The organism is Peribacillus sp. NPDC097675 (assembly GCF_050277655.1).
Taxonomy (GTDB): domain Bacteria; phylum Bacillota; class Bacilli; order Bacillales; family DSM-1321; genus Peribacillus.
Map to the genome: position 1 here is coordinate 57,672 of NZ_JBNNSK010000009.1, position 57,671 is coordinate 115,342.

Annotated in this window: 54 protein-coding genes (1 of these 54 only partly in view); 15 read left to right on the forward strand and 39 right to left on the reverse strand. The window is 38.0% G+C overall.

Annotation, left to right across the window (positions count from 1 at the left end):
• Positions 1-186 carry the final stretch of an exonuclease domain-containing protein gene (locus ACQKL5_RS14285; protein WP_427609553.1) on the forward strand. The gene continues 414 nt to the left of window position 1, outside the view, so 186 of the gene's 600 nt are visible here — the last part of the coding sequence; the start codon falls outside the window, past its left edge; it ends in the stop codon at positions 184-186.
• 114 nt (positions 187-300) lie between these two features.
• Here ACQKL5_RS14285 and ACQKL5_RS14290 read toward each other — a convergent pair whose 3' ends face one another.
• The 12 genes from ACQKL5_RS14290 to ACQKL5_RS14345 form a co-directional block, all read right to left on the reverse strand.
• Positions 301-2,694: a YhgE/Pip family protein gene (locus ACQKL5_RS14290; RefSeq protein WP_427609554.1), complete on the reverse strand. Its 2,394-nt coding sequence runs from the start codon at positions 2,692-2,694 to the stop codon at positions 301-303.
• A gap of 266 nt (positions 2,695-2,960) precedes the next feature.
• Positions 2,961-3,959, reverse strand: coding sequence for an NAD(P)H-dependent flavin oxidoreductase (locus ACQKL5_RS14295; RefSeq protein ID WP_427609555.1), 999 nt, complete (start codon positions 3,957-3,959; stop codon positions 2,961-2,963).
• 153 nt (positions 3,960-4,112) lie between these two features.
• On the reverse strand, positions 4,113-4,856 hold the full coding sequence (locus tag ACQKL5_RS14300; protein ID WP_427609556.1) for a Cof-type HAD-IIB family hydrolase: 744 nt from the start codon (positions 4,854-4,856) through the stop codon (positions 4,113-4,115).
• Positions 4,857-4,996: 140 nt separating this feature from the next.
• Positions 4,997-5,992: a cation diffusion facilitator family transporter gene (locus ACQKL5_RS14305; RefSeq protein WP_427609557.1), complete on the reverse strand. Its 996-nt coding sequence runs from the start codon at positions 5,990-5,992 to the stop codon at positions 4,997-4,999.
• 196 nt (positions 5,993-6,188) lie between these two features.
• The gene (locus ACQKL5_RS14310; protein ID WP_427609558.1) at positions 6,189-6,956 is read right to left on the reverse strand and encodes a hypothetical protein; all 768 of its coding nucleotides are present in this window, start codon (positions 6,954-6,956) and stop codon (positions 6,189-6,191) included.
• Between the two features lie 600 nt (positions 6,957-7,556).
• Positions 7,557-8,813: a glycosyl hydrolase family 18 protein gene (locus ACQKL5_RS14315; protein WP_427609559.1), complete on the reverse strand. Its 1,257-nt coding sequence runs from the start codon at positions 8,811-8,813 to the stop codon at positions 7,557-7,559.
• 959 nt (positions 8,814-9,772) lie between these two features.
• Positions 9,773-10,132, reverse strand: a complete 360-nt coding sequence (locus ACQKL5_RS14320) for a hypothetical protein (protein ID WP_427609560.1) — start codon at positions 10,130-10,132, stop codon at positions 9,773-9,775.
• 428 nt (positions 10,133-10,560) lie between these two features.
• Positions 10,561-11,310, reverse strand: a complete 750-nt coding sequence (locus tag ACQKL5_RS14325; protein ID WP_427609561.1) for a (S)-benzoin forming benzil reductase — start codon at positions 11,308-11,310, stop codon at positions 10,561-10,563.
• Between the two features lie 72 nt (positions 11,311-11,382).
• Positions 11,383-12,840, reverse strand: a complete 1,458-nt coding sequence (gene cls, locus ACQKL5_RS14330; RefSeq protein ID WP_427609562.1) for a cardiolipin synthase — start codon at positions 12,838-12,840, stop codon at positions 11,383-11,385.
• A 217-nt stretch (positions 12,841-13,057) separates the two neighbouring features.
• Positions 13,058-13,321 carry a metal-sensitive transcriptional regulator gene (locus tag ACQKL5_RS14335; RefSeq protein ID WP_427609563.1) on the reverse strand — a complete coding sequence of 88 codons (264 nt, stop codon included), beginning with the start codon at positions 13,319-13,321 and terminating at the stop codon, positions 13,058-13,060.
• 154 nt (positions 13,322-13,475) lie between these two features.
• The gene (locus ACQKL5_RS14340; protein WP_427609564.1) at positions 13,476-13,922 is read right to left on the reverse strand and encodes a CoxG family protein; all 447 of its coding nucleotides are present in this window, start codon (positions 13,920-13,922) and stop codon (positions 13,476-13,478) included.
• Positions 13,923-14,093: 171 nt separating this feature from the next.
• Entirely contained in the window at positions 14,094-14,702 is a 609-nt protein-coding gene (locus ACQKL5_RS14345; RefSeq protein WP_427609565.1) for a flavin reductase family protein, read from the reverse strand.
• Positions 14,703-15,040: 338 nt separating this feature from the next.
• Between ACQKL5_RS14345 and ACQKL5_RS14350 the strand changes: the two genes are divergently transcribed.
• The gene (locus ACQKL5_RS14350; protein ID WP_427609566.1) at positions 15,041-15,640 is read left to right on the forward strand and encodes a nitroreductase family protein; all 600 of its coding nucleotides are present in this window, start codon (positions 15,041-15,043) and stop codon (positions 15,638-15,640) included.
• Positions 15,641-15,796: 156 nt separating this feature from the next.
• Here the strand turns inward: ACQKL5_RS14350 and ACQKL5_RS14355 are convergent, their stop codons facing one another.
• The 3 genes from ACQKL5_RS14355 to ACQKL5_RS14365 are packed head-to-tail and all read right to left on the reverse strand — an operon-like array spanning position 15,797 to position 18,118.
• On the reverse strand, positions 15,797-16,855 hold the full coding sequence (locus ACQKL5_RS14355) for an alpha/beta fold hydrolase (protein ID WP_427609567.1): 1,059 nt from the start codon (positions 16,853-16,855) through the stop codon (positions 15,797-15,799).
• A 2-nt stretch (positions 16,856-16,857) separates the two neighbouring features.
• Positions 16,858-17,277, reverse strand: a complete 420-nt coding sequence (locus ACQKL5_RS14360; RefSeq protein ID WP_427609568.1) for a hypothetical protein — start codon at positions 17,275-17,277, stop codon at positions 16,858-16,860.
• Between the two features lie 22 nt (positions 17,278-17,299).
• Positions 17,300-18,118, reverse strand: a complete 819-nt coding sequence (locus ACQKL5_RS14365; protein ID WP_427609569.1) for an SDR family oxidoreductase — start codon at positions 18,116-18,118, stop codon at positions 17,300-17,302.
• A gap of 194 nt (positions 18,119-18,312) precedes the next feature.
• Here ACQKL5_RS14365 and ACQKL5_RS14370 point away from each other — a divergent pair, with 194 nt between their 5' ends.
• A complete protein-coding gene (locus tag ACQKL5_RS14370; RefSeq protein ID WP_427609570.1) occupies positions 18,313-18,765 on the forward strand; it encodes an OsmC family protein in 453 nt (150 codons plus the stop codon).
• 48 nt (positions 18,766-18,813) lie between these two features.
• Here the strand turns inward: ACQKL5_RS14370 and ACQKL5_RS14375 are convergent, their stop codons facing one another.
• The 4 genes from ACQKL5_RS14375 to ACQKL5_RS14390 form a co-directional block, all read right to left on the reverse strand.
• On the reverse strand, positions 18,814-19,065 hold the full coding sequence (locus tag ACQKL5_RS14375; protein WP_427609571.1) for a YkuS family protein: 252 nt from the start codon (positions 19,063-19,065) through the stop codon (positions 18,814-18,816).
• A gap of 238 nt (positions 19,066-19,303) precedes the next feature.
• Positions 19,304-20,242: a magnesium transporter CorA family protein gene (locus ACQKL5_RS14380; protein WP_427609572.1), complete on the reverse strand. Its 939-nt coding sequence runs from the start codon at positions 20,240-20,242 to the stop codon at positions 19,304-19,306.
• A gap of 340 nt (positions 20,243-20,582) precedes the next feature.
• Entirely contained in the window at positions 20,583-20,846 is a 264-nt protein-coding gene (locus ACQKL5_RS14385; RefSeq protein ID WP_427609573.1) for a hypothetical protein, read from the reverse strand.
• A gap of 62 nt (positions 20,847-20,908) precedes the next feature.
• Complete coding sequence (locus ACQKL5_RS14390; RefSeq protein WP_427609574.1) at positions 20,909-21,988, reverse strand: nitric oxide synthase oxygenase; 1,080 nt, start codon at positions 21,986-21,988, stop codon at positions 20,909-20,911.
• Positions 21,989-22,254: 266 nt separating this feature from the next.
• Here ACQKL5_RS14390 and ACQKL5_RS14395 point away from each other — a divergent pair, with 266 nt between their 5' ends.
• Together ACQKL5_RS14395 and ACQKL5_RS14400 are read left to right on the forward strand one after the other, a co-directional pair.
• On the forward strand, positions 22,255-22,575 hold the full coding sequence (locus tag ACQKL5_RS14395) for a winged helix-turn-helix transcriptional regulator (protein WP_427609575.1): 321 nt from the start codon (positions 22,255-22,257) through the stop codon (positions 22,573-22,575).
• A 134-nt stretch (positions 22,576-22,709) separates the two neighbouring features.
• On the forward strand, positions 22,710-23,630 hold the full coding sequence (locus ACQKL5_RS14400) for an NAD(P)/FAD-dependent oxidoreductase (protein ID WP_427609576.1): 921 nt from the start codon (positions 22,710-22,712) through the stop codon (positions 23,628-23,630).
• Between the two features lie 80 nt (positions 23,631-23,710).
• On the opposite strand, the gene ACQKL5_RS14405 is transcribed toward ACQKL5_RS14400, so the two are convergent.
• Positions 23,711-23,857: a lmo0937 family membrane protein gene (locus ACQKL5_RS14405; protein WP_427609577.1), complete on the reverse strand. Its 147-nt coding sequence runs from the start codon at positions 23,855-23,857 to the stop codon at positions 23,711-23,713.
• 268 nt (positions 23,858-24,125) lie between these two features.
• Between ACQKL5_RS14405 and ACQKL5_RS14410 the strand changes: the two genes are divergently transcribed.
• Both ACQKL5_RS14410 and ACQKL5_RS14415 read left to right on the forward strand, forming a co-directional pair.
• Positions 24,126-24,446: a YckD family protein gene (locus tag ACQKL5_RS14410; protein ID WP_427609578.1), complete on the forward strand. Its 321-nt coding sequence runs from the start codon at positions 24,126-24,128 to the stop codon at positions 24,444-24,446.
• A gap of 144 nt (positions 24,447-24,590) precedes the next feature.
• On the forward strand, positions 24,591-26,567 hold the full coding sequence (locus ACQKL5_RS14415) for a S9 family peptidase (RefSeq protein ID WP_427609579.1): 1,977 nt from the start codon (positions 24,591-24,593) through the stop codon (positions 26,565-26,567).
• Positions 26,568-26,613: 46 nt separating this feature from the next.
• On the opposite strand, the gene ACQKL5_RS14420 is transcribed toward ACQKL5_RS14415, so the two are convergent.
• The 7 genes from ACQKL5_RS14420 to ACQKL5_RS14450 all read right to left on the reverse strand — a co-directional run bounded on the left by ACQKL5_RS14420 (position 26,614) and on the right by ACQKL5_RS14450 (position 34,414).
• Positions 26,614-27,045: a CBS domain-containing protein gene (locus ACQKL5_RS14420; protein WP_427609580.1), complete on the reverse strand. Its 432-nt coding sequence runs from the start codon at positions 27,043-27,045 to the stop codon at positions 26,614-26,616.
• A 63-nt stretch (positions 27,046-27,108) separates the two neighbouring features.
• Positions 27,109-27,945: an MBL fold metallo-hydrolase gene (locus ACQKL5_RS14425; RefSeq protein WP_427609581.1), complete on the reverse strand. Its 837-nt coding sequence runs from the start codon at positions 27,943-27,945 to the stop codon at positions 27,109-27,111.
• A gap of 97 nt (positions 27,946-28,042) precedes the next feature.
• A complete protein-coding gene (locus ACQKL5_RS14430) occupies positions 28,043-29,023 on the reverse strand; it encodes an ABC transporter permease (RefSeq protein ID WP_427609582.1) in 981 nt (326 codons plus the stop codon).
• Complete coding sequence (locus tag ACQKL5_RS14435) at positions 29,016-29,930, reverse strand: ABC transporter ATP-binding protein (RefSeq protein ID WP_427609583.1); 915 nt, start codon at positions 29,928-29,930, stop codon at positions 29,016-29,018. Before ACQKL5_RS14435 ends, ACQKL5_RS14430 begins: the two co-directional genes overlap by 8 nt.
• Entirely contained in the window at positions 29,927-30,718 is a 792-nt protein-coding gene (locus ACQKL5_RS14440; protein WP_427609584.1) for a GDSL-type esterase/lipase family protein, read from the reverse strand. Before ACQKL5_RS14440 ends, ACQKL5_RS14435 begins: the two co-directional genes overlap by 4 nt.
• Positions 30,719-31,002: 284 nt before the next feature.
• The gene (locus ACQKL5_RS14445; RefSeq protein ID WP_427609585.1) at positions 31,003-32,184 is read right to left on the reverse strand and encodes an MFS transporter; all 1,182 of its coding nucleotides are present in this window, start codon (positions 32,182-32,184) and stop codon (positions 31,003-31,005) included.
• 43 nt (positions 32,185-32,227) lie between these two features.
• Positions 32,228-34,414, reverse strand: a complete 2,187-nt coding sequence (locus ACQKL5_RS14450; protein ID WP_427609586.1) for a PAS domain S-box protein — start codon at positions 34,412-34,414, stop codon at positions 32,228-32,230.
• A 381-nt stretch (positions 34,415-34,795) separates the two neighbouring features.
• On the opposite strand from ACQKL5_RS14450, the gene ACQKL5_RS14455 reads away from it, so the two are divergent.
• The gene (locus ACQKL5_RS14455; RefSeq protein ID WP_427609721.1) at positions 34,796-35,668 is read left to right on the forward strand and encodes a YitT family protein; all 873 of its coding nucleotides are present in this window, start codon (positions 34,796-34,798) and stop codon (positions 35,666-35,668) included.
• A gap of 121 nt (positions 35,669-35,789) precedes the next feature.
• On the opposite strand, the gene ACQKL5_RS14460 is transcribed toward ACQKL5_RS14455, so the two are convergent.
• The 4 genes from ACQKL5_RS14460 to ACQKL5_RS14475 all read right to left on the reverse strand — a co-directional run bounded on the left by ACQKL5_RS14460 (position 35,790) and on the right by ACQKL5_RS14475 (position 40,189).
• Positions 35,790-35,984, reverse strand: coding sequence for a cold-shock protein (locus ACQKL5_RS14460; protein ID WP_402968961.1), 195 nt, complete (start codon positions 35,982-35,984; stop codon positions 35,790-35,792).
• 807 nt (positions 35,985-36,791) lie between these two features.
• Entirely contained in the window at positions 36,792-36,998 is a 207-nt protein-coding gene (locus ACQKL5_RS14465; protein WP_402968958.1) for a cold-inducible protein YdjO-related protein, read from the reverse strand.
• A 133-nt stretch (positions 36,999-37,131) separates the two neighbouring features.
• A complete protein-coding gene (recQ, locus tag ACQKL5_RS14470) occupies positions 37,132-39,252 on the reverse strand; it encodes a DNA helicase RecQ (RefSeq protein ID WP_427609587.1) in 2,121 nt (706 codons plus the stop codon).
• A gap of 145 nt (positions 39,253-39,397) precedes the next feature.
• Positions 39,398-40,189 (reverse strand): LysM peptidoglycan-binding domain-containing protein, encoded by a 792-nt coding sequence (locus ACQKL5_RS14475; RefSeq protein WP_427609588.1) that lies wholly within the window; start codon positions 40,187-40,189, stop codon positions 39,398-39,400.
• 256 nt (positions 40,190-40,445) lie between these two features.
• On the opposite strand from ACQKL5_RS14475, the gene ACQKL5_RS14480 reads away from it, so the two are divergent.
• The 3 genes from ACQKL5_RS14480 to cotJC are packed head-to-tail and all read left to right on the forward strand — an operon-like array spanning position 40,446 to position 41,531.
• The gene (locus tag ACQKL5_RS14480; RefSeq protein ID WP_402968949.1) at positions 40,446-40,679 is read left to right on the forward strand and encodes a spore coat associated protein CotJA; all 234 of its coding nucleotides are present in this window, start codon (positions 40,446-40,448) and stop codon (positions 40,677-40,679) included.
• A gap of 3 nt (positions 40,680-40,682) precedes the next feature.
• The gene (locus tag ACQKL5_RS14485) at positions 40,683-40,949 is read left to right on the forward strand and encodes a spore coat protein CotJB (protein ID WP_427609589.1); all 267 of its coding nucleotides are present in this window, start codon (positions 40,683-40,685) and stop codon (positions 40,947-40,949) included.
• Positions 40,950-40,961: 12 nt separating this feature from the next.
• Positions 40,962-41,531, forward strand: a complete 570-nt coding sequence (gene cotJC, locus ACQKL5_RS14490; protein ID WP_427609590.1) for a spore coat protein CotJC — start codon at positions 40,962-40,964, stop codon at positions 41,529-41,531.
• A 49-nt stretch (positions 41,532-41,580) separates the two neighbouring features.
• On the opposite strand, the gene ACQKL5_RS14495 is transcribed toward cotJC, so the two are convergent.
• The 4 genes from ACQKL5_RS14495 to ACQKL5_RS14510 all read right to left on the reverse strand — a co-directional run bounded on the left by ACQKL5_RS14495 (position 41,581) and on the right by ACQKL5_RS14510 (position 47,645).
• Positions 41,581-42,453, reverse strand: a complete 873-nt coding sequence (locus ACQKL5_RS14495; protein WP_427609591.1) for a CvfB family protein — start codon at positions 42,451-42,453, stop codon at positions 41,581-41,583.
• A gap of 114 nt (positions 42,454-42,567) precedes the next feature.
• Positions 42,568-45,471: an ATP-binding protein gene (locus ACQKL5_RS14500; RefSeq protein ID WP_427609592.1), complete on the reverse strand. Its 2,904-nt coding sequence runs from the start codon at positions 45,469-45,471 to the stop codon at positions 42,568-42,570.
• Positions 45,446-45,829 carry a response regulator transcription factor gene (locus ACQKL5_RS14505; protein WP_427609593.1) on the reverse strand — a complete coding sequence of 128 codons (384 nt, stop codon included), beginning with the start codon at positions 45,827-45,829 and terminating at the stop codon, positions 45,446-45,448. Before ACQKL5_RS14505 ends, ACQKL5_RS14500 begins: the two co-directional genes overlap by 26 nt.
• A gap of 208 nt (positions 45,830-46,037) precedes the next feature.
• A complete protein-coding gene (locus ACQKL5_RS14510) occupies positions 46,038-47,645 on the reverse strand; it encodes a GGDEF domain-containing response regulator (protein WP_427609594.1) in 1,608 nt (535 codons plus the stop codon).
• A 344-nt stretch (positions 47,646-47,989) separates the two neighbouring features.
• Here ACQKL5_RS14510 and ACQKL5_RS14515 point away from each other — a divergent pair, with 344 nt between their 5' ends.
• Positions 47,990-49,174 carry an alanyl-tRNA editing protein gene (locus ACQKL5_RS14515; protein WP_427609595.1) on the forward strand — a complete coding sequence of 395 codons (1,185 nt, stop codon included), beginning with the start codon at positions 47,990-47,992 and terminating at the stop codon, positions 49,172-49,174.
• Between the two features lie 88 nt (positions 49,175-49,262).
• Here the strand turns inward: ACQKL5_RS14515 and ACQKL5_RS14520 are convergent, their stop codons facing one another.
• Both ACQKL5_RS14520 and ACQKL5_RS14525 read right to left on the reverse strand, forming a co-directional pair.
• On the reverse strand, positions 49,263-49,676 hold the full coding sequence (locus tag ACQKL5_RS14520) for a hypothetical protein (protein WP_427609596.1): 414 nt from the start codon (positions 49,674-49,676) through the stop codon (positions 49,263-49,265).
• 78 nt (positions 49,677-49,754) lie between these two features.
• Positions 49,755-49,946 (reverse strand): hypothetical protein, encoded by a 192-nt coding sequence (locus tag ACQKL5_RS14525; protein ID WP_427609597.1) that lies wholly within the window; start codon positions 49,944-49,946, stop codon positions 49,755-49,757.
• Positions 49,947-50,086: 140 nt separating this feature from the next.
• On the opposite strand from ACQKL5_RS14525, the gene ACQKL5_RS14530 reads away from it, so the two are divergent.
• Positions 50,087-50,611: an N-acetyltransferase family protein gene (locus ACQKL5_RS14530; protein WP_427609598.1), complete on the forward strand. Its 525-nt coding sequence runs from the start codon at positions 50,087-50,089 to the stop codon at positions 50,609-50,611.
• 55 nt (positions 50,612-50,666) lie between these two features.
• On the opposite strand, the gene ACQKL5_RS14535 is transcribed toward ACQKL5_RS14530, so the two are convergent.
• Positions 50,667-52,913 carry a HelD family protein gene (locus tag ACQKL5_RS14535; RefSeq protein WP_427609599.1) on the reverse strand — a complete coding sequence of 749 codons (2,247 nt, stop codon included), beginning with the start codon at positions 52,911-52,913 and terminating at the stop codon, positions 50,667-50,669.
• 248 nt (positions 52,914-53,161) lie between these two features.
• Here ACQKL5_RS14535 and ACQKL5_RS14540 point away from each other — a divergent pair, with 248 nt between their 5' ends.
• On the forward strand, positions 53,162-54,676 hold the full coding sequence (locus ACQKL5_RS14540) for an HD domain-containing phosphohydrolase (protein WP_427609600.1): 1,515 nt from the start codon (positions 53,162-53,164) through the stop codon (positions 54,674-54,676).
• 152 nt (positions 54,677-54,828) lie between these two features.
• A complete protein-coding gene (locus ACQKL5_RS14545; protein WP_427609601.1) occupies positions 54,829-56,448 on the forward strand; it encodes an ABC-F family ATP-binding cassette domain-containing protein in 1,620 nt (539 codons plus the stop codon).
• A gap of 120 nt (positions 56,449-56,568) precedes the next feature.
• On the opposite strand, the gene mnmH is transcribed toward ACQKL5_RS14545, so the two are convergent.
• A complete protein-coding gene (gene mnmH, locus ACQKL5_RS14550; RefSeq protein WP_427609602.1) occupies positions 56,569-57,606 on the reverse strand; it encodes a tRNA 2-selenouridine(34) synthase MnmH in 1,038 nt (345 codons plus the stop codon).
• Positions 57,607-57,671: the final 65 nt, after the last annotated feature.

Consider the following 57,671-nt stretch of genomic DNA (forward strand, 5'->3'; position numbering starts at 1 on the left):
CTGTTAACCCTTCTTCAAGCCCATAACATCACAAACTTTCAAACTCATCGGGCCCTGGATGACATTTCATATTTAATAAAACTGTTGCAAAAAACCAACCCTGTCGGTCTTCCCTATCTGAAGGATGTTATCAATAAAAATCCAATGAGAAAATATACACCTACTTCTGAAAAATCTCACGTATAAAAAAACACGGGAAAATTCATTTGAATTTTCCCGTTTTTTTTATATTACTTTCATAACTCCATCAATGAAAATAGCCCTACTCTCTAAAAAACTCATTGACTCTAATTATTATCCTTATACTGATGCTTCATCCTCTTTTTCAGCAAATGTATTTTTTTGCTTTTTGAATTTCAAGCTATAGTAAATGATAGATAGAATCAAAGCCACTACTAAGAAAATAGCCAAGATGCTAAGGTTATGCCACATAAAGTTATAATCCCCTGTGGATATAACCGCTCTAAACGCATTAATCGAGTATGTCATAGGTAAGAATGGTGTAAAGTGTTGTAAGAAACTAGGAACCAATTCGTTCGGGAATGTTCCCCCGCTGCTAGTCAGCTGAAGGATCATAATCAACAAGGCGATAAAACGCCCTGGATTGTCAAAGGCTGCACCTAGGAATTGAATGATTGCCATAAACGTCAAGCTAGCCAAAATGCTAATCATGAAGAATAACGGAATATTTGTCACTTCAATTTCCAGTCCTAGAATTAATACTAAATCCACCAAGATGGCTTGACATAATCCTACTAATGCCATGACACCATACTTACTGATAAACCAACCGAAACCATTTTCAGGAATGACTACAGGATCCCTCATCGGGAAGATGATTGTCAAAACGATTGCTCCAATAAATAAACTCAATGATACCAAATATGGAGCAAAACTAGTTCCATAATTCGGTACATTATTTATTGGCATTTTATCGACTTTCACTGGGCTTGCAAACATATCATATACATCATCATCCGCTTTGATATCACTTGCTTCGTCTGCCCCATCTTTCAATTCATCATGTAATTCTTTTGATCCATCCGAAAGTTTAGCCACGCCATCTTCCAGCTTGATTGCTCCATTGGCCAATTCACCCATTCCATTGGTCAAGCTTGATGAACCATCTTTCAGCTTATCAGTTCCTGCAACCAGGCTTTTCGATCCTTCGGAAAGTTGTGAAGTCCCATTGGATAATTGCTTAGAACCATCTTCCAATTGGTCAAGTCCAGCAACTAAATTGTTACTTCCTTCCGTTAATTGACCTAGTCCGCTCTGGGCAGAATCTATACTTTCACCGAATGTGGTTAATCCGGCTACCAATTGTCCCTGACCACTTTCTAGTTCACTTGCTCCACTAGCCAGTTTTCCTTGTGCCTCGGACAATCGGGTAAAACCATCACTAAGAGCATCCGTTCCTTTTCCCAATTGACTAGCACCATCACTAAGATTTGTACCGCCTTTGGAAATTTCAGAAGCACTGTTTGAGAGTTTACCTACTCCTTCAGAAACTCCCTTGCTTCCCTCACTAATTTCAGTCAATTTCGTAATAAGACCTTCCAATCGAGCTTGTTCAGTGGCATCCTCTGAAGACTGAGATTGTTGTCTTAGACCGGAAATGACTTCATCGAGTCCTGAAGAAACACGAGACGCACCTGCTTTTGTTTCATTGGCAGCTGTACTCCAATCTGTCAAAGAGGAGGAAAGCTGACTAGCACCCGTAGCTACTCCATTTGCCCCCTCGGACAAACTAGGGAGTTTTTCTTCAATCTGATTGAAACCTTCCAATGATTGTTGCAAACCTGCAGCTAAGGTACCAGTTCCGGCTTCAGATTTCTTGGCTCCCTCTAAAAGTTCCGTTTGTCCTTCTTTCATTTGATCAAAACCTGAATTGAATTGTTGTAAACCTTGATTAAGGTCTTTTGATCCATTAGCCGCTGATCCCACACCAGCTGAAAATGTTATCGATTTTTCTGCCAATTTTTCAAGATTATTTTGGATTTCAACCGAGCCAGACTGAACAGAACTAATTCCATCATCTACTTGTTCTGCGCCTTCTTTGGCAGATTTAATGCCAGAACCTAGCTCTTTTGTTCCGTCTCTTACTGTATCGGTACCATCTTTCAGCTCACCCGCACCATCACTTGCAGTTTTAAGACCGTTAGCGACATCTTGCAAATTATCGAACATCGATTCAGCATAAGTTTTAGTGACTGCTGAAGAAACCTCTGATTTGATTTTTTCTGAAGCGGCATCCCCAATCTTAGTAGAGATATAGTTATAGCCTTCATTGGATGTATAAATTAAATCCAATTTCTCCGGTTCATCGTCTTGTAAAGTGGTTGCGTTCTTAGAGAAATTTTCTGGAATTTCTATTTTCATATAATAATCCAGATTATTAAGCCCCTGATCCGCTTCCTTTTGACTCACAAAATGCCAATCAAAATCTTGCTTTTCTTTCAATTCTTTCACTAGATCTTTTCCTATGGTCAGTTCCTCGTCATTAAAACTGGCACCCTTGTCGTTATTGACAATCGCAACCGGTAATTGATCAACCTTTCCATATGGATCCCAAAATGCCCATAAGAACGTCCCACTATAAAGAAGTGGAACAGTCATAATCCCTATTATAGAAATTAGTATTATTGGATTTTTTATAATCGCCAAAAATTCTCCCTTTAACGATTTAAACATGATTTGCAAATCCTCCTTCAAGAAGTACTGACCAATTCATTCATTTAGTCATTATCTGCGAGTAATATACCATTTCCTCAGTTATTTATCAACCTTATTATCTTTAGAATATAGAAATGAAAGGGATTTTTTTAAAGCAGTCCCAGACCTTAGATCTTGGTTTTACACCGCCATTTTATATAATTTAAGGTTCATTAAAAGTAGAGGGCCCATTCTATGGACCCTCTACTTCATAACACTTTGATATTACTTAAAGCGCTTTCAATTTATCTTGATATGGTACCTCTCAGTTTATCTGTCTGTTCCTTCATTCTTTCAAGAGATTCTTGATATTCTTTTTCCAGTTGCTTAATAATACCAGCAGTGGTATCAACCTGCTTTATTGCTCCGACCCCATGACCTGCAGACCATATATCGCGCCATGCTTTTGATTCAGAAGATTTGGACATGCTGTCAAAATCCACATTTTCCTTTTTTGCTAATCGATCTGGGTCCATTCCCTCTTTTCTTATACTCGGCTTAAGCATATTGCAATTCACACCTGAAAATGCGTCAGTCAAGATGATATCATCTTGATTCGAATCTACAAGCATTTGACGATATTCATCATTTGCCATGCTCTCTTTTGACACGATGAAACGGGTCCCCATATAGGCTAAGTCAGCTCCTGCCGCTTGGGCTGCCAATATACTATGACCCGTACTAATTGATCCAGCGAGTAGAATGATCCCATCCCAAAATGTCCTGACACTGTCCACAAAAGCAAAACTATTTATTTCTCCTGCATGTCCACCAGCGCCTGAAGCAACTAGGATTAATCCATCCACGCCGGTTTCGGCCGCTTTTTTTGCAAAATCCACATTACTTACATCCGAAAATACGAGGCCTCCATAGCTATGTACAACTTCTACAATATGTTTAGGTGATCCTAGTGAAGTGATGACGATGGGAGGTTGGTGCTTTCTGACCAATTCCAATTCTTCCTCAAGGCGGCTGTACGTACGGTGTACAACCATGTTCATTGCCCAAGGAGCGATTTTGCTGTTTGGATCCTTATCCCTTGCCGAAATGAGTGTATTGTTAATCTCACCCATCCACTGGTCCAATACTTCGATAGGTCTAGCATTGGGAGCAGGAAACGAGCCTATTACTCCATTTAAGCAACATTCTTTCACTAATTCCGGGCCAGAAATTAAAAACATGGGTGCTGCTATCACTGGTAAAGAAAGTTGCTTCCACCAATGCTCAGGAATGGTTTTACTCATCAAAAAACCTCCATTTTTAATATTTTACCAAAATATTACACTACGGAATTATCATACTTCTAAAATACATAATTTTCAAGGGATAATTTCTCGGAGGTAAAGTGTAAGGTTATAAAAAAGCTGCATATGGAATTTTCCACATGCAGCTCTCATTTAATTAGATAGAACCCATTTCCTTATTGCTTTGGCCACTCCATCTTCTTGATTATTCGAAGTGATCCAATCCGATTTGTCCTTAACGATTTGCTGCGCATTCCCCATGGCCACGCCCAATTTTGCTTCTTGAATCATGGCAAGGTCATTTAAGCTATCTCCTACTGCCATAACGTGATCCATTGTTAAACCCAACATTGAACAAACACGGTTAATAGCTTTTGCCTTATTGACACCAAGAGCATTCACTTCAATATTAGTAGGACTAGAATTACTTATTTCTAAATTCGCCTTTGTTCTCAGCTCATCCATAATCAGTTGACGAATGGTATCGTCGTTCGTATTAAACCCGAATTTAAGCCATTTTAAGTCCGAAATTTTTTCGGGCATTTCATCCCGGTAGACTTGATCAGAGCTTGTCGCCCAAAAATAAGTTCCATGCTTTTGACTCAATTCCCACATCCATTGTATGGATTCACTATCTACAAGATGCCTTTCCACCAAATCACCGTCGTTATTGTATATTTCACTTCCATTAACGGTGATTAAATATGATTGAAGTTCCATTGACTTCGCAAAGTCATTGCAAGTCGCAAAAGCTCTTCCCGTACTTAATACGACGTGGACTCCCTGATTCTCGGCTTCTTTAATTGCACGTCGATTCCCTTCAGAAATCTCTCCTTTTTGATTTAAAAGTGTCCCATCCATATCGAGTGCAACTAATTTTATGTCTATATTATCCATGTATATACACCCTTCCTCTTTTACTATGTAGATACTTATAGCATACTGTATCTTACTTCTTCAAGGAAGCAATCTGATTGTTTAAGGAAGATAATCTTATATTCTTCAGAAATTTAGGATCATGACGTGCCCAAATTCAATTATTTCTTCTTATCCCTTTCATTTAAGTCAGAGCGAATTCGTTCTTCCCATTTTGAAATCCCGTCATTTTCATCAAATTCTATTATGACATCGGTTACTCCTCTTTCCTTGAAGATTGCTGCAATTAATCTGTCTTTAATAATATCCGCCTCAGCAATTGTAATATGTGCATCGAGTTCTATCTCCAGCTCCACATGAAAGTTCTCTCCTTCTTTGATAACAGCAAGTTTCTGAATATCGCGCACTTCTGGATCATTCATTACCAACGATCCTATTTTCATGCGCATATCAATATCGGCTTCACCCAGTGCCCCTGCTGCATTTTCAAGGAATACCCTGCCCACCACGTAGAACATGCCGAGTCCAATGAATACGGAAGCTCCCCCTTCCGCTTGCTTAAATGGAGTGAAATATGCCAGTAAAATCGCTATGATTGCAAGTAGACCACCACCTGTTGCTACCATATCTTCCATAAACACCAGTTTTGTGGCTGGTTTTGCACGTCTTAAACCCGAAAAGCTTTTCACTATAACCGCAGCAGCCCCCTTTGCTTCGATATTCACTTCTTTAACCACTTCTTTCATCGCTTTAAACAGAACAAAGGATTCTAGCAAAACCGCCGCTAATAAAACAGTTATGTTAATGATAATCCCAGTTGATTCGGTAGGGTGCAAGATATGATGGAAGCCTTCCTTTATCGTTTCATAAGACATTATCCCAACAATCAATACCGCTCCTAAAAGCACCAGATTCACCAAACGGCCAAAGCCTTCCGGGAAGCGCTCGGTCGGTGCCTTTTTACTTAAGGCAGAACCAATGAAAACGAAAAATTGATTGGCAGCATCCCCCAAAGAGTGAAGCGTTTCGGCAAACATCGCGACATTTCCGGTCATAAAATAGGCAATTCCCTTTAAAATGGCGATGATGCCATTAACACATGCCGCTATAAAAGCTGATTTATTACCATTCTTAAGCATTAACATTATTTTTTTCATATCAGGCATACCCTCTTCACTTTTTATGATTTTATAAGGTGTAGTATCTCCAAAGCCTTTTAAATGAATCATAATAAAAGGAAAACGGGGTCGTAGTTACCCAGGGCCATCCAATCGTATTTAACTTTCATATCAACAAAAAAAGTGGTAGTAGACCAAGGGTCTATTACCACTTTTTTGAAATTTAATTTTAGTATCAAGCTTCCGTACTTTTAACCAATTTGGATGGGTTGTTTACTTTATAACGAATTTCTTTATTGTATTTTTTCTCTATGACTTTTCCGTCAAATTCTAGAGAGTCTCCTTCTACAAGTTCAACCTTTTTTAATGTTTTACTATAACCACACCATGCATCCCCAATGACTAGTTCTGGCTCTGTGGTTACTTTTACATTTTCCAGTAAGACCACCTCATCCTCTTCGCCTGTAAAATGATTCATTTTGGCTGTAAACTCTTTAACCGTTGCCCTAAAATGTACTTTGTCAGTCGGTAAGTCCAGTTTCGGTATGGCTTCCTTCTTTTTACTCTTTGGCTTCTCTTTTTTTGGTTCAGTTTTCGGAGCTTTAATAAGCTCACCAAGATCCTCTGTTGCCTTTTCCTTCACTTCCTGTTCCACTCCCGTTAATGCTATCGAAGCAACGGGACCGCTCAATAATTCTTTCCCAAAACTTGAACTTTGCATTTCCTTTAAATAAGCTGGATGAATACAACTTTGCCTGCCATTTTCAAATTCAACAACAATTGTATCCAGACCGTTACCATATTGTTCATAACCGGCCAATTTGACTTTTTCTTGATGACTTCCACTTTTATATACTAGTTCTTTTTTCACTGATCTCGCAGTGAATAATTTCCATTCTAATCCTTTCGCCAAATAATCCTCCTCATCCGAAAAAGCAATGAAGTCTCCCTTAGGTTCTATGTAGTGAACCAAATCTTTAGTTTCTGCTGGAGTTTCAGCCATAGTCAACACTCCTATTAAATTCTGTATGCTTATATATTAGCAAAGGAATGCAAAGTTGCAAAATGAATGATCACGATTACGCTCAAAACATTTGTTTACTACCTGAATAATTTTAAACCAATCATTTTAATCAATAAGATCCGGAAGGAAAGCGATACGAAGCACTCCTCATTTGGCTAGATCTTATCACTCCTATATTTGAGCGTTTGGATGGCAGCTGGTCATTTACGTATATGGGAAACAAACTTTAAATGGAGAGAACAATCGTGGGGATATATCAATACTTATTGGTATGATTAGGAGTAATATACTTATCAATCCATTAGCAAACTCATTGACTATGCGAACTTTTACTAAGTTGTGCGATGAACTTGACCTTTACCTTCATCTTCGGCTTACCTACTTTTCCTGCTTTTGATTTGTTATTAGCTTGCTTATATGGTCTCATGAGCAGATATGAGGGATTTTGACATAATCCAATAGAAAAAAACATGAGATAATATTCTGCCTAAAGTACTTCCATTCATTTCACCTTTGATTTTTCTGTACTACTCATGATCATTGAGCAAAAATGATTTTACCTCATGCCTTTGGAGAGAACTATTTTATTACTAATATGTTCTGTTGTATATACGCCCAATTTTGTGGGAAACGTAAACCAATGTGCCAATAGGTGGTACCTGCAAGCTCATATGCGTCTATCACTTGATATTTTTCGGTTATAGAGCGAATATCTTCAAACCAAACGATATATTCTGATTTATCCTGTACATACGAGTAAGTGGGGGAAGCCGCATTCCTGTCAAAGCGAATTTCTGAATTTGTGGTTATCGCAAGGTTTTGGGCATTTTGCGCTGACAGTGCTCTCGTTTTGTTACTAGGGATAAGCCAATCATAACCGTACATCGGAAGAGCAGCCTGTAAAATATTCGCAGGTATCGTGGATACAGCATACTGGAGAACCTGTGTCATCCACCAAATGGGCGAAATTGGTTCTGGGGGTCCAGTCGGATATCCATAGTCAATTGTCATCACTGCGACAAGATCAGCTACCTTTCCAATTCCCCTATAATCATGCCCACCAACAATTCGATTTTCTGGATTATCCTCTGTCTTCGCATGAACATTAACTTGTAATATAAGTCCTTCCAACTCAGCTTTAATTTCCTGCAAAAACACCACATAATCCAATCGATTAGCCGGAGGAACAAATTCCAGGTCCATACTCACACCGCCATACCCTTTTTCTTTCACGAAGTTAAGCATGCTGGTGATTAAATTTCTTCGGTAAGCGGAATTGGCAAGGACATCACCCGACAAATCAGCCTTAAATTCTCCATTTTCAAAGTTACGAATCATTAAAAGGGGCGTCACATCATTTTGTTTGCATTTTTCTATAAGGGGTAAATCATCACCGTCTACATATGCATAACCTTCCTGTGTAAATGAATAGGCAACAATCGCAAGGTAGGATAGCTTATCACCGTTTTCTTCAATCATTTCAAACACTTCTCCTCCAGAGGCTGGAAACGCGAAACCCATTGTTACCAATTTTTTATTATAAGGAGAAGGAACCAATATTTTTCTGCCTATCGTAAGTATATTAGAAAGTCCGGGGTTAGCCTTTTTAATCGCTGCTACACTTGTCATATATCTTTTTGCGATTTCTGAAAGTGTATCATTCTCTTTGATAAGGTATGTTCGATTTCTCATTCTTGTGGGGATATATAATGCCAAACCTGGAACCAGCGCTGTTGTTTCCAAGCCATTCACATCTATTATCATTGTTGGTTCAACCTTATACCTTAGGGCAATGGTCTCTAAGGTATCCCCCTTTTTCACGACAATGATTGTCATTTTAAGCCATCGACTCCTTCTTAAAAGTGTGTGGAAATGTTGCCTTGTTGCATCTATTTATCAACCTTACTAATGTATTCTCAGCATTTAATCTACATGTGTAATTTATTAAGTTGGATTGTTCCCTTTTCTTTTTGAAGAAACATCAAATCTTTTAAATGATATGCCAACAAATAAATAGTTACTCCTAGCAACATTCAAGATAGATAACTTATTACTTCATTCGCAAAATAACTGTATAAGAAAAAATCTAATAATACTCCTATTAAACTGTGCCTGGATAATCCCCTATACGTGCCGCTTTATGTAACTTGTTAAGTAAAGTGGGAGCATTAATTCTTTATAATAATCTGTTATGCTTTTATCTTCCGACAACTCAGTGAACGCAAGACCTTCATATATATTATTTAAAAGTTCTGGTTGAAGCTTCATGTTCAGACATATGAAAAGATCCAAGTACTAGAATAGCCCGATTGTTTATCCAACCCTGGCCAGTTAATTCCACAAGTAACTTTATTAAAACCACTTTGTTGTAATTGAATATTTTTTTATAGATAAACTCCAGGTAATCTTTGATTATTATTACATCTAGTTAACATAATTCAACTGATTGGTATAGCAAAATCTATCTATACAGATAAAAATTAGTGATATTAAATCAAAAAGGCGAACTCTACAGTTCACCTTTACACTCTAATTATGCTTCTTTAATTTTCTGCTAACTGCCTTTACAATTTTCACAACAATAAATACCACCATAGTAAGAATAATGAGATCAATTATTCCATTTACAATATTAATATTCTTCAATAGTTTACTCCTTTTAAAATGCGCATTTATTAAATGTGGCAGAAATAGTAGCAACTTGTTTTATAACTACAAATGCCTTTTTTGTCCTCTTGAACAGAAAAACCTCTCAGAAAGGCTGTATGGAGCTCCGGTGAGAAAAAAAGAAAGCACTAAGCTAAATTAACATTCTGCTTTCGGAATCCATATCTATATAATCCTAGAAAGAAGGGGTATATTATGGTTAGTGTGAAGGTTGTAACGAAAATTAGTCCTCCTAATCCAAGTTCTGGATCATTAAGTACATCCCACATTATATAGGAAAACTCCTCAATTACAGTTATTATAAATACGACTTTCCAGAATAACTTTGTTAACAACTGCTTCTTATATACATAACCAAATAATCCAATTGTGGAGATAACGCTAATAATCGTATCCGTAATTTCTATCACCGGACCATGAACCGTTTCTACAAACATTGAAGCTACTTCAATACCTACAATTATCCAAAAATAAATTTTCCAGAGCATTTTTTACACATTCCCTCTTTTCTACATTAAACGGTTCATTTGTATTCGCACTACTTGTCTGACATACTTTTCATTATAACTTTATATACATAATTTTGGTGAAATACTTAAAGTTGACGAAATGGTATATTTAAAAACATTTTTTCTTTATAAATTGGATAAGCGCGGAAATCTTGGGCCGTTAGTCCAACATTAGACTTGGAATCGATTTAGATAGCTTCTCCATCGCCGTAGTAAACCGAATTCATGCTCATATCCAATGTTTCATTGGATAGAGAAAATTGTTACTATCTCTTTTTTTGAAAAATTTTTTCTCTTCTTTTGTTCCATATTGCAAGATAAGAATGTCTTAAAAAAGAGACCTTCCCTTTGGATGGTCTCTTACTATGATGATTTGTATGTCTTTATCCGTAGTCTTCCATCAAACACTAAAGTATTCGATTAAGTTCGTAAAACTTCCCATTCTCCAGATCTGTGTGCTCTAACAAGTGTAATAATTTTTCTGCTACGAATTCCGGACTCCTCAACAACCCTTTGTCTTTGTAGGCATGAAATTTACTTCTGTCGGAAAAGTCCTTTTCATCTGCAGAACGAATGGTTTCCTGCATCTGAGTATCCATCACTCCCGGGGAAAAAGAAATGAGAGTCATCGGGTATGATTCTTTCTCCTGCTCGAGACCAGCGACTCGTGTGAACATCTCAAGCCCGGCTTTTGTACTGCAATAAGCTGCCCAACCATGATAGGAATTCTTCGCAGCGCCAGAAGATATATTCACCATTACCTTTTTTTGTTTCCAATCCTTTGTACGGTTTATGAAGGCATCTGCCAGTACAACAGGAGCCATAAAGTTCACCCGCATGCTAACTTCTATATTTTCCTGTTCTAAATTCCCAACGGTCTTGATTGGGTCAATAACTCCGGCGTTATTAATAAAATAAATATCACTCTCTTCATCCAACTCTGTAAGTATCTTATCAATCAATGGCAAAAGTTGTGAACCATCAAATAAATCCATGTAAATGAAACTAAGTTTCGCCCCAGCCATGACTGCTTTTTCAGCCAACTCAGGATGTGGGATACGAGAGATTAAGATACAATGATCCCCTTTGTTCAAGCACTGCTCTGCTATTGCTGCACCTAAGCCTCTTGAGGCCCCCGTGATTATAAAAGTTTTCATCTCGTATATCTCTCCCCTTACTATATATTGTTACCAATAAAAAATGAATGAATTGGATAATTTGTAGACTTATTACAATATGGGCGATAACAGTCTGGCTATGGACTCTTTAAATCTAATCCACTTAGAACGTTTTTCGAACTCTTCTATCGTTAGCTTTCTGGAAACTTCTATATCATTATAAAATATCCTGGTCAACTTCTCGGCAATTCCTTTATCATAAATGAACGCATTCACTTCAAAATTCAACTTAAAGCTTCGAACATCAATGTTTGCAGTTCCGACCGACGACACTTCTTCGTCCACAACAATCATTTTCGCATGGATAAAACCATTATCATAGATGAATACATTGGACCCAGCCTTTAGTAATTCTGCAACATTGTAAGTTGTTGCCCAATAGACGAAAAGATGATCTGGCTTATTGGGTATCATGATATTCACTTCGATGCCTGATAAACTTGCTATACGAAGAGCATCTAAAAGGCTTGCATCCGGAATAAAGTAAGGCGTCTGAATGAGAATCGATTTTCTAGCTGAGGAAATTAATTTAATATAGCCATTCTTAATTTGTTCCCATTCAGAATCGGGACCGCTCGTTACAATTTGTAATGCAGTGGTACCATGATAGTCGGGTGTAGGAAAATAATGCGGTTGATAGGTTATGTCATGATGTTTTGAAGCCTGATTCCAATCCAAAATGAAACGGGTTTGAATGGCTTTAACGGAACGACCCTTAATCCGAAGATGAGTGTCACGCCAATAACCAAATTTAGGGTTCAATCCTAAATATTCGTCTCCTACATTAAAGCCGCCAACATATCCGATTTCTCCATCAATAATGACGAGTTTTCGATGGTTGCGGAAATTCAGGCGTAAATTTATAAATTTTAATTTAGATGGAAAGAATGCTTCCACCCTTCCTCCTGCATGCCTAAATTCTTTAAAAAACCCTTTAGTCAACTTCCTCGATCCTAATTCATCATAAAGCAAGCGGACTTTTACACCTTCATTGGCTTTTCGAGTCAAGGCCTCCATGAACCGTTTACCCAAGTCGTCTCTTTGAATTATATAATATTGAATATGTATATGGTTTTCAGCGGCTTCAATATCCTTAAATAGTTGTTCGAACTTTTCTCTACCGTCCGTAAAGATATCGAGCTGATTATCTTCCGTTAATACAGCATCATTATACCTAAGATTCATGTAAATCAAATCACGATAACAACTTGATGAATTATTACGGAATGGGAAATCATCTGTACTAAGGTCAATCATCTGTTTTTTAAGGATTTCCTCAATCCCAATTTTCTTTTTATCCTCCCACTGAAATAGATGAGCATGTCTCAAACTTGTCCCAAAAAGTAGATATAATATGAAGCCAACAACGGGAAGAAAATACAGGACCAATAGCCAAGCCCAGGTATTGCTTGCTTCTTTTCTTTCAAAAAATATTACAAAAGTAGCAAATAGTATATTAAGTATAAGAACGAGACCGAATAAAACGGATGTTATTTGCGAAATTTCCATGGCATTCCCTCACTAATTTTTATCACTTTAAGGATAACATGCAAATCCTTTTATCTCAAAGTGATATCATGTCTTGCATAACCCAAAGGTTTTTTATATTTCATATAAAAATCCAGCCTCCCTAAATAAGCGGTGCTGGATACTGTCTCAAGGATTAATGAAGCGAATTAATCCTTCATTTATAAAATGGTCGTGACGTAAAAAAAATCATTCAACATTAGCGGCTTTTCACCAATAGGTTAACTGCCTCTTTAACAAGATCTTCAGGATTTCTATCGCCGGACTCGTTGGCTTCGCGTACACATTCCACAAGGTTGGAACTTACAATTACGCCTATCGTCCGGTCTATGGCTGATCTTGTAGCCGACAATTGCGTAACAACATCCCTACAATCCTTGTTATCTTCCATCATTTTTAAAATTCCCCGAAGCTGACCTTCTATCCTTTTTACACGGTTCTTCATTTGCTTTTCATATTCCATGTGAGGTCTTCCTCCTAATTCACTTTTCCACCTTTATTCTACCATGTGCATATTACTACGTTCATTCCCTTTTGGCGATTTAAACAAACTTTACCACAAAATCGGTAACAAACGTTCACTGATGTGTTCTTTAAATGTAATTCACCATATCAGTTCACTTATTCTGCATTTGAAGTCTTTGAGCAATAGTCTCAGCAAATTCTTTCGTCATTTGCGGAACATACGTTTTAAGCAATGCATTTATAATAGGTGCTTTCGCTCCTTTGGCAGTCAATATAAGACAACCAGTCATCTTTGTTTGTCTCATCTCTACACGTTCAGCCAAGAAATAACCAGTTCCATCAAATTTCTCGTTCAGTCCTCGAAGAATGAACGTGATCTTATTCGGCACTTGCCATTCCTTTATTTCAACAGCGAGCTTTATTTTTTTTTTCATTAAACCGAGCTCACTCTTAAACTCCCATATAAGTGTCCGTTCACTTAATAATTCATGCTTGATATATCCCGGGACTAGTGGTGCCCATTGTTCAATTTCACTGACAAATTCCCAAACATCCTCAATTGGTAGAGGTAAGACAATGCTATGTAAACCTTCAATCAATGAAAGTCCCCCTTTTATTTTACTACATCATCAAACCCTATGCTCCCTACAAGGAATTAGAACTCGTAACAGTGAACAACGGCTCTTACTGTTTGTCTGGTATCCACACAATTGCACCCAATATTAAAGGACGACATCCTTTAAGATATCGCCATTCATCTAATTTAATGATCATGGACGTTTTAGGTCAAATAACTCCCCAAGTTTCGTATAAGTTTGTCCAGCCAAGCGAGCTACGGGTTTAAGTCCAAACTGATCGATTCTTCCTTCGTGGTAAATTCCTTCGTCGATATGGTAGCAGACTATCCTTCCTATCAATAAATCACAGCCAGGATTGTCTTTTGAACCTGCTAAAGGTATAGCATGTTCCAATTTGCACTCAAAACGCACTTTCGCTTCTTGCAAACCAGGAACCGCTACCTTCTCACTAGCAATAGCCGTGAACTTCGTTAGAAACAATTCACTCTCTCCTGGTGGTAATTCTGCTGCAGTTTGATTGACATCATCGACAATATCTTCATCTGTGATATGGACTACGAATTCCCCACTTTCGAGTGCATTTCGAGCGGTATCCTTGTGAACACCCTTTTTCCTTTGAACTGAAACAGAAAGCATCGGCGGATTGGAACTGACTATATTAAAAAAACTGAATGGCGCAGCATTTACTATGCCTGATTGTGATTGTGTCGTAATAAGTGCAATTGGCCTTGGTATTATACTTCCGGTCAGAAATTTATAATTCTCCCGCTCACTAAGATTTTCAGGATTTACTGAGATCATTTGCTTCTCCTCCTCTCATCTTTTATTCATGATATGAATAGGAACCTGTACTTTCCGCTTCTAACTCGGACTGTTCATTAAAGCCTATCCCAGTTGAGCCATTTGTAGAAATCACAGATTACTGAATACCTTCATGTTACCACATTCATGTCGAGAAATACTTGTGGGAACTCCAAAATTCATTTCCGAAATCTAAGCTTACTTTAATGAAAACCAGTGTAAAACCTATGTATGATGGATATTTCTTATTTTAAAAATACTATCCATTAATTTCTAAACATATTTCAACCAAGGCGAGAAAGCCTAATAAAAGAAGAGATTTAATGGAGGTGCATACATTGAAAAAAGATTTTTTTCAGGCAGTTGAAGATAGACGGTCCTATTATGGAATTAGTAAAGAAACCGTTGTTCCAAATAGTAGGATAAAAGAAGTAATCAATCATGCGGTTCAGTATTCCCCGACAGCATTCAATTCCCAAAGCGCAAGAGTGGTTGTTCTAACAGAAGCAAGCCACGACCAATTATGGGATATAACCAAAGAAACCCTCCGAAAAATTGTTGACGAAAAGAATTTCAAACAAACAGAAGATAAAATTGAATCTTTCAAAAATGGATACGGAACTGTCCTATTTTTTGAAGATCAATCAGTAGTGGAACTACTTCAAGAACAGTATAAAGCATATGCAGACAACTTTCCGATCTGGTCCAATCAATCATCAGGTATTCTACAATTTATAGTATGGACGGCTTTGGAAATGGAGGGATTCGGTGCTAGTCTTCAACATTATAATCCTTTAATTGACGAAGAAGTAAAAGAGACATGGTCCCTACCTGAAAAATGGAAGCTGATTGCACAGATGCCATTTGGTAAGCCAACAGCTGAACCTGGGGATAAAGACTTTGCGCCACTTGAGGAACGCGTAAAATATTTTTCATAATGAAAAGGCTGGTTCAAGTGTGAGCCAGCCTCATTCATATTAGTTTTCTCCTGCAAAAAACCTTGCAAATACAACTGATGCAAAACCTAGATAGTCTAATACTGCCATGATTTTATATTCATCATTTTCCTTTACCATATTGCACCCTCCTCCGTACTATTTAAACTTCTTGATTGGTGAAGATCGCTCCGGAAGCCACTCTTTAAGATACTGAGGCAGCATACCCGCATAATTATTGGAAGCATGTCCACTTCGAAGGAGGTTGTACGTTTTGTCTTTACATTTTAAAAGCTTCATTATTGGGAAAACCATTTCCTCCGGAACCAAACGGTCATATTCACTGGCAACTACTAGAACGCTTGCATCGATATTTGAAATTTTCGCTTTTTTTCCCTTGACCTTCAAACGCCCCTTAACCAGCCGATTATTTATAATAAGATCATCGGTCAGTTGTTTTGCTGCAGCTCCAGATAAAGGAACGTGTCCATTTGTCCAAGCGTTGAAACGACGCCAGTTTTGAACATATTCTTCATTATCAGCTTGATTCAGAAGAGATAAATATGGGGAATAATAGATTGGTGAGGTAATTAATCGAATGCCGTCCTTGACCCCACTAGCCGGTATGATTTTGAAGGTGTCGATAACATCATCGAAGTTGGCACTCCCGTCCTTAAGCGAAGCCTGCCATTGATCGAATACTTGAGAGTCACTAAAATCAATTGGTGTTACCGATAGGATTAGATTTCTGATTGGCTCGTCTGCAATTGCCGCATACATTGTAGCAATCGTTCCACCTAGGCAAAAACCCATGATGGATATTTCTGATGCTCCCGAGTGAAGAAGTGCGCGTCGCACCCCAGTCTTGATATATTTTACAATATAATCATCGATTGTCGTGTCTCCATCTTCATACCCTGGACTCCCAAAATCGATTAAATACACCTCAAAACCTTCTTTTACAAACGCTTCTATCAAGCTATTTCCTGGACCTAAATCAAGAATGACAGGTGTATTTATCAGTGAATAGATGAGAAATACTGGCACTTTATATTTTTTTTTGACTGGCGGATAATACCATAATGTTGATTTGTTTTTTTCCCAAATCGATAACCTTGGCGTTATTCCCATTTCAGGCATGGGTTGGTTGGGAATTTCCAAAAAGTGTTTCCATTTGGGTGTCACCATAGATTTGCTACCTTTATTATTCTTTTTCATGTTCATAACCCTTTTACTTTTACCTGGGTATTAGATAATAAGGAATCATAAAGGAAATCACTCATTTTCTTTTTTTTACGCCCTTGTTCTGAATTTCTATCATTTTTTCTATTGGATCCCTTTTTTCCTTCTGTAAGGTTCAAGAGTAATTCCTCTACCTTGTCTACTTTTTCTTCAAGTTGAATGACTAGTTTGGCGACATTTGCTACATCTTTTTTTGTTGGATAATTCATGATAATGGACATTCTTTCTGAAGCTTCTTGCATCTTGTTTATACGTGGAACCTGCTGCTGTGAGTTCCTGCTAATGGACTCGATAAAGCTTCTATTATTAATTGCCTCGCGTATTTTATCATTCAATTTTTGTTCTTTTTGTGTGCCTAATAGTTTTAAACCTTTATAAAAATCTGTTTTTTTCGCCATTTATTTTTCCCCTCTCCTTTGATTAAATTAAAGCCGTTATGCCTCCATCGACGATGAGGACATGTCCTACTATATAGTCTGAGGCTTTTGAAGCTAATAGTACCGCTGCCCCTTTTAAATCTACTTCATTACCAAAACGATTCGCTGGTGTTTTCCCAAGGATGTCATAATCAGATTCTTCGAGTAGTTTCTTTGTAATCTTAGTGGGGAAAAAACCTGGTGCTATTGCATTGACTTGGATGCCATATCTAGCTAGCTTGACCCCAAGATCTTTTGTCATGGTAATGATGGCTCCCTTACTAGTGTTATAAGGAAGGGTCTCCATTAAATCAGGGTTTGTCCCTCCAAGCCCTGAGACAGAAGCGATGTTAATGATTTTACCGGATTTTTGCTTCATCATGATTTCTGCTACGGCCTGTGAAAATAGGAATGTACCGGTTACGTTCACTTTCATTACCTTTTCCCATTTATCCTCAGGGATTTCTGTCAATGGACCTGACCAGGAGGTGCCACTATTATTGACAAGAATGTCAATGCTCCCAAATTGATTCATCGTTTCTTTCACTACTGTTTCAATATCATTTTTGTTCGTGATATCACATTCAATAGCTAACGCCTTCGTACCTAATGATTGTAAATGTTCACAGACTTCTTTACATACAGAGAGTTTACGTGAAGCAATTACAATATTGGCACCTGCTTCTGCTAACGCCAATGCCATTTGTTTTCCGAGGCCACTTCCGCCCCCGGTTATAATAGCCGTTTTATTCGTTAAGTCGAATATATCCGCTAATGTAGTCAACTTCCCAGCCCTTTCGTTATAAAATAATTTCTTTAACAATCTATATCATTATAGAAAAGCCCATGTCATATTGTGCTTAAAATAGATTCATGCCCCAGCCTGTTTGTCATAAAGGTTGTCTTATCGATTAATGGCTATAGCATACAAAATCGCTTCTACCATAATGTTGTTCCAGTTTACGAGCAAATTTCACAAATATGGGTTAAACTTAGTATATATTAGGGGGTATAATCATGACGTTACATCACTTTCATTTACGTGCGGATTGGCCTGGAGGAAGAAATGATATCGGGACCATTCAAGCAGGTAATCTACAATCAAAAATTAGTGTTCCACCAGAAATGGATGGACCGGGGATTGGTACTAATCCAGATGAAATGCTGCTAGGGGCAGCATCGACCTGCTATATTATTACTCTCGCGGCCATGTTAGAACGAAGCCACATTAAAAAAGTAAGTTTGACTATGGAATCCGAAGCAATTGTGGATGTTACGAATGGGGTTTTCACCTATAAGAAAATCATTCATCGACCATCCCTTGTTTTAAGTTATGAAGCTACTGAAAAGGACCTGGAAAAAGCCCGAAAACTCGTAGATAAGTCAGAATCATCTTGCATGATATCCCGTGCAATCAAAGGCAATGTAGAAGTGGAATTAGATGCAACTATTTCCGTCGCTCAACAATGATGTAAAAAAAGAGTGCCTAACCGCGAAATGGGGTTAGGCACTCTTTACTTATTGGATGAAGTTCATCTTATCTTCAACCTGTTGACACACTTCATCTGCCGTTAATCCATCTGCATCTATAATGGACGCTTTGATGGAAGTATCGCTTATTCCCATTACATTCGATTCCAAACCTGTCACCACACAACAATCCAAGTTCTTCGCATCTGCCTCTTGCTTGATTTCGACTACATCAAAACCTTTTTCGCGAAGTGCTTCTTGGATATTCGTTAGTGATTCTTCAACACCGATTTTAGACATCTTCACACACCTCCTCTACTTTTTATACTGTCCTTGACACCTGTAATTTATGTATAGTCGCTATTTCCCACAAAGACTTAAGGGAACTATATTTGGGCTTCAAATTATTATTTGGACTGCCTTCTCATTCCATTCTGTCGGTGTTTAATGGTTTAATCATAAATGTTTTCATAATGAATATATCATTGGAATAAATGTGGAAATAAAAAAACCGGCTTCACAAGAAAGCCGGTCCTGTTCAAAAATATTTCTTTTTCCAAAAAATAAAAGCTGTCGTGCCTGCAAGAATGATAGCAATTAATAAAGTGAAAATAAAAGCAAATGGACTATGGGCAAATGGGAGATTCACATTCATTCCATAAAAACTTGCGACCATTGTGGGTAGCGTTAATATGATTGTAACCGAGGTAAGGAATTTCATGGCATTGTTGACGTTATTCGAAATAATGGAAGCAAATGCATCCATCATGCCACTCAAAATAGATAAGTACACTTCGGCCATTTCAATCGCCTGACCATTTTCAATGATTACATCCTCTAATAATTCTTTATCTTCTTCGTACATTTTCAAGTAATTGAAGCGAAGGATTTTATCGAGAACGACCTTGTTGGACTTCAGGGATGTCGTGAAATAAACCAAGCTTTTTTCCAATGCTAAGAAGGTGTACAGTTCTTTATTTTTCATGGACTGATGCAATTCACGTTCCGCTTCGTTAATCATCTTGTTGATTTGCTTTAGATAACGTAAATAATAGGATGAGATTTCAAATAATAATTGTAGGGCAAATCTTGTTTTTTTATTCGTATAAAATCCTTTGATTTTATTGTTTTTAAAGTTAGTTAAAATGGGTGAATCTTTAAGAGATACCGTAATAAAACAATCTTTCGTGAAAATCATACCGATTGGTATTGTTTCGAAGATTGGCAAGTCCGCTTCGTCCCTTGTTAAGTAAGGAAAATCGATAATAATCAATAAATGATCATCCTCTTTTTCTATACGCGGCCGCTCCTCATCATCTAACGGATCCTTCAAGAAGTTTATCGGTACTAACAAGGTAGAGCATATATATTGTATTTCATCTTCTGTTGGCGCAACCATGTTCACCCAAGTACCTTTGGTTATTTCATCGGTTACTTCTAGCACACGGCTTTCATTCGTCTTGTATATTTCAATCATTCAATTGACCTCCTCTTTCATAGAGAAAGCCCTATTTACCTTCTTCGAGCAGATACTCATGGAGAATAACAGTCTCGACTTCTAGCTTCATATTGGCTTTCTCTTGCTTACTGGGTGCAGGATCATAAGAACTGCCGCTCACTCGTATCCACTTCCTTTCGATTCTTTTATATTAATCCTAATTCATCTAAAGTACAATAAAGAATTCCCATCCTACTTTCATCGTAAAAATACACGAAATTTGCTACCTAGTTTGGGGTGTGATGTATGGAAATAATTTTGTGAAAGAATCATTCCATAAAAAAATCGTTTGGGTTTCACCCCAAACGATTTTTTCCCATTATGTGTGCTTCACATTATTATAGTAATTCACACTATACATAGCACCTTCATCAACCATTTTATTATCTTCGTGATCATAAGGATCTGGATGTCCAGCCTTTTCGATTAAATGATCTATCGTTTGTCTTTTATTCCAAAAGCTCATTGCCTTTGTTTTTGCACTGGACCATACATTTTTTACTTTCCCTCGGTTCGTTTTTGATAAAAACGAGACTCCGGCAACTCCGACTCCGAGCAGTACTACATTCTTTGCTAATGCCATCATTACCTTCCTCCTTACGTTGGATTAGTATACATGTACCCTCATCCAATAATTGTAAACCTTTATTTATACGGAGCCTTTCTATATAGGAAATTAGGCTTCACGATTTCATTCTTATACGGTTTATGAAAAACATGCGTTGTAGCCGGAGATACGGGTGGAATTAGCCATGTCCAGTCCCCCGTAACATTTCTTTGACATGCTGATTCTCTTTCTTCAAAAATCTTAAATTGCTTGGCTGCTGTATGATGGTCAACCATGCTGACGCCAGATTCTTTATAAGAATATAAAACCGCTTCATTCAATTCAATCAATGCACGATCCTTCCATAATGTTGAATCTCTTCGGATGTTCAAACCCATCCTCTCACCGATTACCGGAAGCATATTGTAGCGATCCTCATCGGCAAGATTCCTAGCGCCTACTTCAGTACCCATATACCAGCCATTAAATGGGGCAGCCGAATATGTAATCCCGCCAATTTCCAGCTTCATCCCAGAAATGATTGGCACAGCATACCATTTAAGTTCCAATTCAGTAAACCAGGGAAATTCCGGATGAATGATTGGTACTTCTTTAATCATTTCATTCGGAATTTCATATAGTTTAGGAGTTTTCCCATTGATTTGTATTACGAGTGGTAAGATGTCAAAAGATCCATATCCCCCTTCCCACCCCAGTGCCTGACATTGTTTTGTGAAAGCTATAGAACTTGAATCCCCAATGATTCCTGCTTCTGTCTCATATCCGGCATAGCGAATAAGTTGATGATTCCATATCTCTACTTTATTTCCTTTATCCTGCTGTTTAAAAATTGTGATGGTAGGCCTGATATTCCCATCATTCGTGGCCCATACAATATGTTCGAGCAAAGCGGACATGATTTCATCTTCGCTTTGAAGATTCCTTTTGTCTCGTACCCTCAAGGATTCCCAAAAAAATCGGCCTATGCAGCGATTACTATTGCGCCATGCTAATTTAGCACCGTATTCTAATTCTTCCAACGTATGTTCATAACTACCTGTATCATCAATTTCCTTTTTGATTTGACTAATTCTAGCCGTCGACTCTTCATCTGTTTTTTCCAATTCTATATAACATACCCTGATGAAGGATATAGCTTCTTGAAGTAGCTCACTCATCTATCCCACGAATCCTTCCATTAATAGTAACTTTGAGATTACTAATAAAGTATCATACTTCTCCTAGTATCTCTAAAATTTTACTCTATCGAAAGCGTATTTCTTTATAAATGTGGCAATTTCTAGTCCAAATGACATTTGCCTATAACTAAATGTAAGTAACTATATTTTTTCATCTAATGATCTAACCAGTAACTAAATAATATTCAGTAAAGTTGTTACATACGCCGTAAATGCTTTATAATATAAACTAATGGGGTGATATGATGAATAATACGACACTTTGTCCACGATTTGAAAAAGGCATGCAAATCTTGAGTAAGCGTTGGACGGGATTGATTGTCAATCAATTACTTAATGGACCTCAACGGTTTTGTAAAATTGAAGCTGCCTTCCCAATCAGCGGAAGAATTCTTTCCGAACGATTAAAGGATTTGGAAGCTGAAGGCATAGTTAAACGAGATGTTTATCCGGAGACACCCGTCAGGATAGAATATTCTTTAACTGAAAAAGGTAAAGCTCTTGCACCGGTAATGCATGAAATTCAAAACTGGGCCCAAGAATGGATTAAACCCATACAGAATTAGAACTAAAAGCATATAAAAAAGAGAAACCCTTTTCTGTGGTTTCTCTTTTTTATGATTGATATTCGTTTATTGGATTATTTTCAGTGGTATATTTTTCTCTTAAAGGTATATTCCTAAAAACAGGCGGTGAATTAATGAAACAAATGGACTGCATCATTGTTGGAGGCGGTATTGCCGGTTTACAGGCAGCCATCCAGCTTGGAAGATATAATCACGATATCGCCGTGATTGATTCAAGGAACGGCCGTTCTACAATCGCGAAAGACTATCAGAACATTCTAGGCTGGCCAGACGGTGTGAGTGGCAATCAATTAAGGAACCTGGGAATGGAACATGCGAAAAAGCTAGGAGTCGAATTCATTGACGATACCGTGACTTCTCTTGAGAAAAAACAAGACAAGTTTCTGATTGGCACAAAAAAGGACTTCCATTACGAAGCGAAAACGATTTTTCTTGGTACAGGTATTACAGATAATCTTCCATCAATAAAGAATCTTTATCCTACCCTTGGAACATCCACTTATATTTGTCCAGACTGTGATGGGTATGAAATTAAAGATAAAAAAACGGTAGTCATTGGCGGTGGTAATACAGGGGCTAACATGGCTCTCACACTTTTGTATTGGTCAAGAAACATCATATATGTAAACCATTCTAAAACGGAGATTGAAGACAACTTACGAAGAAAATTGAAACAAAATCAGGTCCGTTTCTTCGAAGAAGAGGTACAAGAACTCCGTATCGATGAAAATCAAAAGCTTAATAGCATCTTATTAGTAAATGGTAAAACTATAAAGGCTGAAAAAGCTTTCACGGCCTTTAAAGGGAACAAATTGAATAATGCACTCGCCAAACAAATTGGTGTGGATGTAACCGGAACAGAACATATACACGTAAACCCGCGTACGAAAGAAACAAATATCATGGGAGTTTGGGCTGGGGGGGATCTCGTCGCCCATTCTGAGCAAGTTACCATTTCAATGGGGGATGGAACACAAGCTGCCATTTGGATACACAAGCGCCTATTGGGTGAGCAGCCTCCTAAAAAAACTTAAAATGTAAAAAATGGACTTCCTTTTTCAAGGGCGTCCATTTTCGTATTTAGTATTCAGTTAGAAGCTTGCCTTTTTTTGCACTAAGATCGGCGTAATCCTTGAAAAACTTTTACAAGGATTAGAATAACTGCAATGATGAGTAAGATATGAATGAAACCAGCCGCAATTTTAAAAACCAAACCGAGAATCCATAATAAAATGATGGCCCCAATTATTGTCCACAACATAATTCTCTTCCTTCCTTAACTGCCAAACAAACACATATGTCCTTTTCCTAACAGATCAATACAGTGAAAGTAGGCAAATTTATTCTTACATTTAAACTACCCCAATCTCTTACTATCAAAACTACTCTTTCTATAACAAAAATATACATAAAAACGTAAATACTGTTAAAGATAATAAGGTGAATCATCCGGGATTCTTCATATGCCTGGTTTATGATCAACGTAAGTTCCCGGCCGCATATCAAAAAATTTTAAAGGAGATGGACTCATGAAAAAAGCATTTGTCATATGTTTGGCAACCCTTTCCCTATATTTCTCCATTCTGAACGTCCCTGTTTCAGCAGAGGTAAATCAAGAGGTTGGTAAACCTGATGGCGTACATTTTACTGACACCCAAAAATCAGAACTAGCAACCATCCAAAAAAGGATACTAGCGGACAAAAAGAAATTAATTGAAAAATATGTGGAATACGGTGCACTTACTAAAGAAGAAGCAGACAAAATGTACTCTCACTTTGAAAAGCATTATAAGATGATGGAAGAGCATAATTTCCAAATCCCTTCACATTCAAGACATATGCCAAAGTGAAAAAAATATTTTTCAAAACCGCCCTTTTTTCAAGGACGGTTTTTTTATTTAGGGTATAGGCTATCCAAGTGTAAAATATTTACTAGAGGATTTAGAATTCCCTATAGCGAATACATAAGGACGAATACCGAAAGGATGAAGAGTATGAATATAACAGGAATATCGGCCGAAGACCTACTTTATATGAAATCTGTAACTGACCCTAAGTTGTCTCCCGATGGTAGCAAAGTCATATATGTTCAAACTAGTATCAATAAAAAGACGGAGAAATACATATCCAACTTATTTATGTATAGTCTTATCACCTCTGAAACGAAACAATGGACCTTCGGCGAAAGTCGCAATACTTCTCCTAGCTGGTCCCCAGATGGTAAATACATCAGCTTCTTATCAGACCGTTCTGGGAAAAACCAAGTTCACTTAATCCATTCCAGCGGTGGTGAGTGCCGACAGGTGACACATTTTATCAACGGAGCTTCCGATCCAATATGGTCACCATGCTCTAGAAAGATGCTCCTTTCGACCATGGTAACTGAAAATGAAACCCTTTTTTCCGTACAATCAGATAACCATGCATCCAAGGAAGTTCAAAGGTATGACCGGATTAAATATAAATGGGATGATAAAGGATACTTTAATCATAAATATAACCAACTTGTCATAGTGGACATAGATAATGGTGAGTGTTTAATGCTTACGGAAGATCAGACGGATAGTCACCCAAGTGCATGGTCTCCTGATGGATCCCAGATTGCTTATATGAGCAGTGAACCTTTGGAAAGTGATTATGGGCTTTTCACCGATGTATACATTATGGATATCGATACGAAGCTTACTCGGAAGGTAACTGGTAGCTCTGGTTATTTTCGTGATCCAAAATGGTCTCCGAATGGTGAGTATTTATCCTTTATAGGTCATAAGAAAGAGTTCGCCGGCGCAACTTTTTCAAAAATATGGCTCTACTCCGTATTTGATGGAACGACTCAGTGTTTGACTGAAGGCTGGGACGTTGAGATAGGCAATTCTGGCATAGGCGATTTCCAAATGGGAGCAGTTGACCCAGGCATTTTGTGGACGAATGACAGTCAGGGTTTTTACTTCTTAATAAGTGATTATGGAAATACTGGTGTTTACTATGGTTCTATTGAAGGTGCCATGTACCCTTCCATTCTTGACCCTCAACATGTTTACGGCCTTACTATAGATCCTGAGAGCCACAGGGCCATAGTAGCCATAAGTACGCCTATTCAACCAGGGGACTTATTTGTTTATAACCTCATGACAGGCGATAAAGAACAAATCAGCTTTGTGAATGATGAGTTTTTACAGTGTAGAGATTTATCACTCCCTGAGCCTATTACCTTTCAATCCATGGATGACCTTTCCATCCACGGCTGGATCATGAAACCAATTAATTTTGAGGAAAATAAAAAATACCCCCTCATATTGGAGATACACGGCGGTCCTCATATGATGTATGCCAATAGTTATGTTCATGAATTTCAGACTTTGGCGAATGAGGGGTATGTTATATTGTTCATTAACCCACGCGGAAGTGTTGGTTATGGACAGGCATTTGCCAATGCCAACCGTAATGATTACGGAGGGATGGATTATAAGGACTTAATGACTGCTGTAGATTATGTTCTTGAAACATACGACTTTATCGACCCAAAAAGGCTAGGTGTGACCGGCGGTAGCTATGGAGGGTTCATGACCAATTGGATTATCGGCCACACGAACCGTTTCAAAGCGGCTGTGACCCAGCGGTGCATCAGTAATTGGTTAAGCTTCTATGGAGTCAGTGACATCGGTTATTACTTCACTGAATGGGAAATTGGAGGAAATGTAAATGACTCTGCTGAAAAACTATGGCAGCACTCTCCTTTAAAGTATGTTGCCAATGTTCAAACCCCTTTGCTATTACTGCATGGGGAAAAAGATTATCGATGTCCTATTGAACAGAGTGAACAATTTTTTGTCGCTTTAAAACGACAAAAGAAAGAAGCAGTACTCGTTTCCTTTCCGGATGAAAACCATGAAGTCTCAAGGAGTGGCTCCCCCAAAATGCGTCTTCGTCATGTATTGGAAATAAAGGAGTGGTTTAATACACACTTATAAAGGACAAAAACTCTGTTAGCCAATTGGCTAGCAGAGTTTTTGTCCTTTAATGCTGAATCTGATCTCGGTCCTCTGATATGGACTGTAATGCGATTCCCGCTTCCGACCTTGTCTGACGATGAACGGCAAAGTCTCCTAACGCCACAATGCCAACGAGTTTGTCCTGTTCTACTATTGGCAGTCTTCTGATTTGTTCGCTCGCCATCAGTTCCTCGGCCTCTTCCACTGACATATCGGGAGTACCTGTAACAAGGTCCGTAGACATAACAGCGGTGATTTTTGTTGAATTAGGTTTTTTCTCCGCAACCGAGCGCGTAACAATGTCCCTATCCGTGATGACACCAATTAAACGATTATCTTCCAAAACGGGAATAACACCGACTTGGTCATCTCTCATTTTTAAAGCCGCTTCATATATATTATCTTCTGCCGTACAGAAATCCACATCTGAAGTCATGATATCTCTTATAGTAGTCATCTAATTCCTCCAATTAGCATTTCAAGCATTCGTTCATACTAAGATTATTATCAAATTACTGGATTATTCTACATATTTCCCATAATCGGGCTTGGCTAAAGAGTCGAAGTCCTTTGCTAGTCTTGCTAAGCCTTCGGCAAGTTGTTCTCCTTCAACCGGATACCCGTGCCCAGTTATTGCTAGATTTGGCTTCAAATCAGCCAGATTTAAGACAGATTGTTTGGCAGCTTCCCAATTAGTTGTCAAATAACGTGGAGGACCCGTCAATTCTTGTTCCTGCGTCATGACTTTATAAAGTGAATCTTGTCTGACATTGACAAAAGCATCGCCGGCAATTAAACTTCGATCACTTTCCCTGAAAAGGGAGATATGACCTTCCGAGTGTCCGGGAGTGTGCATCCATTTCCAGCCTGGAAGTCCTGGTACACTATGGTCTTCCGGCAGGGGCTGAACTTTCTCTGCCAAATCGATTCCCTCATTAGGAAACATCCAAGATATCTTTGCCACTAATCCGCCTTCAACAGTGGGATCCGGTTCTGGATAATTTTTTTTCCCGGTTAAATAAGGCATTTCGTTTAGATGTGCGTAAACTGGTACCTTCCATACTTTTAATAATTCAATAAGTGCCCCAACATGATCGAAATGCCCGTGAGTAAGGATAATGGCCTCAGGTGGATGATTTTTTCCATATATATCTTCAGCCTCTTGTTTGATCTTATCTGCTGAACCAGGCATGCCAGCATCAATCAGGACCCATTTCCCGTCATCTTTTGCTCCCACAAAAACGACGTTAACAATTTGAATAGGCAAGCAAAATAAATCCCTATTCACGAACTGGCCTTTTCCGCTCGAAACAGATGTCATTGGAATAACCTTTTTATTCAAGTTATTATTTTCCATACGCCCCTCCACTTTCGATATTAATATTTCTCTTCCGTTTTAAGGATACCCACGTTTAACTAATAAAAACCCGGCTTGATGTACAAGGATCATTACCTTAAAAGACATCCTTCCGTGTAAACACGGAAAAAGACACAAGAAGGGCTACTGCCCACCAAACCAGAAGCGTTATGACGGATGAAGATAAGGTCATCCCCTCAATTGGTGGGGCCGTCCCACTCACATACGTCGTTAACTTTAAATTCACCATAAAGAAATATTTAGCCGATTCCCAAGAGGAAACCATGTTGCTTAAAATGGCACCGGATATAAGGGCAGCGAGCATGATCCCCATTCCTGCAGGGGTACTTTTAACTAGGACTGACAACATGAAAGATAGCGTTCCCACCACTACAGCCACCAGCCAGACTAGTCCCATATCCATTAAAAGAAACTTCCATTGTTCTACCAGCCTAACCTGGCTGATATCAACATCTCCTCCATTGACGCCAAAACCGGTAATAGTCGGTGCGCTCCATCCATGATAGCCAAAAACAATCCCTGATAGAAAATAAGACAGTATCGCAGTCATGGCCACAATGAGGGAAACCGCTAATAACAATGTCACGTATTTGCTCATTAGTATTTTCCACCGTTTCACTGGTCTTGTGAGCAATAGCTTAATCGTGCCCTGACTGTTCTCAGAGGATACAAGATCACTTGCTACAATCATGATCAAAAGGGGAATGAATAAATCTATAGAATTCTCCAAAAACATACGCGTGAATGTCGTAGCACCAGGTTCTGAAGGATTGATGTCATGGTCCAGATAATACTGCTGCTGTTTCAAGCTGACCTGAAGCTGCTCTCGCCATTCATCAAGCATCCTACTAGAGCTTAAACGATTCTGAGTATCAATGATTTGCTGTTGAACAGCGGTACGCCAATCATCAGTACCTAACTTTTCTCGCTGCTCCTCGACTTGTTTATACTGGGCATATGTAAACATCAACACTAGAATCCCTACAATGATTCCAATAATAAGGAGCCGTTTTTTTGCCAATAATTTCATCATTTCATTTTGAATCAGATTATTCAATACCAGCACCCCCACTGCCAGTTATTTGTAAAAATAATTCTTCCAGCGCTGGAAGTCTTCGATTCATTTCAAGCACCTTCACACCAGCTTCAATTAATGCCGCATTCCATTCTGGGGTACTCTGTTCATCAAATTTTGTAAGAATGTAATCCTGTTCTATCGTTATCTCTGTATATTCACTTAGAATTTCACTTCCCTTTTGAAATGGTTCGACCCGCCAAATCATTCTCTCTTGGGCAACCAATAGATTTTCCACCGTATCAGTTTGAATGATTTGACCTTTCGTGATAATTGCCACCCGATCACAAAGAAGTTGAATTTCACCTAACAAGTGGGAAGAAACCAATACACTCATGCCTTCTTCTCTAGCAAGCTTTCTTATAAATTGGCGCATTTCTCGGATTCCAGCTGGATCAAGCCCATTAGTCGGTTCATCCAAGACCAATACTTTAGGCCGGTTCAACATTGCCTGGGCTATGCCAAGACGTTGCCTCATCCCTAACGAATAAGTTTTCACTTTCTCATGGATACGTGCCTGAAGTCCTACAAGCTCAATGACTTCATTCATCCTGACCTCATCAACGTCCGGTAGCATCCGTGCAAAATGAAGTAGATTGTCCCAGCCGCTTAAAAAGGGATAAAGTTCTGGGTTTTCAACAATACAACCAAGATGTTGCATTGCTTTCGTAAAATTCTTACGTACATCGTACCCACATATTTCAATGGACCCTGATGTTGGCTTGATTAAGCCGACCAACATCCTTATCGTCGTCGTTTTTCCAGCACCATTGGGGCCCAAGAATCCGAATACTTCTCCTTCTGTCAGTTCAAACTCTATCCCCTTTATGATTTCCCTTTTGCCAATCGTTTTTTTCAGTCCTTTCACGGACAACGTCACATTACTCATTTTGCATCCCCTTCCCATTGAATTAATGAAGAGACCCTCTCCGCAATCAAACGATATCCTTCTTTATTCGGATGAAATTTGTCTGAATATAAATATTCATTGACTGATAATTGGAATAAATCAAAGGTTGGTACAAATACGGCATTTTCATATTCGGCTATCACATCCGCTGTAACGGCATTCCAATCACGTACTATCTTGTTTGTATCATAATCTTCATTCAATTCGATGAAAGGATTATACAGACCAATCATGAAAATGGTAGCCGTATCATTGGATTTAGTGATTTCCTTTAAAACTGAGTTCAAGTTTTTCAAATATTGTTCTTGTAATTCAGAGGTAACTGCAAAATCATAATCGTACAAGGTCTGCCCTTGCTGAAATAAATCATTCCCACCAATAGTAATCATGATGACATCCGCTGACTGTATTTGACGTTTGACCTCAACCTGTTTGACCTGTTTGGCTAATTCCTCAGAAACCTGTCCCTTTACTCCGAGGTTGTGAACACGGGGTTTACTCTTAAATCTTCCTTCTAAATCCTCAACGACTAGACCGACGTAGCCTTTTCCGCTTTCATCTCCAGTTCCACGAGTCAGTGAATCTCCTAGTGCAACTAAAGTAAATTCTTTTGGAATGTTCTTATCATTCGGTTTCGCTTCTTTTATTTCTATATCAGAAGAAGTTTCTCCATAGTAATCATAAAGCGCCCACCCCACACAAATTAGGAAAAAAAGGCCGATAAGCGCCGCTATAATTGTTGTTCCCATCACTCTGACTTTATTCAAACGCATTCATCCTCCCTAGATTTTACTTATATCCATTTAAACACATTATTTCCAATAATAAAAAGAAGTGTACTCTTCAATAGTACTTACCATTCAAGCTGTAAATTCATGCCAAAGGACTATCTATCCCCTAGAATAGTTAATTCTCGTGACCTATAGGTAGAAACCTCAATACTATTTTATAAAAATCTCTTTTAAGCAAAAAAAGGCCTGCTCACAAAGTGAGCAGAACCAATTAATGAAAAAAAAGGATTATATACTGCATATCAACAATTCTTATCTTTCTACAATGACTTTCCTCTGGCCCATTTTTGTTTCTCGATTACCATAAGGCATACTGTAAGGATTAATCCAAGTACTGCAAGAAAACCGAAAAATAGGTAAACCATGTAAATCCCCGATCGATCCATTATAATACCACCGAAAAATGTGCAAAACCAGTTTCCGAGCCCGTTCCCAATTGCAGAATAGAGAGTAATTGCTGTGACTGTTATATGAATAGGTACCACTTCTCTAATATATTGCAACCCTGCCGGAATGAATAACCCAAGTGAAAACCCTTGAATGATCGATGATACATAGACAATCGCTAAACTAGGTTCTAGAAAATATATCAACCACCTGATTAGTGAGGCAGCTCCTGCCAATAATGTAATAGGCAATAATCCCAATTTAAGAATCGAACTGCCAGCCATTCGCAAGAAGGGTATCTCTGACAAGACAGCTAACAGGAAAGCAATGCCTATCCCTGTATATGTTCCTCCTCTTGCCTCGACAAAAAGACCATAATACACATTATTGGCAAGATTAGGACCGAAAATCAAGAAGGTCACTGCCAGAAAAATAATGAATCGCTTCATAACCAAAAGCTCTTTTATCCCGTTTAATAGCTTCGGTTTTCTTTGGGCTCGCTCTTCAGGTAAATATAGAGCTAGAAAAGCAGCTAGAAGAAGCGTTATAAAAAACACGTAAAATATAATGGAAGGTCCAAAGAAAGATTCCGATAATTTGCCCATCATAAAAACCGCCACTCCAAAACCAAGAGAACCATACAAACGTATTTTCCCGTAATCCGCATGTATCCTTGTTGTATATTGGAGCGTAATGCTATCAGATACGGGTATGATCGCACTTTGAAATATTGCCAGAACCACCGCTACAGAGACTAACAAGAAGTAGGGTTCATATAACATGTATCCTAACCCAATCGTTCCCGTAAGTACTGAAGTCAGTGCCAGAATTTTAGCTGGCTTTCCACTCCAATCACATATCATTCCCCAAATAGGCTGAAAAAAGATCATTACCATTGGTCCTACAGACATAATGAATCCTATTTCGATTCCATTCAACTCGGCCACATTAGCTAAATAGACGCTTAAAAGTGGCGTCAAACTACCCACAGCAAAGAATGAAAAAAGGTAAAAGCTCTTTAATCGTGCTATGTTACCTTTTTCTAATTTATCCAATAGTAGAATCCCCCATGAAGTCATCCATTCCCTCGTATTAATACTAGACGGTTTGGCGACTCTCTCTTTCTATCCTTTTTCTTTTATTTAGCATTTTCAAAGGAAGAACGATGTTGAATACAGTCCCTTTATTCACTTCACTTTCAACAAAAACACGCCCTTGGTGACTTTCAATGATCTTAAAACTAACCATTAACCCTAACCCATTCCCTGACTTTTTAGTCGTGAAAAATGGCTCACCTAACTTTCTCAGTTGATTAGGTGGTATCCCAACCCCTGTGTCTATGATTGAAATATGTACTTTTTCTTCCTTTAATTCAATACTTACTCTGATTTCTCCTCCTTGCGGCATTGCTTCCATTCCATTCTTAATGAAATTTAGCAAAACTTGTTTCAAACGATTTTCATCACATTGAACATGAATTTCTTCATGGTAACAAGTAAAGAAGAGAAGAATATTTTTCTTCTTGGCATCAAATTCATTTAATGAGATTACATTTTGGATAATCGGGACAATATCTTTCGTTTCCAAACTCAAGGTCTGTGGTTTTGCCAAATCTAAAAATTCCTCAATTATCTCATTTACCCGGTTAATTTCATCCATTATAATCTCTAAGTACTCTTGCCGTTCTATATCGGTTTCATCTAATTGTAAAAATTCAGTATACCCTTTCATCGAGGTAAGAGGATTCCTGATTTCATGTGCCACTCCAGCAGCTAACTGTCCGACTGCTGCCAGTTTGTCCTGTCGATAAAGCATTTCTTCTGTTTGTTTACGCTCAGTAATATCATAGCGAATGGCAAGAAACTGGAAAAGCTTATCTTCAGCAGTATAAAAAGGTACGATTGTGGTATCTACCCAATAATAACTACCATCCTTCGCTTTGTTTCTAATTTCTCCTTTCCATACTTTCTTATTTTGAATGGTCTTCCACATATCTTCGAAAAATTCCGCAGAATGATAACCTGAATTCACGATTTTATGCGTATGACCAATTAACTCATCTCTCCTGTACCCAGAAATTTCCGAGAATTTTTCATTAACTTCAACGATAATTCCTTTATTATCCGTGATAGCTACAATGGATGACTGATTAATCGCATAGTGCATATCCCCTAATTCCTTAATTGAAGCCCTTAAATCCTCCTCCGCCTTTTTACGACTAGAAATATCCGAACGTATGGAAATATATTGATATGGCTTTCCTTTCTTCATAAAAGGCACAATTGTTGTATCCACCCAATAGAGCTCTCCGTTTTTTGCCTGATTACAGATTTCGCCATGCCATGTCTGACCGTTACTGATCGTCTGCCAGAGTTCAGTAAAAAATTCTTTAGAATGATACCCAGAATTAATGATAGAATGATTTCTTCCGATTAATTCATGCTCTTCATATTGGGAAATCTCCAGGAATTTTTCGTTAACATAGGTTATCGTGCCTTTTGCATCCGTAATGGCGACTATTGAAGATTGGTCCAAAGCATACCGGATATCACTCACTTGATTATCACTCCTTGCCAAACGTCTTCCGACAATTGTGCTAGAACCAATTAAGTTAGCAAGGATAAATAATGAAACGAAACACACAAAATAGACCATGAAAGGTGTCAATTCGACAACTTCCTTTATGTTTACCATTCCCGGTGTAATCGAGAGCCCACGAGAAAAAAGAAAATGCCCTGCCATAATCGCTCCACTCATAATAATGGTACTAAATGGCTTTAAAGAAGATTGACTTACTTTTTTATTGTAAAATAAAAGGGAGAATCCTATAACAAACGAACATAAAATGATCACTAGTGTGATGCCTAACAACCATGGAGTAAGAGCCAAGGATTTACCTAAAGGATACAGGCCAATTAAATAATTCGAGAGCAAAGCCATCGTAAACATCATGCTGCAAAAAAATATTTGTTGCATCGATGGATAATCGGAAATGGCTAACAGTCCAACCCCGACGAAAATAACGCCCAATATTAAAGAAATTATGATTAAGGAAAAGCTGTATGTTGTCGTTCTACTACTCTCATATGTAAATACATACACAAAATTCATCGTCCATAAAGTCACACCCATGGAGCAGGTACTTCCTAGATACAATAGACGTTTATATTTTTCTGCCGTAATATATGTTGTCAGCAAATCCAGGGCCGTATAGCAAGCCATGAAGGTCAAAAGTGCTGCAATTATAAAAAGAATTGGATTGGATGATACAATTGATTGTTCCATTGACATAGTCACCTCTATCGTTCTATTATCCTATATTGTAATGTACTTTCCGGACAGCTAAAAGACTTTTATTACTTTTTACCTGTCTTTCCTAAGATATTCAAGATTCCTTTCATAAAATGCTACATATGAAGCTTTGTCTATTGTTATAAAAAAACTATAATGACAAATAATTTCCCTTTGTATCGAGTAAAATAAAAAGTGTCCATAAATCAGTAAAGCATAAAAATTCAGTGGCTTTGTTCATAAAACGAGCGAGGGCAAAGTGTTTATTCCTTTTTTAATAACTCGTATAAGTTTATAATTAAATAAATCATATATAATAGAAGGAGTGGGGGCATGATAATGTCAGACCTGGCAAGCGCAAATACAGCAGAAATTATGCAAAAAAAGACACAGCATAAAAAATTGACGCCTAGGCAGATTTTACAAAGGGGCCTTTTAATTACGATTGGAGCCGTCTTAATGGCTGTGGGCCTTGAAATTTTCTTAGTACCCAATAATGTTATCGATGGCGGAATCACCGGCATATCCATTATGTTATCTTATATCACTAACTTCAAACTTGGTATCTTTCTTTTTGTTTTAAATCTTCCTTTCTTTTTTATTGGCTATAAACAAATCGGAAAAACCTTCGCTTTATCTACTCTTTATGGAATATTAGTTCTTTCCTTAACTACCACATTGCTTCATCATGTACCTGCTTTCACTCAAGATATTCTCCTTGCTTCCGCATTTGGCGGTATGATACTTGGAATTGGTGTTGGAATGGTTATTCGTTATGGTGGTTCATTAGATGGAACAGAGATCCTTGCCATTCTAGCCAGCAAGAAACTTCCTTTCTCCGTTGGAGAGATAGTGATGTTCTTTAACTTGTTCATTCTTGGAAGTGCAGGATTTGTTTTTTCATGGGATCGTGCCATGTATTCCATTTTAGCCTATTTTGTTGCTTACAAGACAATGGATATCGTCATTGCCGGTTTGGATGAATCTAAATTTGTTTGGATCATCAGTGATGAATTTGAAGACATTGGGGGCGCAATCATGCACCGCTTAGGACGAGGAGTGACCTTTTTAGCTGGAGAAGGTGCCTACTCAGGGGATGATAAGAAAGTAATATTCTGTGTAATAAACCGTCTTGAAGAAGCTAAACTTAAAGATATCGTAAAAAGCTTCGATGCTTCTGCTTTCCTGGCCGTCGGTGATATTGCCGAAGTCCGTGGGGGACGTTTTAAGAAGAAAGATATTCATTAATTTAAGATGGTTCATAAAACTTCTTTCCTTTCACAAATCTCTCCATTTAAATTAATTCAGTCAACTTATTGTTGTACGAAAAAAGGCTGAAGGGAAATTCCCTTCAGCCTTTTTGATGGTCTTAATAATTTCTTGGATTGTTGATTGCTTGTAGCATTCTCGTACCTTGTTTCATTTCGCTACCACACAAGGGACATAGATGCTCATCATTGCTTGTAAAGTTATCCCGAATCCATCCTTTACAATCTTCTGATGTGCATTCCCACACCTTAGTTTCTTCAGGAATGATTTCTTCCGTATTATTTCTTCTATACATATATCTCACTCCTTAGATTTTAAATTGACTTCGCACATTTTCACCTGCAAATGTCATAAAGATAAAGAAGAATAGCTAGCGATTAATCTAAATAATTGTGAGCATACACTCATTTACATATCTAAGATTATTTACTGTACACTCAAAATGAATGAGTGGAAATAACAGGAGATCACAACCAAATTTAAATATCTCATTATACATTATAACATATTTCTTCAAAATGTATTTGAGAAAAGCTTAAGATACCCAACAATTGAAAGCCCAAGTATTTTCTTTAGCTAAATTATATTCAAGAATCATATTGCTGATTCTTCTAGCTCGTCGCCTAGTTTTAAGCTAATCGAGCTTGAGAGTAATTTTAGTGCCAAAACCTAAAACAATGAAAGCCCTGCCTCTCTCTCATCCATACGGCTCCTAGACCGTGCCTGTGAGAATCAGGTGAAAGCTAATAAGTACACGTTTATTAATTAAACCGTCCGTAATTCCAATTGGGAAAATTAAATCCAAAAGATAAATGGCTACATAGAAGTAAGTTAATGAAGATCAAAATGAATCGAGGAAAATACCTGGTGATAAGACGTATTTCTTTCTAGTAGTGCTTAACTTGTTTCTACTTCATCAAAAATGATGAAAATTATTTTATTAATAAAAATGTATCTTTTAAATTACCCTCTTAGTGTTTTCTTGTAGCAACACTGAAATTTCATTATAGCACATACATATTAAGTTGTAAACAGCAGTTGTGAAATTCGAATATTTCATATTCATCTTCCCAAAAATAAAAAGAGGTAAGATATTACCCCTTTATTTAAACGCATTATATTCATTTTCTATTTTTGGAAGTTCTCTAACTTCTTCGATTAATTGACTACCACACATTGGACAATCATAGTTTGCTGAGGCAAAGTCTTTCCTCATCCAACCATTACAATCCGCTGACCCGCAAGCATATACTATAGTATCTTCCATTATGATTTCTGGTTCCTCTGAATTCTTTTTACCAAAATACATGAGCAACCTCCTTCTTTTAAGTAAAAATCATGATTTAAGCCGTGGAATTCTTCGCTTAATTATCTATCTTAGTATGCGTAACAAATCAACTTATTATTTATCCAATGAAAAAAAATAACCAACATTTCATTTATTAGTTATTCAAAGTGGCTTTTACCATGATCGCTTTTATCTTAAAGTATGAAAAATGGTCAGGAAGCGCTTCTTTCAACGGTTTCAGTTTTTCAGATTCCAGTTGTTTAGCTGTATCCAATACAAGTTCGTACTCTCCTTGATTGAAAAAATCTCCCCAATTTATATCCAATTGTTCTTCCGCACACTTAATTAAATGGTTTTCAATGGAAATTGTAGACAGGCCTCTTAATGTTGCTATTTCTTTAATTGATTTACCTTCCTTATATAAGTGATAACTTTCTATATGTGAAGGTTCTGTACTTCTTTTTGTCGTCTCTTTTTTATATATTATATTCGACTCAACATCAGGATGTGCTTGCAAATAAAATTTAACAGCTTCTAAAAATGCAAGTCCAAAACGATCGAATTTTTGTTTACCCACACCTTTGACCTCAAGGAACTCTTGCTCGGTCTTTGGTAATTTAGCAGCCATATCCTTTAAAGTGGCATCCGAGAAGATAATGAATGGCGGTACATTTTCCGCACTTGCGATATCTTTTCTGACTCTCCGTAACTCTTCAAACAAGCCATGATCCATATTAATGCTGGTGACTTGTTTGACTTCTTTTCGTAACACTTGTTTCTGGTTAAGCAGCACTTCCCTGCCTGCATTGGTGACTTTAAGAACCGGATATTGCCCACCTGTCATTTCGATGAATTGCTTTGCGGTCAAAAAATCTATGAAATCTGCAACATCTTTAGCCGATTGGTTATTGATGATGCCATAGGTTGAAAGTTTTTGAAAGCCAAACTCTTCTATTTTTTTGTTACGGGAACCTGTAAGCACCTGACTGATCATTGTTTTTCCGAACCGTTCCCCCATGCGTAACATACATGAAAGGACCATTTGGGCCTGTGTCGTCACGTTTACAGAATCTCGTTTATCCGTACAATTTTCACAATGTCCACAATCCTCGGGGTTCTCATCACCAAAATAGCGGAGTATGAATGCCTGTAAACAACCTTCAGTAAAACAATAATCCTTCATTTTATTAAGTTTCTTTAATTCCTGTGCTTGCCAATCGGGGGAGGGTGTGGATTGATCGATTAGGAATCGCTGTATCTGCATATCCTGAGGAGAATACAGCAGAATGCATTCGCTATCCAGCCCGTCACGTCCTGCACGCCCTGCTTCTTGATAATAACTTTCCATATTCTTCGGGGTTTGATAATGAATGACATATCGAACATTTGATTTGTCAATGCCCATACCAAAAGCTGAGGTTGCAATCATTAAAGGAAGATCATCTCGAATGAAAAGCTCCTGCTGTTCAGAACGCTCTTGTTCATTCATTCCAGCATGGTACCGTCCTGTTTTGATACCCGCTTTGTTCAGCTTAGTGTATAACGAATCGACTTCTTTCCTTGTCGCAGCATAAATGATTCCGGACTCATTTTTATTCTTCTCAATATATCGCATCAAATATCGTCCACGGTTCTCTTCCTTGACGACAGAAAAAAATAAATTTTCCCTGGCAAACCCTGTTGATATCGTATGTTGAGGCGAAATCCCCAATGATTGACAGATATCATCCGTTACATGCGGGGTTGCAGTCGCCGTTAAGGCAAGAATTATAGGCGATGTAGGCATTTCTTTCAAAAAGGTCTTGATTTTCAGATAGCTCGGCCTAAAATCATGACCCCACTGGGAGATACAGTGAGCTTCATCTATCGCAACCATCGATATATCCAGATTAGCCAATTCTTGCTGAAAATTTTGGTTCTCTAGTCGTTCTGGTGCAAGATATATTAGCTTGTACCTGCCCTGCTTTATATCTCGCATCCTTTCTGAAGCTTCTGTACCTGATATGGAACTGTTTAAAAAAGTGGCATCGATTCCATTTTGTTCAAGGGCATCCACCTGATCTTTCATCAATGAGATTAATGGAGATATAACGAGTGTAACCCCAGGTAAAAGTAGGGCAGGAATTTGGTAGCATATTGATTTTCCTCCACCAGTCGGCATAATACCCGCCGTGTTTATTCCATCTAATACTTGTTCAATAATTTTTTCCTGGCCTGTCCTGAATGATTCATATCCAAAATACTGTTGCAGATATTCACGTGCTTTTTCTATCAACGTATTACTCCTCCAATTGCCTAACGATTTTATTACCCTTATTGTACTCGTTTTTGTCATTAACAAAAAGAATAAAAAATAGACACAGAATTACTCTGTGTCTAGAATTTCTCTGTGTCTATTCGTCTTTTATATAAATCATGTTTTAATTCAAGATTTTCAAATTAACGTTTTTAACTCCCCAGTTAAGAGCATCCTCTTTATTAGGAATGAAGAGATCAACCTTATTGCCCTTTATTGCACTGCCTGTATCAGCTGCCGTAGCATAGCCATAGCCTTCTACATACACTTTTGTTCCTAGTGGTATGACAGACGGATCGACAGATATAACTTTTTCATTTGGATTTGCCTTGAGATCTACCCCTGTTGCAGTGACACCGCTACAACCCTGACAATCAGCTGTATATGCTGTTGCTCTTACAGTCATTTCCTTTGCTACATTATCTTGATTCGTAGATTCATTTTTCGAACCGTTAGTTTCTTCTTCTGTTTTTTCAGGCTGTGAAGGTGCAGCTTCTTGTACTGGCGCAGCTTGCTCTGGCTTACTATCTGGACCCGTAGACGCCGCCTCTACTTTATTAGCTGCCGGTTTAATGACAAGAGCCTGTTTAGGATGAATCGTATCTGTATTTAAATTATTCCATGACTTAAGATCATTAATAGAAACATTATATTTTTCTGCTATTTTCGATAAGGTGTCCCCAGATTTAACGGTATATTGCTCTTCCTGGGAAATATGTATAGTGTCTCCCACATAGATATAATCTGACTTTAATTGATTCCAAGACTTAATATCTTCTACTGAAACTTTATGTGATTGAGATATTCCCCATAGTGTATCTCCGTCTTTGACTTTAACTTCCTCTGCATGTACGGGTATTGTAAATGCTCCTGATATGGCTACCACGGCCGTTAACGATAAAATAGATTTTTTCATATATCGTACCTCCTTGTGAACTCTTTCAAAAGCTATGTTCTAAATACTATCACAGTTTTTTTCTCTACAAAGAACAAACAGATAAAGAATAGATGTCAAACATCACAGAAAGATAACAGCATGATAACAAACCTAATCCTACTAAAATTATGCTAGCCAAAATGTAATGAGCATTTGATTGATTTTCTTTAAGCATATTCCTTTAACTACAGCATACATATTAATGGCTGCCCTCAATTGGAGAGGAGGAATTTCTTTGGCAAAAGAAAAGACATTTACCCTAATCAAGTCCTATAAGCCTTTTCATAGCAAATTCGATCCATGCCCACCACTCGGAAGGAAGTATTACCGAACACCTCCGAATTTGTATATTAATTTTCAGCCGCCAAACTTGGAACAATTCACTCCAGAAGAAGCACTAAAGTATGGAACGCTCTGGAAATTCTTTTACGATTACTATGATAATCCTTATCGAGAAAGGGAGAAATAGTTAATGAATAGGAAACTGGATGAAGAATATTACCAGTTACTCGGACAAATACAAGCTGCTGATTTCGTACTTGTTGAGCTGACACTTTATTTGGATACACATCCCCATGATCAGCAAGCTCTGCAACAATTCAACCAATTTCACCAATACTCTACTCAGCTGAAGGCTGCATTCGAACCTAAATACGGTCCATTGCTTCAATACGGGAACAGTCCAGATGGGGAAAATAAATGGGAATGGGGTCAAGGACCCTGGCCATGGCAGGTTTAAGGAGAGATATTTATGTGGATTTATGAAAAAAAGCTGCAATACCCCGTAAAAGTTGGTACGTGCAACCCTACACTCGCTAAATATCTGAGGGAACAATATGGGGGCGCTGATGGTGAATTGGCTGCCGCCCTTCGATACTTAAATCAACGATATACCATTCCGGATAAAGTGATCGGGTTACTAACTGATATTGGAACAGAGGAATTCGCTCACTTGGAAATGATCGCCACTATGATTTATAAGCTCACAAAAGATGCCACTCCTGAACAGATGTTAGAAGCTGGTCTTGGCGAACACTATGTAAATCACGACAGTGCCCTTTTCTATGAAAATTCTGCCGGGAACCCATGGACGGCTACGTATATTCAGGCGAAAGGCGATCCCATTGCGGATTTATATGAAGATATCGCAGCTGAAGAAAAGGCTAGGGCAACCTATCAATGGCTAATCGACATCTCAGATGACCCGGACATCAATGATTCATTAAGGTTCTTAAGGGAGCGGGAAATTGTGCATTCCATGAGGTTTCGGGAAGCAGTAGAGATCTTAAAAGAAGAAAAGGGTAAAAAGAAAATCTTTTAATTAAATTCCATAATAAAAAGCAGCGGATAAAAAATCCCGCTGCTTTTCATCATTTACGATCAGAAGAGTACGTCCATCCTTCTTCTTGATAAATCTTTCCTTCTTTCATCAATTTACCAAGAGCACGTTTGAATGCCCCCTTACTTAAACCGAAATGGAACTGGATATCATTAGGTGGGGTCTTATCACCATAAGGCATCGCACCTCCGCGGTTCATTAAATAAGTGTAGATGATATCGGCATCTTCTTCCATTAGATCTTGCTTAAATGGGAACAACGAAACGTTAAGTGTACCATCTTCCTTACTATCGATAACACGGCCTTCAACAAATTCACCGAGGCGTGGCTCTTCCTTCCGTTCACTTTCGTGAATGAAGCAGCGGTATCCTTCCTCCGAGACAAAGAAAGAACCGACCATCAGTAAACGGTACACATTCCCTTTGACCGTCGTGTTGCGGATCCCCTTTAAAGGAGCCGGAACAGTGATTTCTTGTATGATATCTTCTGTGGTCAGTCTGCCGAACAGACGATCATTTCGATCCGTTTTCAAGCAAATATATAGACGATCTCCCACTTCCGGCCATAAGCGGTCAATGTTCGGAAGATCATCTAGAGATACAAGTATATCTTTGGAAAGTCCAATGTTAACAAAAACGCCTAGTTTCCTTTGGACATTGACGACTTCAGCCCAACCGTATTTATCAATTTGTATTTCCGGAATATTCATTGTTGCAGTCAATCTTGCTTGCTTATCGTGATAAATAAATACTGTAACTTCATCGCCAATTTCAAGTTCAGTACCTTCATTCGCCTCATTATGGTGTAGCAAGACATCTTCCGAACCATCAGTCAGGAACCAACCGAAATCAGCCTTACGTTCTACTTGTAACTCTACAGCCATACCGGCCTGAATTTTTTGCATGTATAAAAATCCTCCTGTAACTTACCTTTACCTACAATTGTACCCAAATAATTATTTTTCCAACATATTTGAATCTATCATTTTTTTATCTTTCTGTACACCTATTCGAACATTTTATTTTTCAAAGGTTGCTTCCTTCTCCAAGGATGGACGAGGGACCATTATCTGCCCTTGTTTTCCATTGCTCAATAAAGTGTGCATAATCACTTTCGATAATTGACTGGGTTTGTATGGCTTGACCAGGTATTCTTTAGCGCCAAGCGAAAATCCTTTTTCTTTTTCATCAAGAGCAGTCGATACAAAAACGGGGATATCCTTAAGCTCTGGTCTTTCTTTTAATTCTTTCATGATGGTCCATCCGTCCATTTCACCTTCTTCAAGGAGAATATCTAGGACGATAGCATCCGGAGGAGACTGCTTCAGCATTTGAAGGGCCTTTCCTCCACTTTTGTAATAGCTGACTTGAAAGCCACTATCAACCAGTTCGTATTTCAATAGTTCAGCCAAATTAAAATCATCTTCAATGACCATAATATCATAACTTAGTTTCTTTGATTGACCATCTGTATTTGTACGTTCTTCTTTAAGAGTTACCCTCGGGAAAGAAACGCTGAATTTACTCCCTTTTCCATACTCCGATATCACCGTAATATGGCCTCCATGCGATTTGATGATTTCTTCCACAATGGATAATCCTAGACCAGTGCCGCCAATCCGCCTACGATCTGAATTATCGACCCTGTAAAATTTCTGAAACAAATGCGGTAGCGATTCCTTAGGGATCCCCAGCCCTTCGTCCTCGATATCAATACATAATACTTCGTTCTGGCTAAACAAACGTATGAGAATCTTTCCTCCATCAGGAGAGTATTTAATTGCATTACTCAGCAGATTCATGAAGGCTTGTTCAATTTTTTCCCGATCGCCTAATATCATGAGATCATCCGTTTCTACAAGTAGTCGAATATCGTGAAGGGATGTGCTAATTTCTAAATTCTCAATGATCTTTTGCAACAGCGGCAGGATTTCCAGATATTTTTTTTCGTAGGTTTGTTTACCTGATTCCATCCTTTGAACATCCAAAAAGTCATTGATCAAAGCAGTGAGCCGCTTCGCCTCATTATAGATGGTCTGCAAGTACTTTGTCTGCCTCTCTGGTTTTAAAGACTTGTTTAACATTAATTCTGTAAAACCAAGGACACTCGCGAGAGGAGTTCGTAATTCATGGCTTACCGTACTGACAAACTCAGACTTCATCTGATCCACTTCATATTCTTTCGTAATATCACGGTAAACCACAATCGTCCCATATGCTTCTTCACCATATCTTATTGTCTCAAAATAAACCTTAAAGACTTGTCTTGTCTCTTTCTTTTGAAAAGTGAATGTGCGATCTTCATAGTCACCTTTTATATTCGCCATTTTTATTGCTTCTTCGAAGGAATCCATAGAATCTTCACGGCCAATTTGCCTTAACAATTCCCCACTCCATTTTTCCCATGGAGAGCCTATGATTTGCCCAGGAGCGGAACCAGGTTTATACATATCACAAAATTGTTGATTTACTTGAACGATTTTTCTATCTTGATCTATTAATTGAATCCCTTCCTGTATCGTACTCAAAATGTCTTGATTTAACCGGCGATTATCTTCCGTTTGTTCATACAGCTTGATTTTATCAAGTGAAGTCGAAATCTGCTTGGCTAATATTTCATATTCAGCCATTTCTTCAACACTAAAAGCTGAGCCATAACGGCTGAAAACCATAATGGCATCGACCTCTTGTAAGGCTGATAAAACCGGAAGATATAAATCATAACAATAATTGGTATTTTCATGATAGCCTTTTTCGCTAATGCTCTGTTCCCTTTTAACCGTAAACGGCTTCTTCTCTTCTAAAAGACGTTTATTTAAGCCATTATGAATGTTCTTTCGATATTGTTTTACACCATATTCTGAAATACCAAAAGAAGCATACGAGTCTTCGTTAATTAATGTAATCATGCCACGATCTGCACCAATCAGGCTGCTCATATTATAGACAATACTATTAAGGACCTCTTTTTTCTCCAATGAAGTAGAAATACCATTTATTAATTTATTTCTTCTAGTGAGCTGTTGCTCATTTTCTGTGATGAGGCCAAGCGTTTCTTGAAGTTCACTCTGCTGTGCCTGAAGTTCATCTTGTTGTGCAAGTAATTCTTCATTGTGAGCCATCAATTCCTGCTCTTTTTCCTGAATACTAGCGATCATTTTCTTAAAGGCTATGGCCAATACGCCTAATTCATCTTCTCGACTTTCATCTACTGAAATGATTGCGTCCCTACCGGCCGCAATCTCGTTAGCTGCAGATGAAAAATCAGCCAAAGGCTTTCCGATATTCCTAATAATGATTCTGGTGGTTTGCTGGAAGATCAGTAAAAAAATAATTACGAATCCGATATAGGCCCCTTGTAAAATGGATTGTTCCTTTGCTAAGGCCTCTGCATTTTCATCAAGTTTTTCTGAAAATGCAGAAGAATACGCTCTTATATTTTTGCGAAAACCCACAACTCGATCAGTAATCTCGCTGTTTTCCGCTTGCTTCCCCTTCATTCGGGCCCCATTCAATTCCACATTTAAAAAAGTAGGCTTAATGGCAGTGAAATAATAATCCGTAAATTTCTCCAGCTCTGTGTATGTTACTTGATCCTCATTTGAAGTGGATATTGCCTGGAAATCCGTAATACTTGTTCGAATCTTATCTTCCCTACTCCATACTTTTTCTTTATATGAATCGTTCCCAAATGCTATATACCCTCTTGCATCCAAAAAAACATTATTATATTGCTCATAAATTTCATCCAACAACAATTCTTTTTCCACAATACTATGCCGTTTTTGGAAATACTCATCATTCAGTGACTGCAATACAAAAAATAAAATGCCCGTACCCACTATAAAAAAGATGATACAAGCAGACATGAGAGTCAATACTTGACGAGAAAGGTTCTTATTTATAAATTGTTTCAGCTTCATCTAGAATGGCCCCTATTTTCTCTAAAAGTTTGATTGGGCTGAATGGCTTGGCCATGAAATAGTCCGCTCCCGCTTCTAAAATTCTGTCTTGTTCATATTGCTGGCTTTTTGCAGAAAGCATCATGATTTTTCCTTTATTATCAATTTCGGTTGACTTGATCTTTTCAATGATTTCCAAGCCAGTAAAGCCCGGCATCATATAATCCAAGATGATAAGATCATAACTTTTCTTAGCGAGCAATTGCACCGCCTCAAAACCGTCAGAGGCTTCATCGACCTCGTAATCTTCATCCTCCAGTGTATCCACAACCAACATTCGTAAGATTTCTTCATCTTCTGCTAATAGAATTCGTTTCACACTTTATCCTCCTTAAGGTTTAATCATAATAGAAGGATTTAATGACTCCCCATAAACTAATTGCATGATATAAAAAGCTATAATCCCTATTTTCCATCGGTAATTCCGTTTCAGTTCTTATATCGGCAAAAATATTAAAAATATTACTTATCTGCTAAATAGACAGTTTTCTCGCCCAGTTAGGTAACAATATGCTTAAACCCTCTCTCTACATCATTTTTTTTAGGAGTCGTTCCATACGTGCTTGAAGATCAACAATATTAAATGGTTTCGTAACATAATCATCCGCGCCCATTTTCAACGCAGTGGCGATATCCTCCGAACTTTTTCTGCCGGTTAGCATCAAAACGGTGAAACAATCGGCATTTTTTCCATTTTTCACTTCCTTCAGTACTTCAATGCCATCCATGGTCGGCATTATTCCATCTAGTATCAGAAAATGAGAGCTATTTTCTTTAGACCGATTTGAATTCAAAAAAGAACATCCATCTTCATATACAGCTATATTTAAGTCGTAATGAGGAAAGTCCATCGATTGTAATGTTTTCGTTAAGATGGTCCTAATAATGATGTCATCATCTATCACTGATACATTTAGGCATTTCTTTTTAAAACTTGTTTTTTGAATGCTCTCCACTCGCCCCCGACCCGATCTCTTTGCTTCATATAAAGAAGAATCTGCCCCTTCAAACGCCTCTTTTGGGGTAATACTTCTATCATTAACCGTATAAACACCTGCTGAAAACGAAACAGAGAAATATTGATTTTCATAGGTGAACCTTTTCGCGGAGAAAACCTTTATTAACTCCCATAGCTTGTTCTTGGCTTCCGCATTGGTCGTTCGCGGAAAAATTATTACGAATTCCTCGCCACCATAACGGCAAATCAGATCGGAACTGCGGATGTTATTTTTAATGAATTGGGCAAATTCCATCAAAACGACATCACCCATCGCATGTCCATATGAGTCATTCACTTTCTTGAAATGATCCAAATCGATGATGCTAATCGAAAAAAGATGTCCGGACCGCTTGAAATCCTGAAAATAACGGGGCATTGCATCTTCAAGAAACCTACGATTGTACACTTGAGTCAGCTCATCAATCAGGACAGATTGGTCGAAAATCCTCTTACGCTGAATGTGCCTTTCAATTTTCACAATAAATTCTTCAATATCTATGGGCTTACTAATAAAATCATCGGCACCCATTTTATAAGCTTTAATTCGTGAATGCTTGTCATTCTGAATGCTAATCATAATTTTTGGGATGAAGTACTTTTCATTATGCAAGTGTATGTCCTGTAGAACTTGATAACCGTCCTTCGTAGGTAGCTGGATATCCAGAATGAGGCAATCTGGTTGCATCTCAAAATACTGTTTTGTAGCTTTTATCGGATCAGCATTCGTTATGACCATCCATCCTTTTTCCTCAAGAATATCCTTTAATAAGATCAACATGGAAATGTCGTCATCAATGATTTGGATGAGTGGGGCCTGTGAATCACGGGCCGGCTTCTCTTTTATCTCCATCTCAGCAAAGTGCTCGTATTCATAGGTATGTTCGATTAAATCGAAAAGTAGATTTTTAAGTTTTTCTTGCTGCCATACTTCATCACTATCTTCATCGAGCTTGGCTAAGAGATTCTCCGTAATTAACATGAGGCCACATAGCTGTAAAGTGCCTCCGGTTCCTTTTATGGAATGAAGAAACCGATAGACCTCTTTTGTAGTGACCGTTTTCGTTTCATCTAACTCCAACCAACTGGAAAGCTGCTTTTTAATATTTTCATAGAGGTAATTTTTATATTTTTCCATATTTTCCAATTTCAATTCAAATCACTTGACCCTTTCTTAACCTACGTAAATAAACACATAGCATAGGAAATAGGTTATACGCTATTTAGATATAAATTACTAATAGCCGACCCCTTATTCCAGTATTTATATTTGAATTAGGTCTTAAGTATATTCTTTCAGGAATATTTTACATCAAAAGGTTTTTTCTATAAACAGCGAATATACCATCTAATGAATATATTTGAAAGTTTGTCCTAAAGACTACATATTTGAATTTCTCAGCCGATATAGCACACTTGTTCAAATCATATCATTTGAAATGTTATAATTTCACTGACTGCTGAAAGGAATTGGAGAATTTCATGACAAAAAAATTATATTATGTTTCATCCAAGGTATCTAAATGGGAAGCGAAAATTCTAGAAATCTTTGAAGAGGAGGGATTTTACTATATCCTGCTTGATGAGACAGCTTTTTATCCTGAGGGGGGAGGACAACCGAGGGATACCGGTACCATAGATGGCATACCGATCCTTGATATTTCATTAAATGAAAATGGGGATATCCTCCACAAACTCAAATGCAAGCCGATTTCGCTTTTCGTACATTGCGTACTGGATTGGGAACGCCGTTTTGATCACATGCAGCAGCATAGTGGGCAGCACTTATTGTCCGCCGTCTGCCAGGAACTATTTCAAGCACGTACTGTCAGCTTCCACCTAGGTCAAGACTTTGTCTATATAGACATCAGTACACCTTCCTGGACTGATGAACAAACGTTTGAAACGGAACAGCTTGTCAATCAGTATATCTACGAGAACCGCAAGCTACATACATACTTTGTGACAAGTGATCAATTACAGACACTACCTGTAGTAAAAATGCCTACCGTGACAGAAGACATCCGAATTGTAGAAATTGAGGGAATTGAATATAATCCCTGTGGTGGAACGCACGTGGAACAAACCGGAGAAATCGGGATCATTAAAATTATCAAAACGGAAAAACAGAAAGATTGCACACGACTCTATTTTAAATGTGGATCCAGGGCGTTGCATGACTTTACTAACAGCCTAAACATCCTATCTAAGTTATCATCAAAGTTTAACACCGGCCGTGTTGATATTCTCAACAGGGTGGAAAAGTTGGAAAATGATCATGACAAGCTAACACTGGCTTACGAAAAACTCAAGCTTAAACATCTAGAATTCCTTGCTGAATCTTTGCTAACACACAATAAAGATGGTGTTATACATCATGTCTTCGCAGACCAGACATTGAAGGAACTGCAATTGCTTTCTTCCACCATCCATCAAAAAGAAAAATCTCCCGTTCTATTCGTGAGTGTAAAAGAACAAAAGGTCCTCCTGGCACACGATGGCAGCCTTTTAATTCATTGTGGAGATTTCTTTAAGAGGTGGCTCCCTTCATACAATGGAAAGGGTGGGGGCAAGGCAAAATCAGCACAAGCTGGTTTCACATCTCAGGCAGATTTGATGGATTTCTATACGTTTGCAGCCGATAAACTGGATAATATGCAGGAGTAAAATAACTAAGGTTCAAATGGGCTGGTATCACCAAATAAATAGGAAAGGGAGGGGATAAATGAATATATCCCCTCCCTTTCCTATTTGCTTATTTTTCTATTTTCAGATGATCCAGCCCGTTCTCTTCAATATACAGATGGTATTTCTCTTCTAGTTCGAGTATACGTTGGAATGCTTCCTCTTGGTTAAGCTCTTTAAGCTTCGATTCCTTCGCAAATTCCTTTCTTGCCATATAGTAGGCAAGCTTATCCAGGAACACGCCTTCTTCATATTGATCAATCACTTCATGAATTTCTTCTTCAAGTTCACGACTTAAATCATAAATCCCATATTCCTTCACATATTCAATTCCTTTTACATCGAAATCCATCGCATAGGAATTCAAATATTGCTCCAACTCACTAAACTTTTCGTTGTTTTCCGAATCTGAAGTAATCCAGTATCCGTATTGAACCAATTTAATCAATGTATCATATTGGCTTTTTGTAAAATTAATTTTCATCATTGACTCCTTTGAAAGATCATTATCTTTAAAAAAAGAATAAACCGTATTAGACAAAATGTCCAATACGGTTATATATCAATCCATTATTTCGGTTACACAAAAATAGGCTGCCTTTTCAGTGTCTACCACATAATGTGAATCACCTTTAACTAAATTATAATAGCGGTGCTTCTGAATATTAGAAATTATTTGTGTCGTGTCATCGCCATCGACCTCATGCTCAATTTCTTTACCACCTGGAAAATAAAAACCTACTTTCAATTTCATCTTTCTCAACCTTCCCTTCATCTCGTTGAATGACTCTTATATTTCTTTTCCTTAATAAGATAGTTTTAAACCTATATTTAATGTTTAATCTTATCTGACATGATATTCTATGGAAAATAGCTAATTGGAAGGTGAAATATATGCTTATCAGGAAGGCTTCGGAAAATGATATAACCGGGATTGCCCATGTACATATAAAGAGTTGGAGATCAACGTACAAAGGGATTATTCCAGACACATATTTAGACTCCATGAATCTGGAAACCAGAAAAAAAAATTGGGCAAGAAACTTAAAGATGCTACATAGCGCCACATATATCGTTGAAAATGATGAAGGGCATATAGTCGGTTTTGCCGCAGGTGGACCCGAACAAACGAATACACACCATTACTTTCAAGGCGAAGTGTATGCCATCTATCTGTTACAAGAGTATCAACGGCGAGGCATTGGTAAGAAACTGATTAAAGCTGTCGTTGAAGAACTTGTAAAAAAGCAACATGGCAATCTAATCATATGGGCGCTAAAGGATAATCCTTCAAGGGGATTTTATGAAGCACTTGGTGGCCGGATAATCACAGAGAAAACTATTAAAATGGCTGGTACCGAGATTGAGGAAGTTGGATATGGCTGGGATGACATACATGATATCCTGTTGAAATTGTAAAAAAACCACACAATCAGGAGGCATATTTCCACCATATATGGCCTCCTAACAGGATTCATTCTAAAAGAAAGTCTTCTTTCTCATTTCCAAAAAAATAAAGCCGGTGCAACGGTCTTGTCATGGTTACATATAACAATTTAATATCCAGCTCATTCTCCCGAAGAAACTTTTCCTCCAGAGATAATGCCACCACCACATCGAATTCAAGCCCTTTAGATTGATAGGAAGGGACTAACATGACTTTATGTTTCGGGATCATCCCTTCTTCATTTATTAAATGAAAATCATTGGAGAACTTACTCAATTCATCATTAGCGAGCTTACAATCTTTCATCGTTTTAGTAATGATTGCAAACGTTTTATACCCTTCTCTTTTTAACATGGAGATATGATCAATCAATTTCTTCTCCCAGCCATCTCTTTTAATAGAAATGAATTCAGGTTCTTTGCCATGACGGACCACCGGCTCAACCTCAGGAAAATCATAAGGTAATAATTGGAGGATCCGATTGGCTTGCTCCATAATTTCATTGGTTGTCCTATAACTTTTTTGTAGTTCTGTATAAGTCGCTCTTGGAAAAATGCAACGATGGACTTCATCCCATGTTTGAAGCCCTCTATATGAATGGATGCCTTGAGCAAGATCCCCCACAAGCGTGAACATATCCGTGTCAAAGGCTGTTTTCAGTGCTTGTAGCTGCATAAAACTATAATCCTGTGCCTCGTCAATGACCACATTTTTGGCTTTCTTGTCCTTATCTACACCAAAAAGCAATTCCTGTAAATATAATAAAGCACCCAAATCCTCAATTTCATAGCTTTTTTCCTTAAATAATTTCTGACTATACTCACATAATGCATGTGCATCCTCAAGGCCAATCTTACCGTTACTATATAAAACCATCCGATTCGGATCCTGATATAGCTCCTGATAATACTGAAGCAAACTTTTGTTTTTGAAGGGTTTAAAATAAGCACGAACAGAAGTCCGTATCGCTTTTTTCATCCGTTCAGTCCGTTCAATTTTTTTGTCGTGGCACTTTGTAACAAACTCCTTACGTTTCACCGGATCAATATTCTTGGCAAAGGCTTTATCAATTTTCGTTTGATAAAAGTCCGCTACTTGATCCAACATTTTTTTCTTTTTCATTTTCACTTCATTTTGCAAAATGACCTTTAACTTATCCAGTCGCCCATAAAGCGGCAAATACCAGTAATCTTCCTCTAATAATCTAATAAACTTCTTGGCTGAAAATAGGCGGTAATTATCACAATAAAAATCTTCAATTGGATGAAAGCTACCGAAAATATCTTTTACATAGCCATCCAAGATTGACTTAAATAAGGGAGAACCTTTTAAACCGGATATCCAGATAGCCACTTCAGTTTCTTCATTGCTCTCTTCCAATATACGGATCAATTTATTATCCTGTTTAAGATTCAAAGGCCGGTCAATCGCTACCTGAACATATTCTGCAAATGTAAACTGCTTTACTTTATCAACTCCCAGTTCCGGTAAAGCTTCAGATATGTAATCAATGAATACACGGCTCGGGGCTAGAATCATTAACTGGCGTGGATCAAATAAGTCTTTGTAGTGGTAAATAAAATATGAAATCCGGTGCAAAGCGATAGTCGTTTTTCCGCTACCCGCCGCCCCTTGAACAATGATGGGCTTATTTAAATCAGCACGAATGATTTTATTTTGCTCTTCCTGTATCGTCGTAATAATATCGGTCAAGCGATTGCTTGAACTTTTAGAAAGAGATTCTTGCAGTAATTCATCCGTCGTCGTTAAGTCAATATCCCTAACCGCTTCTAACTCACCAGCCTCAATCATCAGTTGCCGCTTTAACGTGATTTTCCCGCTAAATTTTTCTCCTTCAGCATGATATTCTACTTCACCAATACGGCCTTCATAATAAAGGTTGGCAATGGGGGACCTCCAATCAACAATGATTTGTTCTTGGCTTTCACGTTGATAGAGCGATGTTTTACCGAAATAAAGAATTTCTCCTTGTTCACCATCATTCCGGACAAAGTCCACCCTAGCAAAGTAAGGCTTGTTACTTGCTATTTTCAAGCTTTCCAATTCAGATTGGGACATTTCAAAAAAGTTAGCAGTGGTGAGTAATTGCGAATATAAACCTGACTCTGACCAATCCGCATCACCAAAAGCCTCCTGCATATTCTTCTGGAATTGATCCTTACTAGTTTCCGCAGTTTTGATGACTACTTCAATGTACCTTTTTGTGAAGTCCAGCCGTTCTTGTTCCCTTTCAAAATCGGGATGTCTCATCATTTCAGCCTTCCTCCTTCCTACACGTTAGAGATATAAAGATTACCGATGTCCTTGAAATGGACATCCATATTAACAAAATAATAATGTATTGACAAGACAAGATACCCCTTACTATTTTCCTTTTACCTATCTAAACAGGATACTCATTACTTAACTTTGAATAAAAAAACTATATATTCCAGATTAAAGGTTTGCTATACTATGTTGGCTTAGAAGGAAATATTGAACCAGTTCAGGAGGAAATTGTATTGAAGCTCTTTCAGGAATTCCAGAACAGAATATTTATTAATTATATATCAGGAAATATCATTGTCATATTTGGTATTGGAAGTTTTTTGATTTTCGACTCTATAAATATCTCATTAACAGATGGAATCCTTACTATAGGTACGGGAGCACTTTCCATTATCATTATGGTATGTAGTGAGTATTTTGTTTACCGCAAAGATGTTAGGCCGATCAGGGTAGCATTTGAACAAGATGCACCCAGCTTACATACCCTTCAGACAGCATACACGGCAGCTCAGAGATACCCTTTACTAGCAAGTAGGCGGACTTTATTCGTCCATTACTTTGGAGCAGTCATACCTGCTTTATCCATATCCATTTTTTTCATACTATCAGATCTGCTTAGTTCTGAATTTTGGGTCATATTAGGACTATTAGCTGGTATCCTTATGTCGGCCATGCACGCTTTATTCGATTTTTTCTTATCCATTAAAGCTATTCATCCTTTAAAGAACTCTTTAATGAATCAGGCAATCGCCCTTTACGGAAAGAGCGGTACGCTTAAAAGTCATGTATTTATAGGTATACAAGCTAAGTTATTAGTCTGTTGTTTATTTCTAACTTTATTTCCCTTCCTGCTATTCAGCATACTGATAACATTGAATTTAGGAGAGAAGGCATTCGCTTTTTGGAGTGAATTTTCCGTAACATCAAGTTTGTTTTTCTTATTTATCATTCTAATAGCTTTTGCCGGAGTCTATCTTTTGACGAAAGATATCCAAGCTCCTATTCAGACTCTCAAAACCGGTATTACATCTTTTACAAAAGGAGAACACAAATCTCTTGATAATACTTACACTGATGAATTCCATGACTTGATTAATGGCTTCAATCACTTGATGACTTCTGTAGAAAACCGAGATGAACAAAAGCAGAATCTACTCAATAATACTTATTCCATAATAGCTGCCATGATGGATGTACGTGATTCCTATACAGCAGGCCATTCGATACGAGTAGCCGAATATGCCATTCGAATTGGTGAAGAATTTGGACTGGATCCCATACAGGTCGACCTATTAAAAAAGTCTGCACTTCTTCATGACATCGGAAAAGTTGGGATTCCTGACATGGTTCTATTAAAAGAGGGACGGCTTACCGAAGAAGAATTTGCGGAAATCCAGAAACATCCTGGAGTAGGTGCAAAAATAATCGAACAATCCAACATGGATGAAGAATTATTGAAGCTGGTACCCGGTATCAAATACCATCATGAAAGATATGATGGCTTTGGTTATCCAGATGGTCTAGCAGGAGAAGAAATCCCTTTATTCGGTCGTATCATTGCCGTTGCTGATGCTTTTGATGCCATGACCTCTAACCGAACCTATCGATCTGGCATGACAGCAGAAAAAGCTTTACACATCCTTCAAGATGGTAGCGGGAGTCAGTGGGACCCAAATATCGTAGACTGTTTTATCCGACTACAAAGAAAAGAACTCGAACAACATGACCCAAATAAATTAGCGGAATAAGTATCCGTTTCAAAAGTTCTCCTTTTATCTATGTGGTTATCCCAATGTCTTACTTTTGTTACTTTTCCCTTAAATCAACCTAAAATATTTTTATTGTACCCCTCTTTCATGTTATAATTTTAAGGATATTGTCATTGGAGGAATGTAAATAAATGATTACAGTAAATAACGTTGGTTTACGCTACGGCGATCGTAAACTGTTTGAAGATGTTAATATAAAATTCACGCCTGGTAACTGTTATGGATTAATCGGAGCAAACGGAGCCGGTAAATCCACATTCTTAAAAATCCTTTCCGGAGAAATTGAAGCACAATCCGGTGATGTCCATATGGGTCCTGGCGAACGCCTTGCCGTTTTAAAACAAGATCACTTTGCATTTGAAGAAGAAGAGGTCCTTAAAGTCGTCATCATGGGTCATGAAAGATTATATGAAGTCATGCAAGAAAAAGACGCTATATACATGAAAGAGAACTTTACTGACGAAGACGGTATGAAAGCTGCCGAACTTGAAGGTGAATTCGCAGAACTTAACGGGTGGGAAGCAGAACCGGAAGCTTCCATCCTATTAAAAGGTCTTGGTATTTCTGAAGACCTTCACACAAAAAAAATGGCTGAACTAACTGGTGGAGACAAAGTGAAAGTGTTGCTTGCACAAGCTTTGTTTGGCAAGCCTGATGTTCTTTTACTTGATGAGCCTACCAACCACTTGGACTTAAAAGCGATTAAATGGTTAGAAGAGTTCCTGATTGGCTTTGAAAATACCGTAATTGTCGTTTCCCATGACCGTTACTTCCTTAACAAGGTATGTACACATATTGCGGATCTGGATTTCGGGAAAATCAAGATTTATATCGGGAACTATGACTTCTGGTATGAATCAAGCCAACTCGCTCTTAAATTAACACAAGACGCCAACAAGAAAAAAGAAGAAAAAATTAAAGAACTTCAAAGTTTCATTGCGCGGTTTAGTGCGAATGCTTCTAAATCGAGCCAAGCCACTTCCCGTAAGAAATTGTTGGATAAAATCAATCTAGATGACATTCAACCATCTTCTCGTCGCTATCCTTATGTAGGGTTTTCACCAGAACGCGAAATAGGAAATGACTTGTTACGTGTAGACGGAATCACAAAAACTATTGATGGCGTAACCGTATTGAATAATGTAAGTTTCATCATGAATAAAGAAGACAAAATCGCTTTTGTCGGTAAAGATGAAATTGCAAAAACTACCATGTTCAAAATTCTAGCTGGTGAAATGGAACCAGATAGCGGCACTTACAAATGGGGTGTCACCACTTCACAAGCATATTTCCCGAAAGACAACTCTGAATTCTTCGAGGGAGTCGATTTAACACTTGTGGATTGGTTGCGTCAATACTCCCCTAACGATCAAAGTGAAAGCTTCCTGCGTGGTTTCCTAGGAAGAATGTTATTCTCTGGTGATGAAGTAACGAAAAAAGCCAGCGTTCTTTCAGGTGGAGAAAAAGTCCGCTGCATGCTTTCTAAGATGATGCTAAGTGGTTCTAACGTTCTAATGCTTGATGAACCGACTAACCATCTTGATTTAGAATCCATCACGGCACTGAATAACGGATTGATCAACTTCAAAGGGGCCATGATTTTCTCTTCTCATGATCACCAGTTCATCGAAACAGTTGCGAACCGTATTATCGAACTAACGCCTAATGGGACTATCGACAAGCAAATGAGCTATGATGAGTACCTTGCAGATAGCAAATTACAAAAGCAAATCGCTGAAATGTATAAATAAATAGTAGAATATCAAAAAAAGCACACCTTTTTAGGATGTGCTTTCTTTGCATTATAAACCGAGTTAGAATTCAGGTAATTAATTATTGATCGGACAAGGAAAACCCAGACAGCCCTAATGCTACCCGTGCTTTACACGTAAACGCTCACGAATGATCTCAATTGCTTCATCTACATTTTTAGCCTGGATTGTGATTTTTCGATCATCAGGAAAATGGTCAGCAGTATGTTGATACATAGGATCATAGTAGTATTGAAGTAGTAGTGCGACTGCCGACGAGTAATTACCGGATTTCAAATCATTTTCTATTTGAGCAGCAATGGGAGTATGTATCCTTCTTTTAATCCTCAAAAAGGCTTCTAGACACTCCTGTTCATGATCCCAAGGTTGATAGTCCTCTAAAATATGTTGAACTCTCTCTTCAATAGGCAAATCGATGAATACCTGTATCCCTTGTTCCTTTTTTGCTAAGACGGAATCGGGAATAATAACTTTACCAATCCTTTTACTTTCTCCTTCAATAAGAACAAAAGGCGATTGCTGAACATTTTGGACGCTCTCGAAAAGTAATGAATCGAACTTTTTTTGATTGTTCGGTTCCAGACCGATTTGACCAAAAACGGACCCTCTATGATTGGCCATACCTTCGAAATCCAGAATGGGGTATCCATCTGCCCTAAGCCGATGCAGGATTGTCGTTTTTCCTGTCCCGGTAAATCCGTTCAATACATAGGCTTCGGGTTTCATGTCCAGTGTTTCTAGGTGATCTACCACCCAATTACGATAGTTACGATACCCTCCATCCAATCGAAGGGCTTTAATTCCCATTAAGGCTAAAACTGTGGCAGTAGTCCTGCTTCGCATGCCTCCACGCCAACAAAAAACGGCTTTTTTACCTTCTATTTTTGCAAACTCCTTTATAAACCCTGGTAATTTTACAGAAATAATTTCTAGGCCTCGCTCTTTAGCAGTCTGGGCACTCACTTGTTTATAAAGCGTTCCTACCTCTGCTCTTTCTTCATCATTAAAAAACGGTATATTTAAACTGCCAGGAATGGTGGCATCTTTATATTCAGATGGGGAACGTACATCAATTACGGTGAGTTCTTTCTTATCCTTTAAATCGAGCAATTCATCAACTGAAATATCTTGGAACACAATGTTTCCACCTTTCTGAATCTGTAAGAAAAACTTGAATATCTTCTAGCGTTCTAAAATGAGAA

Bases quoted from the DNA above. Each gene is read 5' to 3' on its own strand.
- ACQKL5_RS14290 (WP_427609554.1), bottom strand. From the start codon at position 2,694: ATGTTTAAATCGTTAAAGGGAGAATTTTTGGCGATTATAAAAAATCCA.
- ACQKL5_RS14295 (WP_427609555.1), bottom strand. From the start codon at position 3,959: ATGAGTAAAACCATTCCTGAGCATTGGTGGAAGCAACTTTCTTTACCA.
- ACQKL5_RS14300 (WP_427609556.1), bottom strand. From the start codon at position 4,856: ATGGATAATATAGACATAAAATTAGTTGCACTCGATATGGATGGGACA.
- ACQKL5_RS14305 (WP_427609557.1), bottom strand. From the start codon at position 5,992: ATGAAAAAAATAATGTTAATGCTTAAGAATGGTAATAAATCAGCTTTT.
- ACQKL5_RS14310 (WP_427609558.1), bottom strand. From the start codon at position 6,956: ATGGCTGAAACTCCAGCAGAAACTAAAGATTTGGTTCACTACATAGAA.
- ACQKL5_RS14315 (WP_427609559.1), bottom strand. From the start codon at position 8,813: ATGACAATCATTGTCGTGAAAAAGGGGGATACCTTAGAGACCATTGCC.
- ACQKL5_RS14320 (WP_427609560.1), bottom strand. From the start codon at position 10,132: ATGCTCTGGAAAATTTATTTTTGGATAATTGTAGGTATTGAAGTAGCT.
- ACQKL5_RS14325 (WP_427609561.1), bottom strand. From the start codon at position 11,310: ATGAAAACTTTTATAATCACGGGGGCCTCAAGAGGCTTAGGTGCAGCA.
- cls (WP_427609562.1), bottom strand. From the start codon at position 12,840: ATGGAAATTTCGCAAATAACATCCGTTTTATTCGGTCTCGTTCTTATA.
- ACQKL5_RS14335 (WP_427609563.1), bottom strand. From the start codon at position 13,321: ATGGAATATGAAAAGCAAATGAAGAACCGTGTAAAAAGGATAGAAGGT.
- ACQKL5_RS14345 (WP_427609565.1), bottom strand. From the start codon at position 14,702: ATGATCTCAGTAAATCCTGAAAATCTTAGTGAGCGGGAGAATTATAAA.
- ACQKL5_RS14355 (WP_427609567.1), bottom strand. From the start codon at position 16,855: ATGAAAAAGAATAATAAAGGTAGCAAATCTATGGTGACACCCAAATGG.
- ACQKL5_RS14360 (WP_427609568.1), bottom strand. From the start codon at position 17,277: ATGGCGAAAAAAACAGATTTTTATAAAGGTTTAAAACTATTAGGCACA.
- ACQKL5_RS14370 (WP_427609570.1), top strand. From the start codon at position 18,313: ATGACGTTACATCACTTTCATTTACGTGCGGATTGGCCTGGAGGAAGA.
- ACQKL5_RS14375 (WP_427609571.1), bottom strand. From the start codon at position 19,065: ATGTCTAAAATCGGTGTTGAAGAATCACTAACGAATATCCAAGAAGCA.
- ACQKL5_RS14380 (WP_427609572.1), bottom strand. From the start codon at position 20,242: ATGATTGAAATATACAAGACGAATGAAAGCCGTGTGCTAGAAGTAACC.
- ACQKL5_RS14385 (WP_427609573.1), bottom strand. From the start codon at position 20,846: ATGGCATTAGCAAAGAATGTAGTACTGCTCGGAGTCGGAGTTGCCGGA.
- ACQKL5_RS14390 (WP_427609574.1), bottom strand. From the start codon at position 21,988: ATGAGTGAGCTACTTCAAGAAGCTATATCCTTCATCAGGGTATGTTAT.
- ACQKL5_RS14395 (WP_427609575.1), top strand. From the start codon at position 22,255: ATGAATAATACGACACTTTGTCCACGATTTGAAAAAGGCATGCAAATC.
- ACQKL5_RS14400 (WP_427609576.1), top strand. From the start codon at position 22,710: ATGAAACAAATGGACTGCATCATTGTTGGAGGCGGTATTGCCGGTTTA.
- ACQKL5_RS14405 (WP_427609577.1), bottom strand. From the start codon at position 23,857: ATGTTGTGGACAATAATTGGGGCCATCATTTTATTATGGATTCTCGGT.
- ACQKL5_RS14410 (WP_427609578.1), top strand. From the start codon at position 24,126: ATGAAAAAAGCATTTGTCATATGTTTGGCAACCCTTTCCCTATATTTC.
- ACQKL5_RS14415 (WP_427609579.1), top strand. From the start codon at position 24,591: ATGAATATAACAGGAATATCGGCCGAAGACCTACTTTATATGAAATCT.
- ACQKL5_RS14420 (WP_427609580.1), bottom strand. From the start codon at position 27,045: ATGACTACTATAAGAGATATCATGACTTCAGATGTGGATTTCTGTACG.
- ACQKL5_RS14425 (WP_427609581.1), bottom strand. From the start codon at position 27,945: ATGGAAAATAATAACTTGAATAAAAAGGTTATTCCAATGACATCTGTT.
- ACQKL5_RS14435 (WP_427609583.1), bottom strand. From the start codon at position 29,930: ATGAGTAATGTGACGTTGTCCGTGAAAGGACTGAAAAAAACGATTGGC.
- ACQKL5_RS14450 (WP_427609586.1), bottom strand. From the start codon at position 34,414: ATGGAACAATCAATTGTATCATCCAATCCAATTCTTTTTATAATTGCA.
- ACQKL5_RS14455 (WP_427609721.1), top strand. From the start codon at position 34,796: ATGCAAAAAAAGACACAGCATAAAAAATTGACGCCTAGGCAGATTTTA.
- ACQKL5_RS14460 (WP_402968961.1), bottom strand. From the start codon at position 35,984: ATGTATAGAAGAAATAATACGGAAGAAATCATTCCTGAAGAAACTAAG.
- ACQKL5_RS14465 (WP_402968958.1), bottom strand. From the start codon at position 36,998: ATGTATTTTGGTAAAAAGAATTCAGAGGAACCAGAAATCATAATGGAA.
- ACQKL5_RS14475 (WP_427609588.1), bottom strand. From the start codon at position 40,189: ATGAAAAAATCTATTTTATCGTTAACGGCCGTGGTAGCCATATCAGGA.
- ACQKL5_RS14485 (WP_427609589.1), top strand. From the start codon at position 40,683: ATGAATAGGAAACTGGATGAAGAATATTACCAGTTACTCGGACAAATA.
- cotJC (WP_427609590.1), top strand. From the start codon at position 40,962: ATGTGGATTTATGAAAAAAAGCTGCAATACCCCGTAAAAGTTGGTACG.
- ACQKL5_RS14495 (WP_427609591.1), bottom strand. From the start codon at position 42,453: ATGCAAAAAATTCAGGCCGGTATGGCTGTAGAGTTACAAGTAGAACGT.
- ACQKL5_RS14500 (WP_427609592.1), bottom strand. From the start codon at position 45,471: ATGAAGCTGAAACAATTTATAAATAAGAACCTTTCTCGTCAAGTATTG.
- ACQKL5_RS14510 (WP_427609594.1), bottom strand. From the start codon at position 47,645: ATGGAAAAATATAAAAATTACCTCTATGAAAATATTAAAAAGCAGCTT.
- ACQKL5_RS14515 (WP_427609595.1), top strand. From the start codon at position 47,990: ATGACAAAAAAATTATATTATGTTTCATCCAAGGTATCTAAATGGGAA.
- ACQKL5_RS14520 (WP_427609596.1), bottom strand. From the start codon at position 49,676: ATGAAAATTAATTTTACAAAAAGCCAATATGATACATTGATTAAATTG.
- ACQKL5_RS14525 (WP_427609597.1), bottom strand. From the start codon at position 49,946: ATGAAATTGAAAGTAGGTTTTTATTTTCCAGGTGGTAAAGAAATTGAG.
- ACQKL5_RS14530 (WP_427609598.1), top strand. From the start codon at position 50,087: ATGCTTATCAGGAAGGCTTCGGAAAATGATATAACCGGGATTGCCCAT.
- ACQKL5_RS14535 (WP_427609599.1), bottom strand. From the start codon at position 52,913: ATGATGAGACATCCCGATTTTGAAAGGGAACAAGAACGGCTGGACTTC.
- ACQKL5_RS14545 (WP_427609601.1), top strand. From the start codon at position 54,829: ATGATTACAGTAAATAACGTTGGTTTACGCTACGGCGATCGTAAACTG.